General features: G+C 39.5%; 53 protein-coding genes (1 of these 53 only partly in view). 28 read left to right on the top strand and 25 right to left on the bottom strand.

What is annotated here, in order from left to right; translation table 11 throughout:
• Window positions 1–519: 519 nt before the first annotated feature.
• On the bottom strand, window positions 520–1,821 hold the full coding sequence (gene glmU / locus K0A91_RS01250; protein WP_295007353.1) for a bifunctional UDP-N-acetylglucosamine diphosphorylase/glucosamine-1-phosphate N-acetyltransferase GlmU: 1,302 nt from the start codon (window positions 1,819–1,821) through the stop codon (window positions 520–522).
• Window positions 1,822–2,088: 267 nt separating this feature from the next.
• On the opposite strand from glmU, the gene K0A91_RS01245 reads away from it, so the two are divergent.
• The 12 genes from K0A91_RS01245 (at window position 2,089) to mog (ending at window position 14,305) form a co-directional block, all read left to right on the top strand.
• Window positions 2,089–2,853 carry a motility protein A gene (locus K0A91_RS01245; protein WP_295007351.1) on the top strand — a complete coding sequence of 255 codons (765 nt, stop codon included), beginning with the start codon at window positions 2,089–2,091 and terminating at the stop codon, window positions 2,851–2,853.
• On the top strand, window positions 2,853–3,632 hold the full coding sequence (locus tag K0A91_RS01240; RefSeq protein ID WP_295007349.1) for a flagellar motor protein MotB: 780 nt from the start codon (window positions 2,853–2,855) through the stop codon (window positions 3,630–3,632). Before K0A91_RS01245 ends, K0A91_RS01240 begins: the two co-directional genes overlap by 1 nt.
• Window positions 3,632–4,372, top strand: coding sequence for a flagellar type III secretion system pore protein FliP (gene fliP, locus K0A91_RS01235; RefSeq protein WP_295007347.1), 741 nt, complete (start codon window positions 3,632–3,634; stop codon window positions 4,370–4,372). The genes K0A91_RS01240 and fliP overlap by 1 nt, the downstream gene beginning before the upstream one ends.
• A 17-nt stretch (window positions 4,373–4,389) precedes the next feature.
• Window positions 4,390–5,508 (top strand): tRNA (uridine(54)-C5)-methyltransferase TrmA, encoded by a 1,119-nt coding sequence (gene trmA / locus K0A91_RS01230; protein WP_295007345.1) that lies wholly within the window; start codon window positions 4,390–4,392, stop codon window positions 5,506–5,508.
• On the top strand, window positions 5,505–5,996 hold the full coding sequence (locus tag K0A91_RS01225) for a hypothetical protein (protein WP_295007343.1): 492 nt from the start codon (window positions 5,505–5,507) through the stop codon (window positions 5,994–5,996). The genes trmA and K0A91_RS01225 overlap by 4 nt, the downstream gene beginning before the upstream one ends.
• 49 nt (window positions 5,997–6,045) lie before the next feature.
• The gene (locus tag K0A91_RS01220) at window positions 6,046–7,452 is read left to right on the top strand and encodes a TrkA C-terminal domain-containing protein (RefSeq protein WP_295007341.1); all 1,407 of its coding nucleotides are present in this window, start codon (window positions 6,046–6,048) and stop codon (window positions 7,450–7,452) included.
• Window positions 7,453–7,530: 78 nt separating this feature from the next.
• Window positions 7,531–8,583 carry a 3-dehydroquinate synthase gene (gene aroB, locus K0A91_RS01215; protein ID WP_295007339.1) on the top strand — a complete coding sequence of 351 codons (1,053 nt, stop codon included), beginning with the start codon at window positions 7,531–7,533 and terminating at the stop codon, window positions 8,581–8,583.
• The gene (locus K0A91_RS01210) at window positions 8,580–10,226 is read left to right on the top strand and encodes a mechanosensitive ion channel domain-containing protein (protein WP_295007337.1); all 1,647 of its coding nucleotides are present in this window, start codon (window positions 8,580–8,582) and stop codon (window positions 10,224–10,226) included. The genes aroB and K0A91_RS01210 overlap by 4 nt, the downstream gene beginning before the upstream one ends.
• Window positions 10,227–11,474 carry a tRNA (N(6)-L-threonylcarbamoyladenosine(37)-C(2))-methylthiotransferase MtaB gene (gene mtaB, locus K0A91_RS01205; RefSeq protein ID WP_295007335.1) on the top strand — a complete coding sequence of 416 codons (1,248 nt, stop codon included), beginning with the start codon at window positions 10,227–10,229 and terminating at the stop codon, window positions 11,472–11,474.
• Entirely contained in the window at window positions 11,461–13,104 is a 1,644-nt protein-coding gene (locus tag K0A91_RS01200; RefSeq protein WP_295007333.1) for an ATP-dependent metallopeptidase FtsH/Yme1/Tma family protein, read from the top strand. Before mtaB ends, K0A91_RS01200 begins: the two co-directional genes overlap by 14 nt.
• Complete coding sequence (gene bioV, locus K0A91_RS01195) at window positions 13,091–13,612, top strand: pimelyl-ACP methyl ester esterase BioV (protein WP_295007330.1); 522 nt, start codon at window positions 13,091–13,093, stop codon at window positions 13,610–13,612. Before K0A91_RS01200 ends, bioV begins: the two co-directional genes overlap by 14 nt.
• A gap of 159 nt (window positions 13,613–13,771) precedes the next feature.
• On the top strand, window positions 13,772–14,305 hold the full coding sequence (mog, locus tag K0A91_RS01190) for a molybdopterin adenylyltransferase (RefSeq protein WP_295007328.1): 534 nt from the start codon (window positions 13,772–13,774) through the stop codon (window positions 14,303–14,305).
• A 37-nt stretch (window positions 14,306–14,342) separates the two neighbouring features.
• Here the strand turns inward: mog and K0A91_RS01185 are convergent, their stop codons facing one another.
• Together K0A91_RS01185 and K0A91_RS01180 are read right to left on the bottom strand one after the other, a co-directional pair.
• On the bottom strand, window positions 14,343–14,558 hold the full coding sequence (locus tag K0A91_RS01185) for a DUF3185 family protein (protein ID WP_295007326.1): 216 nt from the start codon (window positions 14,556–14,558) through the stop codon (window positions 14,343–14,345).
• A gap of 102 nt (window positions 14,559–14,660) precedes the next feature.
• Window positions 14,661–15,914, bottom strand: coding sequence for an HD domain-containing phosphohydrolase (locus K0A91_RS01180; RefSeq protein ID WP_295007324.1), 1,254 nt, complete (start codon window positions 15,912–15,914; stop codon window positions 14,661–14,663).
• A 269-nt stretch (window positions 15,915–16,183) separates the two neighbouring features.
• On the opposite strand from K0A91_RS01180, the gene nosP reads away from it, so the two are divergent.
• Both nosP and K0A91_RS01170 read left to right on the top strand, forming a co-directional pair.
• Window positions 16,184–17,350, top strand: a complete 1,167-nt coding sequence (gene nosP / locus K0A91_RS01175) for a nitric oxide-sensing protein NosP (protein WP_295007322.1) — start codon at window positions 16,184–16,186, stop codon at window positions 17,348–17,350.
• Between the two features lie 217 nt (window positions 17,351–17,567).
• Entirely contained in the window at window positions 17,568–18,161 is a 594-nt protein-coding gene (locus tag K0A91_RS01170; protein WP_295007320.1) for a GGDEF domain-containing protein, read from the top strand.
• A gap of 31 nt (window positions 18,162–18,192) precedes the next feature.
• Here K0A91_RS01170 and K0A91_RS01165 read toward each other — a convergent pair whose 3' ends face one another.
• The 8 genes from K0A91_RS01165 to K0A91_RS01130 form a co-directional block, all read right to left on the bottom strand.
• On the bottom strand, window positions 18,193–18,357 hold the full coding sequence (locus tag K0A91_RS01165; protein WP_295007318.1) for a hypothetical protein: 165 nt from the start codon (window positions 18,355–18,357) through the stop codon (window positions 18,193–18,195).
• A gap of 168 nt (window positions 18,358–18,525) precedes the next feature.
• Window positions 18,526–18,672, bottom strand: a complete 147-nt coding sequence (locus K0A91_RS01160; protein WP_295007316.1) for a lmo0937 family membrane protein — start codon at window positions 18,670–18,672, stop codon at window positions 18,526–18,528.
• Window positions 18,673–18,759: 87 nt separating this feature from the next.
• On the bottom strand, window positions 18,760–18,888 hold the full coding sequence (locus tag K0A91_RS01155; protein ID WP_295007314.1) for a DUF3185 family protein: 129 nt from the start codon (window positions 18,886–18,888) through the stop codon (window positions 18,760–18,762).
• Complete coding sequence (locus K0A91_RS01150) at window positions 18,889–19,050, bottom strand: hypothetical protein (protein WP_295007312.1); 162 nt, start codon at window positions 19,048–19,050, stop codon at window positions 18,889–18,891.
• A gap of 121 nt (window positions 19,051–19,171) precedes the next feature.
• Window positions 19,172–20,053, bottom strand: a complete 882-nt coding sequence (locus tag K0A91_RS01145; RefSeq protein WP_295007310.1) for a CoB--CoM heterodisulfide reductase iron-sulfur subunit B family protein — start codon at window positions 20,051–20,053, stop codon at window positions 19,172–19,174.
• Between the two features lie 10 nt (window positions 20,054–20,063).
• On the bottom strand, window positions 20,064–21,041 hold the full coding sequence (sdhB, locus tag K0A91_RS01140; RefSeq protein WP_295007308.1) for a succinate dehydrogenase iron-sulfur subunit: 978 nt from the start codon (window positions 21,039–21,041) through the stop codon (window positions 20,064–20,066).
• A gap of 9 nt (window positions 21,042–21,050) precedes the next feature.
• On the bottom strand, window positions 21,051–22,763 hold the full coding sequence (gene sdhA / locus K0A91_RS01135) for a succinate dehydrogenase flavoprotein subunit (protein ID WP_295007306.1): 1,713 nt from the start codon (window positions 22,761–22,763) through the stop codon (window positions 21,051–21,053).
• Window positions 22,764–22,888: 125 nt separating this feature from the next.
• Window positions 22,889–24,088: a diguanylate cyclase gene (locus K0A91_RS01130; protein ID WP_295007304.1), complete on the bottom strand. Its 1,200-nt coding sequence runs from the start codon at window positions 24,086–24,088 to the stop codon at window positions 22,889–22,891.
• Window positions 24,089–24,176: 88 nt separating this feature from the next.
• Between K0A91_RS01130 and K0A91_RS01125 the strand changes: the two genes are divergently transcribed.
• The 6 genes from K0A91_RS01125 to K0A91_RS01100 are packed head-to-tail and all read left to right on the top strand — an operon-like array spanning window position 24,177 to window position 31,788.
• Window positions 24,177–24,995: a thiamine-phosphate kinase gene (locus tag K0A91_RS01125; RefSeq protein WP_295007302.1), complete on the top strand. Its 819-nt coding sequence runs from the start codon at window positions 24,177–24,179 to the stop codon at window positions 24,993–24,995.
• Window positions 24,996–25,009: 14 nt separating this feature from the next.
• Window positions 25,010–26,086 carry a tRNA pseudouridine(13) synthase TruD gene (truD, locus tag K0A91_RS01120; protein WP_295007300.1) on the top strand — a complete coding sequence of 359 codons (1,077 nt, stop codon included), beginning with the start codon at window positions 25,010–25,012 and terminating at the stop codon, window positions 26,084–26,086.
• A complete protein-coding gene (locus K0A91_RS01115) occupies window positions 26,079–26,897 on the top strand; it encodes a phosphatidylserine decarboxylase (RefSeq protein ID WP_295007298.1) in 819 nt (272 codons plus the stop codon). The genes truD and K0A91_RS01115 overlap by 8 nt, the downstream gene beginning before the upstream one ends.
• Before the next feature lie 55 nt (window positions 26,898–26,952).
• Complete coding sequence (locus tag K0A91_RS01110; protein WP_295007296.1) at window positions 26,953–27,963, top strand: HlyD family efflux transporter periplasmic adaptor subunit; 1,011 nt, start codon at window positions 26,953–26,955, stop codon at window positions 27,961–27,963.
• Between the two features lies 1 nt (window position 27,964).
• Window positions 27,965–30,667, top strand: a complete 2,703-nt coding sequence (gene rbbA / locus K0A91_RS01105) for a ribosome-associated ATPase/putative transporter RbbA (RefSeq protein ID WP_295007294.1) — start codon at window positions 27,965–27,967, stop codon at window positions 30,665–30,667.
• Between the two features lie 2 nt (window positions 30,668–30,669).
• Window positions 30,670–31,788 carry an ABC transporter permease gene (locus K0A91_RS01100; RefSeq protein ID WP_295007292.1) on the top strand — a complete coding sequence of 373 codons (1,119 nt, stop codon included), beginning with the start codon at window positions 30,670–30,672 and terminating at the stop codon, window positions 31,786–31,788.
• 3 nt (window positions 31,789–31,791) lie between these two features.
• On the opposite strand, the gene ychF is transcribed toward K0A91_RS01100, so the two are convergent.
• The 11 genes from ychF to folD all read right to left on the bottom strand — a co-directional run bounded on the left by ychF (window position 31,792) and on the right by folD (window position 40,747).
• Window positions 31,792–32,892, bottom strand: a complete 1,101-nt coding sequence (ychF, locus tag K0A91_RS01095) for a redox-regulated ATPase YchF (protein WP_295007290.1) — start codon at window positions 32,890–32,892, stop codon at window positions 31,792–31,794.
• A gap of 66 nt (window positions 32,893–32,958) precedes the next feature.
• On the bottom strand, window positions 32,959–33,462 hold the full coding sequence (locus K0A91_RS01090) for an RNase H family protein (RefSeq protein WP_295007288.1): 504 nt from the start codon (window positions 33,460–33,462) through the stop codon (window positions 32,959–32,961).
• A 39-nt stretch (window positions 33,463–33,501) separates the two neighbouring features.
• On the bottom strand, window positions 33,502–34,347 hold the full coding sequence (zupT, locus tag K0A91_RS01085; RefSeq protein WP_295007286.1) for a zinc transporter ZupT: 846 nt from the start codon (window positions 34,345–34,347) through the stop codon (window positions 33,502–33,504).
• A 76-nt stretch (window positions 34,348–34,423) separates the two neighbouring features.
• Window positions 34,424–35,839 carry a leucyl aminopeptidase gene (locus tag K0A91_RS01080; protein WP_295007284.1) on the bottom strand — a complete coding sequence of 472 codons (1,416 nt, stop codon included), beginning with the start codon at window positions 35,837–35,839 and terminating at the stop codon, window positions 34,424–34,426.
• Between the two features lie 8 nt (window positions 35,840–35,847).
• The gene (gene trpB / locus K0A91_RS01075; protein WP_295007282.1) at window positions 35,848–37,050 is read right to left on the bottom strand and encodes a tryptophan synthase subunit beta; all 1,203 of its coding nucleotides are present in this window, start codon (window positions 37,048–37,050) and stop codon (window positions 35,848–35,850) included.
• Complete coding sequence (locus tag K0A91_RS01070) at window positions 37,050–37,598, bottom strand: adenine phosphoribosyltransferase (protein WP_295007280.1); 549 nt, start codon at window positions 37,596–37,598, stop codon at window positions 37,050–37,052. Before K0A91_RS01070 ends, trpB begins: the two co-directional genes overlap by 1 nt.
• A gap of 14 nt (window positions 37,599–37,612) precedes the next feature.
• On the bottom strand, window positions 37,613–37,945 hold the full coding sequence (locus K0A91_RS01065; RefSeq protein WP_295007279.1) for a hypothetical protein: 333 nt from the start codon (window positions 37,943–37,945) through the stop codon (window positions 37,613–37,615).
• 19 nt (window positions 37,946–37,964) lie between these two features.
• Complete coding sequence (rpiB, locus tag K0A91_RS01060; protein WP_295007277.1) at window positions 37,965–38,402, bottom strand: ribose 5-phosphate isomerase B; 438 nt, start codon at window positions 38,400–38,402, stop codon at window positions 37,965–37,967.
• Window positions 38,403–38,415: 13 nt separating this feature from the next.
• Window positions 38,416–39,093 carry a site-2 protease family protein gene (locus tag K0A91_RS01055; RefSeq protein ID WP_295007275.1) on the bottom strand — a complete coding sequence of 226 codons (678 nt, stop codon included), beginning with the start codon at window positions 39,091–39,093 and terminating at the stop codon, window positions 38,416–38,418.
• Window positions 39,080–39,889, bottom strand: coding sequence for a signal peptidase I (gene lepB / locus K0A91_RS01050; protein ID WP_295007273.1), 810 nt, complete (start codon window positions 39,887–39,889; stop codon window positions 39,080–39,082). The genes K0A91_RS01055 and lepB overlap by 14 nt, the downstream gene beginning before the upstream one ends.
• Entirely contained in the window at window positions 39,890–40,747 is an 858-nt protein-coding gene (gene folD / locus K0A91_RS01045) for a bifunctional methylenetetrahydrofolate dehydrogenase/methenyltetrahydrofolate cyclohydrolase FolD (RefSeq protein WP_295007271.1), read from the bottom strand.
• Window positions 40,748–40,806: 59 nt separating this feature from the next.
• On the opposite strand from folD, the gene K0A91_RS01040 reads away from it, so the two are divergent.
• Window positions 40,807–41,157, top strand: a complete 351-nt coding sequence (locus K0A91_RS01040; RefSeq protein ID WP_295007269.1) for a c-type cytochrome — start codon at window positions 40,807–40,809, stop codon at window positions 41,155–41,157.
• On the top strand, window positions 41,147–42,079 hold the full coding sequence (locus K0A91_RS01035; RefSeq protein WP_295007267.1) for an aldolase/citrate lyase family protein: 933 nt from the start codon (window positions 41,147–41,149) through the stop codon (window positions 42,077–42,079). Before K0A91_RS01040 ends, K0A91_RS01035 begins: the two co-directional genes overlap by 11 nt.
• 15 nt (window positions 42,080–42,094) lie before the next feature.
• Here K0A91_RS01035 and K0A91_RS01030 read toward each other — a convergent pair whose 3' ends face one another.
• Window positions 42,095–42,955: an energy transducer TonB gene (locus K0A91_RS01030; protein WP_295007265.1), complete on the bottom strand. Its 861-nt coding sequence runs from the start codon at window positions 42,953–42,955 to the stop codon at window positions 42,095–42,097.
• A 95-nt stretch (window positions 42,956–43,050) separates the two neighbouring features.
• Here K0A91_RS01030 and hemL point away from each other — a divergent pair, with 95 nt between their 5' ends.
• The 3 genes from hemL to K0A91_RS01015 are packed head-to-tail and all read left to right on the top strand — an operon-like array spanning window position 43,051 to window position 45,152.
• On the top strand, window positions 43,051–44,346 hold the full coding sequence (gene hemL, locus K0A91_RS01025; RefSeq protein WP_295007263.1) for a glutamate-1-semialdehyde 2,1-aminomutase: 1,296 nt from the start codon (window positions 43,051–43,053) through the stop codon (window positions 44,344–44,346).
• Window positions 44,339–44,668, top strand: coding sequence for an AtpZ/AtpI family protein (locus tag K0A91_RS01020; RefSeq protein ID WP_295007261.1), 330 nt, complete (start codon window positions 44,339–44,341; stop codon window positions 44,666–44,668). Before hemL ends, K0A91_RS01020 begins: the two co-directional genes overlap by 8 nt.
• Window positions 44,649–45,152: a hypothetical protein gene (locus K0A91_RS01015; protein WP_295007361.1), complete on the top strand. Its 504-nt coding sequence runs from the start codon at window positions 44,649–44,651 to the stop codon at window positions 45,150–45,152. The genes K0A91_RS01020 and K0A91_RS01015 overlap by 20 nt, the downstream gene beginning before the upstream one ends.
• Before the next feature lie 9 nt (window positions 45,153–45,161).
• Here the strand turns inward: K0A91_RS01015 and K0A91_RS01010 are convergent, their stop codons facing one another.
• Entirely contained in the window at window positions 45,162–45,845 is a 684-nt protein-coding gene (locus K0A91_RS01010) for a hypothetical protein (protein WP_295007259.1), read from the bottom strand.
• A gap of 10 nt (window positions 45,846–45,855) precedes the next feature.
• The gene (rpoD, locus tag K0A91_RS01005) at window positions 45,856–47,754 is read right to left on the bottom strand and encodes an RNA polymerase sigma factor RpoD (RefSeq protein ID WP_295007359.1); all 1,899 of its coding nucleotides are present in this window, start codon (window positions 47,752–47,754) and stop codon (window positions 45,856–45,858) included.
• A 108-nt stretch (window positions 47,755–47,862) separates the two neighbouring features.
• On the opposite strand from rpoD, the gene K0A91_RS01000 reads away from it, so the two are divergent.
• The 3 genes from K0A91_RS01000 to K0A91_RS00990 form a co-directional block, all read left to right on the top strand.
• Window positions 47,863–48,684: a flagellar hook-basal body protein gene (locus tag K0A91_RS01000; RefSeq protein ID WP_295007257.1), complete on the top strand. Its 822-nt coding sequence runs from the start codon at window positions 47,863–47,865 to the stop codon at window positions 48,682–48,684.
• 12 nt (window positions 48,685–48,696) lie between these two features.
• The gene (gene flgG, locus K0A91_RS00995) at window positions 48,697–49,485 is read left to right on the top strand and encodes a flagellar basal-body rod protein FlgG (RefSeq protein ID WP_295007255.1); all 789 of its coding nucleotides are present in this window, start codon (window positions 48,697–48,699) and stop codon (window positions 49,483–49,485) included.
• 143 nt (window positions 49,486–49,628) lie between these two features.
• Window positions 49,629–49,878, top strand: partial view of a 3-isopropylmalate dehydratase small subunit gene (locus K0A91_RS00990; protein WP_295007253.1) — the 5' portion only. Its footprint extends 254 nt past the window's final position; 250 of the gene's 504 nt are visible here — the first part of the coding sequence; its start codon is at window positions 49,629–49,631; its stop codon lies beyond the right edge, outside the window.

The raw sequence follows: 49,878 nt of genomic DNA, 5'->3' as shown, positions 1-49,878 counted from the left end.
TAGAAAAAATCCAAGAGAAATAAAAAATCATTCGGACACTTATGCTAAAATATCGCCACAGAAAATATCTCTTCTTCAACTGTCCGAATGAAACCGACAGAGGTGTCCGGATAAACCGTTATATGCAGTGTACCTGCTACGGCTGTTCACTCTAAAAGAGAACAAACCCATAATCTCATCAAGAAGTTCAGTGATAAATTCTAAAGCATCTTCATCTTTGCCGTAGGTTTCAAGGAGCGGAATTTTAAGTTCTAAGATACAGGAGAGTTCTGACTTTCATGGAGCGCTTAAAAAAGCTTTTGAATTTTCTCCGATGCCTCTAGATATTATTTACCAAGATAAGAGCAGTAGGGATATTCGTAAGAGAAATATAAGAGGCAAAGATGTAAAACCGCTTCATAATGACACATAATGTCTCAAAAATAGAGGATTTATTCAACAGTTATTAGGGCTTGCTCTGTCAAAGAGCAACTGCGCCTAAAATTGAGCCAAAGATAGTTTGATATTAAATAATTTTAGCTATTTTTTGAAAAACTTATGGTAAAAATTTTCTATCGTTCTTAGTTTTGTTCTGCTTATCGCCAAAGTTCCGCTCTCGACTCTGCTGCTTGTAACAGTTGTTCCTGCAGCTATCATAACGTTATCTTCTATTGTTACGGGTGCTACAAGCTGGCTGTCGCTTCCAATGAAAACATTTTTTCCGATGATTGTTTCATACTTTTTAATTCCGTCGTAGTTGCATGTAATAACTCCCGCACCGATGTTTGTTCCCTCATCAACAGTAGCATCGCCGATGTAGCTTAGATGCCCAGCTTTTACGCCTTTTAGTGTGGACTTTTTAACCTCGACAAAATTTCCGACATGCGTATCTTCAAGCAGCGAAGCAGGGCGAATGTGCGCCAAAGGACCAATGTCGGAGTTTTTAACTATGCTCTCCTCAATAATGCTGTGCGCTTTGATATGAGAGTTTATTATCTTAGAGTTTCCCGTTATACGGCATCCGTTTTCAACGATGCACTCGCCCTCAAATGTCACTCCCTCTTCTATGTAGATGGTTGATGGAAGCTGCATAATTACGCCTGACTCCATAAGAGATGTTTTGATTCTATCCTGCATAATCACCTCTGCATCTGAGAGGTCTTTTTTGGAGTTTATACCCTTGAAACGCTCCTCGTCAACCAGAAGCGGAGTGATGTTTAGACCATCGAACCTTGCCATAGAGATAACGTCCGTAAGGTAGTACTCTTTTTGCGCGTTGTTGTTGCTAAGCTGTGGGATGTATCTCTCCAGTATCTGCTTTGAAAAGGCGTATATTCCCGCATTTACGGTTGTGACATTGAGCTCAGCTGCCGAAGCGTCTTTTTGCTCGACGATTTTTTCAACATGTCCCTCTTTGATGATAACTCGTCCATATCCGTCTGGATTTTGCAAATCAAAAATCGACATGACTATATCGCTTTTGCTCTCTAGAAATCCCTCCAGAGAAACTGCCGTAACAAGAGGCATGTCTCCGTTTAGAACCAGCACTTTTTCATTTTTTACAGAGATGTTTTTCATAGCTCCGCCTGTTCCCGGGAAGTTGTCCGTGTCTTGAGTCACAAAGTTTATATCATCAAAGTATGAGCTCATAAGTTTTGTGACACTCTCTTTTTGATGTGCGACAACCACTGTAATATCATCGCTAATCTTACGTGAAGTTTTGATAATATAGTAGAGCATCTCCTTGCCACAGACGGTGTGCAAAACCTTCGCTTTAGGAGACTTCATGCGGCTCCCTTTTCCTGCGGCTAAAATTACGATACTTATTTTGTTTTTATTCATTTTCGCTCCTACTATCAAATCTCATATAATTTGAACAAGGTCCAAATTATATTCAGTCACTCGTCTGTTTTGTGCCATTTTTAAGCACAAAATAAAAGCTTTGCCTTGCGGCAAAAAAAGAGTTATTTGACTCTTTTGGTTAATTGTCAAAATTATACACTCTGCCGCTTATATTTGAAATTAAATTGAGAAAAATCCCCCTTTTAATGTAGAGGCTAATATTTTTTGTGGTATTATAAGCCCAATATTTTGTTATAAGGTATTTGAATGGATTTAGGTACGGTCATAGGTATTGTTTTAGTCTTCGCACTTCTGATGGGTGCTATGGCGATGGGTGTTGGAGTAGGTCCATATATTGATATTCCGTCTGTTCTTATTGTTGTAGGCGGCAGTATTGGCGCTCTGCTGATTTCATTTAAACCTGCACAGATGAAATCTTTTGTTAAAATTTTTATGATTGCCATCAAGCCTCCTGAAGAGAACAAACCAGAACTGATAAAAAAACTTGTACATTTTGCGACAAAGGCTAGAAAAGACGGTATCTTGGCGCTAGAGGGCGAAGTTAACGATGAGCAAAACGCATTTTTAAAAAAAGGTCTCTCCATGGCGATTGACGGCAACGAGCCTGATAACATAAGAGAGCTTTTAGAGATAGAGATGGACCAAACAAGTACTCGACACAAGGTGAACGGCTCTATATTTTCACAGTGGGCCGCACTTGCCGGAGCCATGGGTATGGTCGGGACACTTATAGGTCTTGTTGCGATGCTTTTAAATATGGCCGACCCTTCTGCAATTGGCCCGTCTATGGCGGTCGCCTTGCTAACAACGATGTACGGTGCGATTATCGGAAACATTCTGGGAACACCGATATCTATTATTCTGGGTATAAGAAGCGATGATGAAGTTTTGGTCAAGCAGATGATTCTTACCGGAATAATGTCAATCCAGTCTGGAGATGCTCCAAGAGCTTTGGAGGCAAAACTTCTAAGCTACCTTGCTCCTGCTGAGCGTGTGAGTCAGTTTCACTAATGGCTAAGAAAACTAAATGTCCACCATGTGAGAGATGCCTTCCAAATTGGCTAGCGGCATTTGGGGATTTGATGTCCCTTCTTTTATGCTTTTTCGTTCTGCTTCTCTCGATGTCGAGTATGGACGCGAAAAAAGTATCCGAAGCCATTGGTTCGCTATCTGGCGCTATGAGTGTTTTAGAGGGCGGCATAAAAACAGAGGTCTCTAAGAGACGTATACAGGAGTCTACCCCAATTGAGTCTACTGATGAGACGTCGGAGCAGGTAAATAGAATTACGGCGGCTATGAAAGAGATAAATGAGATGACGGCAGAAGGGCAAGGTCCCTCAGTATCTCTGGAGGAGGCACAGGATGGTTTTGTTATAGAGCTTCCGGCATCTTTGCTCTTTAAATCAGGAAGCGCAACCATTCAAAACGATGACGCATTGCTTTTTCTAAAAAGAATAGCACTTATTATCGGTGAACTTCCAAATGAGACATTAGTAAGTGTACGCGGACATACAGACAATGAAGGACCGAGTTCAAAAAGCCCATACAAAGACAATTGGGAACTCTCTTCGGCCAGAGCAATATCGGTTTTGCAAGAGCTTCTTCTTGATGGAGTTGATCCAAAACGCATAAGCGCTGCAGGGTATGGAGAGTTTTCTCCAAAAGCTACAAACGTTACCGAGAGCGGCAGAGAGAAAAATAGAAGGGTTGAACTGCACTTCTTTGGTGCAAATCCTGATGATAAAGATAAAGTCCAACAAACAGTTTTAGATAAGGCAGCAGACAAGTAATGTTTAGACTTTTTTTGTTGGTTGCCACTCTTGGCATGGCTTCTCTCTTTGGTGCCGAGAGCGTTACTATACCGACTATGAATTTTGAGCTATCGGCTCCGAACACCCCTCAGCAGCTGGTTAGTTCCCTGAATGTACTTGTTCTTTTAACACTGCTTTTCTTGGCGCCAAGCATGGTTCTTGTCATGACTACATTTACTAGATTTGTAATAGTCTTTGGCTTTTTACGCCAAGCTTTGGGTACACAGCAGGTTCCACCGACGCAGCTTCTTGTTATGCTTGCGATGATTTTGACATTTTTTGTTATGGAACCGGTCGGCACAAAAGCCTACGAAGAGGGTATTAAGCCATATATTGAAGAGAAAATCGGGTATGAAGAGGCGTTTGACAAAACTGCCATGCCGTTTAAAAATTTTATGATAAGAAACACAAGAGAGAAGGATTTGGCCCTCTTTTTTAGAATCAGAAAGATGGAAAATCCCACAACTGTTGCAGATGTTCCTCTCTCTATAATTATTCCAGCATTTGTAATTAGTGAGTTAAAGACGGCTTTTGAGATTGGATTTTTGCTATTTTTGCCGTTTTTGGTAATAGATATGGTTGTTGCCTCAATCCTTATGTCTATGGGTATGATGATGTTGCCGCCTATTATGATAGCGCTGCCCTTCAAGATACTTATTTTTATTCTTATAGACGGATGGAATTTGCTAATCGGCAATCTTATAGCTTCAATTAAATAGATAATAAAGTAGATAATGTGAATTGTAAATATTTTGGAAAGTGCGGTGCGTGCGTAGTCTATGAGGGTGGGTATGAGAAACAGCTCTTTTTAAAATCAGAGTTAAACAAAGAGAGGTTTAGCCCATTTTATAGTGGCGATATATCAATCTTTAGATCACCGCTTAGCCACTACCGCTCAAGAAGCGAGTTTAAGATATGGCACATTGATGAAAAGCTTTACTATGCGATGAATAGCATAGATAAAAGCGGTGTAGTTTTCATAGATGAGTGCCCTCAGGTAAGCGAGCCGATATTTGCTCTTATGCCAAAACTTTTAAAAGCTATAGAAGACAACTGTATAGGTTTTAAACTCTTTGGAGTTGATTTTTTAAGTTCACAGAGCGGTGAGATAGTTGTTTCACTTCTTTATCACAGAGCTTTGGACTCCGCTTGGAGAGATGTTGCGGCAAAAATTGCAGATGAGCTTGAGATATATATTATCGGACGCAGCAGAGGGCAAAAAGTAGTAATAAAACAGGACTATGTCACAGAGATTTTAAATGTTGGTGGCACGGAATTTAGATTCAACTATATAGAAAACAGCTTTACGCAGCCAAATTCCAAGGTTAATGAGCAGATGATTGGATGGGTGTTGAAAAATTTGTCTGATACACAGGGTGATTTGCTTGAACTATATTGCGGTGCAGGTAACTTTACTATACCATTTGCCAAGGAGTTTAGAAAAATTTTGGCAACAGAGATATCAAAATCCTCAATTAACGCTGCTAAAACTAACATGACTTTAAACGGTGTTGATAACATAGAATTTGTACGAATGAGCGTCGAAGATTTTGTTCAGGCGCTTGATGGCGTAAGAGCTTTTAATAGAATGAAAGATATAGATATCGACGCATATAAGATAAATACTATCTTTGTCGATCCTCCAAGAAGCGGAATGGATGAAGCTACATGTAGCTTTGTGGCAAGATATGAAAATATAATATATATATCATGCAATCCGGAGACACTTGTTAGAGATTTGGCTATTTTGTCTAAGACACACGATGTTTATGATATGGCGCTTTTTGATCAGTTTGCTTATACCCACCATGTAGAGATGGGTGTTAAACTCAGTAAAAAAAGGATAGCCTTGTGAAGATAGCACTTTTGATTTTAATAATATCTTCTTTTTTATACTCACAAAATATTCAAAAAAAAGAGTTGGCAGTAGAAAATGAGGAACTGGCAGAAAAAATTAAAATACTAGAAAAAATAGTATTTGAGCAAAGAATACTATTGAAATCCAAAGAAAATATAGATAAAAATCAATTTATTGACTCTACAGACAATCTAAACAGATACTCGTTTCCAAAACTTATGATGAAAGAAGAGTATCAAAAAAAACTTCCTGTTGCTGATGAGATTGTAGAGTTTAAACCAAGCCCGTTTCGCCTAAAAACAGACAGCATTATTTATGATGCGATTGACGGAAACAAGATTGACAAGTGGGAGAGGAGGAGATCTTTTACCTCAAGCGTAATGACAAACAGCTGGATTAAGATATCGGGCTATTTTGTAAAAAGAAAGTGGAAAAAAGCCGACGGCGAGATGTGGGTCAAGAGGGCTCAGGTTGTTAAAAGATAGCCGTAAATTTTTTTAATGATATAATACAAAAAAAATCAGAAGATGACATATGAAAAAAATATTAATTATTAGTGACGGTGAGGTTGCAGAACACTTTATAAAAAGGGTTATGGACACCTATACCAGTGAGAACATGTACTATGTCGTTCAAGCAAAATCTAAAAAAAATAAAAATGTAAATCAATCGCGTATGAAGTTTTATGAGTTTGACCCGACAAGTCTATATAAACTTGCAAACCTGCTGAAGATGGAGTTTACTCAGGCAATAATCATCATGGACAACCCTGCTGATGTCGAACATACGATAAAAAATATCAGAAGTATAAAAAAACAACTCCGCATTATAGTTTTAAACAAATGGAATCTCAAAAATGAGGACTCAAATATTGTTCTTATAAACTCAAAAGAGATTCTATCCTCAAGAATGCTAGATTATCTGCCAAACGTTCCCGTAATAGCTCAAAACGTCGGCATAGGCGAGGGCGAAATAATGGAGGTTTTGGTTCCGTTTGGAAGCTCGTTTGTCTATAAACATATTGGAGTTATTGAGCAAAAAGAGTGGCGAATTGTTGCGATATACAGAAACAGAAAACTTATTATGCCTAATCGCCGCAGGATGATTCAGCCAAACGACCTTCTGCTTTTAGTCGGGGAACCAGCTGTTTTAAAATCTGTTTACAGGGCAATCAAAAGAGAGCTAGGACAGTTTCCCGAACCATTTGGCTCAAATATCTACATCTATCTTGATATGGATTTGGTAAAACATAAGAGTGTTGTTAGTTTTATTGACAGGGCAATCTATGCGCATGAAAAATTTGGACACACTTTAATTATAAAAATAGTAAATCCAAGCGACATAGATATTATCTGGAAGATTAAAGAGTATAGGTCCGAAAATATTATCGTAGATATTGATTATGATATCCTCAGACAAAAAGAGAGATTTTTTAACGATATAAAAACTTTTTATGCAGGTTTAGTAGTAGTTCCAAATGAGATGTTTGACGATTGTAAAACCAGAGAGACGCTCTATCAGGCACATGTTCCTGTTTTAAAACTCTCCGAGAATAAATTCTCATCCGTAAAAGATGCCTCAATAATACTAAGCGAAAACCGTGATTTGGAAAAAATCTCGTCTACTATTTTTGACATATCTGAACAAATGAGCCTAAACATTGAGCTTTACAACTATCTCAACGAACATCAAGACGCAAAAGAGCAGGTTATTGAGCACTATTATAATCTATCCACCATTTTTTCAAAGAGTATCAAGGTAATAAAAGAGAGTGAAAATCCAATTAAAAAACTCAAAAAGAAAGAAGATTTTCTTCAAATTCTGCCTTTTACAAAAAAATTGACAAAAAGAAAAATTTATTCGTTTTTTTCAACGGACAGTGAGCGCCTTTACCATAAACTTGACGATAAACATCAGATTTTTATTCCGGTGCAGATTTAGGGCAGCCAATTTAGCCGCTTTTTACCATTTTTAAAGTATTATATATCCACTTATTTAATTAAATTTTTTGGACAAATAATGCAAGTACACATAGAGCTTAAAAAAGTTGTAGACGACTCATACGATATAACGATAGGCACTCTTCCTAAGATACATTTTGATACGAAAGTTGCGGTTGTTACGAACTCTACTGTTTCAAAACTTCATCTTGATTATCTCTTGGATAAAATCAGCGCAAAAGAGTTACATGTAATAACTTTAAAAGATGGTGAAGAGTACAAAAATCAGGAGAGTATCGATACTATCCTTAACTCTCTTTTTGAACACCGTTTTAACCGTAAATCGATGCTTATAGCCTTTGGCGGAGGCGTTATTGGCGACATGACCGGATATGCGGCGAGTATATACCAAAGAGGGATTAATTTTGTGCAGATACCGACAACTCTGCTTTCTCAGGTTGATGCGAGTGTCGGGGGAAAAACTGGGTTTAACAACAAGTACGGAAAAAATCTCATCGGCGCATTTCATCAGCCCAAGGCCGTATATATCGACCCATACTTTTTAACAACGCTTCCTAACAGAGAGTTTGGCGCGGGAGTTGCAGAGATAGTAAAAATGGCCGTGACATTTAATAGAGAGTTTTTTGAGTTTTTGGAAGTTGCTGATTTGAACAATCCGCAAGTTCTTCAAGACACAATAAAACAGGCTGTTCAAACCAAGGCAAATGTTGTCTCTCAGGATGAGAAAGAGCAGGGTTTAAGAGCCGCTCTTAATTACGGGCATACATTTGGACATGTGATAGAGAACGAAACAGGGTACAAAAAGTATCTACACGGAGAAGCTGTTGCAATCGGAATTGTTATGGCAAATGAGATGGCAATCAAGATGAATCTTATGAGCGAGAAAGAGGCGCTTAAAGTTAAGGCACTTTTACAAAAATACAATTTACCTGTAAATTATGAGATAGAGGATGTAAAGAAGTTTTACGAAGCTTTCTTTTTGGACAAAAAGAGTTCCGACTCCGCAATAACTTTTATTCTTCCTCTGGGCATAGGCGAAGTCGTTATTACCGATAGTGTCGATACGGCGACAGTAATGTGCGTTTTAAATAAATTTGGAAAAGCGCAATGAAAAAAATATTTTTCTATCTCTTGCTTACTTCATCGCTTATTTTTGCAGAGAGCCTAAAAGCTGCACAAAAAGTAAGCGCAGAAGAGCTTGAGCTCGCTAGAGTTACTCAAGAAAATATAAATATAGAGAAGATTGCGCTATATCTCTCTGAGCTTAAAAGCATAGAAGAAAAAATAGCAAAAAAAGACAGTGTCTGGATTAAGAGTTACGCTTCGTATCTTACATCCCTGGAGGTTAGAGAGAGCCTTGAAGAGATAATAAAAAGAATTGAGCATCTGCAGAAAAAGAGGGATAAAAATCTTAGCGAGATGGATGAGTTAAGCGCTCTGGTTGCAAGAGAGAAGATACTTGAATCACAGATTGAGAAGTTGAAGAAAAAAGACAGCTCTCCGTTTTCAACGCTCTTAACGCCTCCAAATATAGACGAAATACCGTCTGTTACGAACCCATTTGATATATTTGTCGGAATTTCACATATCAAAACTCTTGATAAAGGCTTTAGCGACTATATTTTGAAAAAAAATGAGTTGGCTGAGATTATCTCACTGCTAAAGAGCGAGATAAATATCTATAGCCATATAGAGGCTATAGATATTGAGCACAAATATAAAGAGAAGCTAGAGACTAAAACAAAGCAACTCGAGAGATTTGAATCAGCACTGGATACCATGAAGGTTACGGCTGACGTGTATGAAAAAAGACTTGATATCATAGAGATAAATATCGACAAAGATATTGAGTCTCAGATAGTTAAATTGGTAAAAATTACCGTTATAGTTTTGGTTGTATTTGTCTTTTTCTTTTTGGTGAAGCTTTTTGTTAAAAAATATATAACCGACAATGAGCGCTTCTATATGGCAAACAAGGTTATTACTTTTGCAAATTTCACGCTGATTATATTGATTCTGTTTTTCAGCTACATAGAAAACGTAAGCTATCTTGTTACAATACTGGGGTTTGCCTCTGCCGGTATAGCGATTGCCATGAAAGACTGGTTTATGAGCATACTCGGCTGGCTTGTAATAGTTTTTGGCGGAAGCATACATGTGGGAGACAGAATACGAGTAGATATGGACGGCATGACTTATGTGGGAGATGTTATGGATATATCTCTTCTTAGAATGACAATATTAGAGGATATTACTCTAACTACTGTTTTGGAGAACAGAAGAGCCGGAAGAATTATTTTTATACCAAACAACTATGTCTTTACGAGGATGATAGCAAATTACACACACAGTTCACTAAAAACTGTGTGGGACGGTGTTGACATAACAATCACATACGACTCAAACCATAAAAAAGCAATCCATCTTGCCAAAGAGATAACAAAAAAGTTCTCAAAGGGCTACACCGATATAACCAGAAAACAGCTCAATAAATTAAGGAGCAACTACAGTCTTAAAAACAGCAACGTGGAGCCTAGGATTTTCTCTTTTATTGAAACAAACGGCATTAAGATAAGCTCTTGGTATCTTACGAATGCCTATGCGACACTAACCCTAAGAAGCGTGATTTCTACCGAGATTGTTGATGCATTTTTAGCAGAGGATGATATAACCATAGCATACCCTACGCAGATGCTGCACCTAGAACAGAGTGCTAAAAAAACTCCGCCATTTGCAACCGAGGAAGTGGTGTAGATGAAGAAAAAAATATTTTTTAAAACTTTCGGGTGCAGAACAAATCTTTATGACTCTCAAGTCATGATGAGCGCCACAAAAGAGTATATTGTTACCGAAGATGAGAGCGAGGCTGACGTTATAGTCGTAAACTCATGCACAGTGACAAACGGGGCAGATTCGCATGTCCGCTCATATATCTCACATGTAGAAAACAGTGGCGGAGCAAAAATATTTTTAACAGGCTGCGGCGCGCATACAAAAGGCGAGAAACTTCTTGAACAGGGACGTGTTTCAGGCGTATTTGGTCAGAGTGAGAAGCTTAAGATTGATGAGATGTTAAGCAAAGAGGAGCCTTTTTACGAACCGGGTGATTTAAACCACATAGACGAGAGCGTTGTAGATGATTTTATTGGTAAGAGCAGGGCGTTTATAAAGATTCAAGAGGGGTGCAACTTTCGCTGCTCCTACTGCATTATCCCTTATGTTCGCGGCGATGCAAGAAGCATGGATGAAGAGAAGATTCTTGAGCAGATAAGCAGACTCGGTGCAAACGGTTTCGGAGAGTTTATATTAACCGGAACAAACGTCGGAAGCTATGGACAAAAGAGCGGCAGTTCTATTGCCTCTTTGATGAAAAAGATTTCGCAAATCCGCGGTGTCAGACGTATAAGACTCGGAAGCGTAGAGCCAATACAGATAACGGATGAGTTTAAAGAGATTTTAGATGAACCGTGGTTGGAGCGTCATCTTCATATTGCACTTCAGCACACTTCGCCTAAGATGCTTAAATTTATGAATAGAAGAAATGTCTACAAACAAGACAGAGAGCTTTTTGAGCTTCTTGCAAGCAAGGGTTTTGCGATAGGAACGGATTTTATCACAGGACATCCTGGAGAGAGCCGTGAGATTTGGGACGAGGCCATGAGAAACGTAAAAGAGCTTCCGCTTACACATCTGCACGCCTTTACATACTCTAAGCGCGACGGTACACCATCAGCCACAATGAAACCGGAAGTCGGCGGCAAAGTGGCAAAAGAGAGACTCCATGAACTTGAAGATGTTGTAAAAGCTAAGAACTATGAGTTTAGAAAAGCGTTTGGCGGCGAGCTTGATGTTCTGATTGAGAGCCAAAAAGATAACTACTATGTCGGATATGATCAGCATTTTAATAAAATTATGATTGAATCAGATGAAGATTTGGTAGGAAACTGGGTTAAAATAAGTGATTATGAAGCAAAAGAGGAGTTCAACCATGGTAGAGTCTAAGACAAACAGAGTTGCCCTTTACGCATCGGCCTTTTTAATTGTTATACTTGTTCTCTTTGCTATTTTAAGAGACAACTCTGAGGCGATATCGCTTAAAGACGCAACTGCTATTTTGGAGAACCGCACAGTTAAGAGTGTGGTTGCTTCAAAATATTTTATATATCTCAAAACAGACAAAGAGGTTTATAAAATCGCATCCTCACAGCTTTCCCCAAATATGCTTGCAGAGTATGAGGTAAAGGTAAAAAATAGCTCAAACGCAGTTATCTATATCCTCTTTTTTATTCTCTTTATAGGGCTTGGCACGCTTGCGTTTAGATGGCTCCAAAAAAACAGAGTTTTTAATATAGAGAGGACAAGTGAGGGTAGATTTAAATCATCTCTTGAACACTCACAGCCCATAGAGTCTATAAAAAGCGACGTTACATTTAGCGATATCGGCGGGATAAGTGACGTAAAAATAGAGCTCGAAGAGATTATCGACTTTATGAAAAAGCCAAAACGCTACAAGAGTTTCGGTGCGAGAATGCCACGCGGCGTTCTTTTAGTGGGACCTCCTGGAGTTGGAAAAACCATGATAGCTAAAGCGGTTGCAAATGCTGCAGGTGTGCCGTTTTACTATCAGAGCGGTGCATCTTTTGTGCAGATATACGTTGGTATGGGTGCTAAAAGGGTTCATGAGCTTTTTATAGCTGCCAAAAACAACTCTCCGTCTATAATCTTTATCGACGAGATTGATGCAGTCGGTAAAAAAAGGGACGGACAGAGAAGTGATGAGAGAGAAGCGACACTAAATCAGCTCCTCACTGAAATGGACGGTTTTGAGAACTCAAGCGGCGTTATCGTCATAGCGGCTACAAACAAAATAGACGTCTTAGACTCGGCACTTCTTCGTGCAGGAAGGTTTGACAGAAGAGTATTTGTCGAACTTCCTACCAAAAAAGAGAGAGCTTCCATCCTCTTGAAATACTTGGGCAAAGTTCCAAATGACGTGGATGTAAATGCAATAGCAAACATGACCGTAGGATTTAACGGAGCATCACTCGCGGCTCTTGTAAACGAGGCGTCCCTTCTTGCTATAAGAGGGCACGATTTTCAAGTTACCATAGAGCATTTTCACAATGTAAAAGACAAGGTAATGTTTGGAAAGAAAAAGCTACAGATGCTGAGTGAGCTTCAAAAACGCTATCGCGTTACGTATCAGGCGGCAAAGGTAATCTGCGCAACATATTTTGACCTCCCCTTTGAGAAATTGTTGCTCTCAAACGAGAAACTTACCCCATCAACTGACGAGCCTCTTATTAAACATGAGCTTGAATCAAGAGTTAAAATGCTCTTGGCAGGAATAGTTGCATGTAATATCAAGTATAACGAACATGCAAGCAGCGCTAAGAGCGATTTGGACGAGGCAAAAGAGATAGTCGTGAAGATGATTGGAGAGTACGGAATGGGTTCGTCTCTCATCCCTACAGAGCATGAAAAAGAGATTTTGATGAAGAAGCTTTATGATGAGACTAGAAATCTTTTAGAGTCTCTGCAGAGCGTTACGAAATATGTAGAAGAGGTCTTAAACGAAAGAGAGAGCATTACTAAGGCGGATGTTAAAAAGAAACTAGATGAAGTTTTATAGCGGTTTTTCTCTTAATGGCGAAGATCACTATTTTAGTGATTACATAAACAGAAGTGATTACTCTGTATGTGGATTTAGCTACGGAGCTATAAAAGCATTTGAAGATGTAAAAGAGCAGCTGGAGCTTAAAAAAAGAGTGGACACATTGCAGCTTTTCTCTCCTGCCTTTTTTCAGACCAAAGATGAGAAGTTTAAGAAGCTTCAACTGCTTGGATATAGAAAAAACAGAGATACTTACTTAAAAGAGTTTATAGTGTCATGTTTTTTGCCGCATGAGAAAAAGATAGTTGAACATAGCCAAGAGAGAGTAGAAGAGCTTGAAGAGCTGCTGAACTATAAGTGGAACATAGATGAACTCAAAACTGTCGCAAACAGAGGCGTAAAGATAGAGGTTTATCTGGGCGGTAAAGACAGAATTATAGATGTCAAGAGTGCAAAAGAGTTTTTCTTGGAAGTTGCTACGGTGACATACATGAGAGAAGCAAACCATTTTTTATTCACTAACTGATGTTACACACTAAAACGAACACGTCCGTTTTAGTGGCAGGGACAGATGTCCCTACAACCCCCTAAAGCTACGAAAAACTTTGTTTTTCGAGAATTACAATGTGTTTTAGATACTTTTATGAAAAGTACGTAAGGTAAATAACTAACTAGGAGAATGTATATGAGCAAGATAAAAATAGGCGTTATAACAGCAAGTGACAGAGCAAGCAAAGGGATATATGAAGATATCTCTGGAGTGGCTATCCAAGATACTATGAAAGATTATTTAAAAAGCGAGTTTGAGATAGTATACAGATGTATCCCAGACGAGCAGGATATGATAGAACACACCATGATAGAGCTTTGCGATAGCGAGGAGTGCTGTTTGGTAGTTACTACGGGCGGAACAGGTCCTGCACTTCGTGACGTAACTCCTGAAGCAACTGAGAATGTATGTCAAAAGATGATGCCTGGATTTGGCGAGCTTATGCGTCAGGTAAGCCTGCAGTATGTGCCGACTGCTATTTTATCTCGCCAGAGTGCTGGTATCAGAGGCAAAAGCCTTATCATAAATCTGCCTGGAAAACCGAAGTCTATAAGAGAGTGTCTTGATGCGGTATTTCCTGCCGTGCCGTACTGTATAGACCTTATAGAAGGTCCTTATATCGAGACAAATGAGGATATTATAAAGGCTTTTAGACCGAAGGCTAAGTAGAGTCTTGGCTACCCAGCCAACTTTGGTGCCTTTTTTTCTATCTTTTAGCCAAAAGGAGTAGACCGACAAAAAAACTCGCAGCGCCGGCAATGTAATAAGTCATCACTTTGTCTGTATCTGAGCCTGTAACAGCCTGTGTTACCTGTGAACCGACAGAGGTAGATAGTTGATATCCCCACACTGCAACTCCAATACCTATAACCACGAGAATAATTCCTGCAACCCTAATTGTACTTCCTGAACCTGCTGCCATAATAAACTCCTATAGTTTAATAAAACAAAATGTTTGCACTCTTAAGAGCTAACTATTTATTTTACAAATATTGTATCCCAATTTACTCAAAAAGAATAATTGCTAGTTTACGTCTATCTCATCTTCGCTAATCATTTTCATAAATAACTCCACCGAACTTGGCTCAAGATGAGTTCCTGAGAGCGATTTGATATATCCAATCACTTTCTCTGCCGTCCAGCTTTTACGATACGGGCGGTCAGAGCGTAGGGCGTCCCATATATCTACAACAGCGAAAAGGCGGGCAGCTAGTGGAATTTGCTCGCCTTTTAGTCCGCGTGGATAACCGCTTCCGTCCCATTTTTCATGGTGGCAATACGGTATGTCTAGCGCGGGGCGTAAATAGGCAATTGGTGAGAGTAATTTAAAGGCAAAAAAGGGATGTTTTCTCATAATAATCCACTCTTCCTCACTCAACTTATCAGGTTTGAGGAGGATATTGTCAGGTATGCCCATCTTACCAATGTCATGTAAAAGGGCACCACGCCGCACGTGTACTAATTCCGCTTCATTTACTCCCGCCATTTTTGCAAGTTTTATAGTCATCTCGGTCACGCGCTGGCTGTGACCCTCTGTTTCATTATCGCGCAAATCCAGCGCGCGTGACCAGCCCTCAAGAGTAGAATCATACGCATTGAATAACTCTCTGTTGGCGTTTTGTAATTTAGTAAGGTTAGTGGCACTATCTACGGCAATGGCAGCTTGACCGGCTAATATCTCCAAAAAATTCAGCCAATCTTGGTCTGGTGTGAACGGTAATCGATGAAATACTTCCAGTACACCCCGAACTTCACCTTTAAAAATGATTGGGGCCCTGAAGTATGTGACAAATCCTTCATTAGCCAGAAGTGAGGTGTGAGCAAATTCCGTACTGTTCTCAGCTAAATTAGTTACGCTCACTATAGCTTCTTCCAACTCGGTATGCCCGCCGATTCCCTCACCTAGTCGCAGGCGTGAATGCTCAATGGATTTACTGCGAAAACCAATGCCGGCAGCAAATTCTAATATTTGAGAGTATGGACTAAGCAATAGTATCGCGGCAGCATCTACCTTTAACTCGGATTTGGCTTGCTCAAGTACAACATGTAAAGTCAAATCCAAGTCTTGACTGCCTAAGATGGCTCTGTCAATTTTTTGCAGTGCTTGAATATTTTGTAGCTGACTGACAATATTTTCGTTGGCAATGGCTAGTTCGTCTGCTCGTTTCTCTTTCTCTTCATTTTGAAAAGCAAGTTCTTTGTTTGCAATGATTAGTTCGTCTGCTCGTTTCTCTTTCTCTTGATTTTGATTGTGCAGAGAATTTGTGTGCTTTGGCATAGTGGGCATTCCTCCAAGTTTCACTTATTTTCAACTAGTGACTTCACATATAAGTGGGATAACTATATCATTCATTTAATATTCTATCTGAATTTACTCAAAAAGAATACTAATGTGTAATTTCATATGGGCGTAATTTTAAAGTTACAAAGTTGTGCCATTTTATCATTTTTATCAATCGAAATATTTTCTTGATTTTGTATATTGGTGAAAAATAGAGTACAATGATTGTAAGTTGATATTTAATAATAATATACGAGGTGATTACGATGAGCATCCAAGATATCCGTATAGCACAATCGCAGGCAACAGAAGCTAAAAAAGCTGTAGAGGAGTTTCATAAAGGGGTGATACAGCCAAGCATTGAACTTGTACTTTTTTTTTGTTCCAGTGAATATGACCTAGATATAATTGCAGCGGAAATGAACCGCCTTTTTGCCGGAATCCAAGTAGTGGGCTGCACCACGGCAGGAGAAACAGGACCGGCAGGTTATCTTACCCATAGCCTAACAGGAGCAAGTTTTCCATCCAGCAGTTTTACAGCCGTCAGCGGGCTGCTGAATCATTTAAACCAGTTTGATATTACCCATGGGCACAACTTTGCCCAAACTCTGTTACAGCAGCTTGAAAGCAAAAGTCCGAGAGCAAATGAGAATAACAGCTTCGCATTTATGTTGATTGACGGATTGTCTTTGCGGGAGGAGCTGGTGGCACATGCCTTGCAGTATGCGTTGGGGAAGATAGCGCTATTTGGCGGTTCTGCAGGTGATGATATGAAATTTGAAAAGACACATGTATACAGCAACGGCCATTTCCACTCCGACAGTGTGGTGTTGATGTTAATCACCACCTCTTTACCCTTCACGATATTTAAGACCCAACACTTTATTTCCACTGATGAACGTCTGGTAGTTACAGAGGCAGACAGTGCAAGACGTATCGTCAAGGAGATTAACGGACTGCCTGCTGCACAAGAGTATGCAAGGTTGGTTGGTGTTGATATCCATGAACTCAGTCCCATGCGTTTTGCCGCTTCGCCTGTTGTGGTGATGATAGACGGTACCGACTATGTGCGCTCTATCCAGAAAGTCAATCCCGACGGCAGTCTGACTTTTTATTGTGCTATTGAAGAGGGAGTAGTGCTTAGGGTAGCATACGGTGTTGGTCTGGTCAATAATCTGGAGCAGACTTTTGAGAAAATTCACGAAGATGTGGGGGAGCCTAAACTCGTCATCGGCTGTGACTGTATTCTGCGCAATTTGGAAATCTCGCAGAGCGGATTAAAAGATCAAGTCGGAGAAATTTTCAAAAGCAACAGTACTATAGGGTTTAGAAGCTACGGCGAACAGTTTCATGGGGTACATGTCAACCAGACTCTCACTGGGATTGCCATCGGTACTTCACCCAAGTCAGCTACGGTGACAGACGATGTCTAAAAAGGGTTCCGGTACAAACGAAGAGAGTATGCAGCTTGAAATCACACGTCTAAATAAAATTATTAGGGCACTGATGAACCGTGCCGAACTAAATATAAGCATGGAGGAATCTGACTTTAATCTGTTCCAAACCGCGATTACCCTTGAAGATCAGATACGTCGTCGTACCGAAGAGCTAGAAGCTGCACTGGCTGAAAATGAGAAAATAACCCGTGCCTTGCGTGAAAGTGAAAACAGTATTCGCAACTTTGCCTACTATGACACCTTGACGCAACTCCCCAATCGCCGCCTGCTAAATGACCGTTTGGGACAAGCGATGAGTGGGAGTAAGCGGAGCGGGCGTTACGGTGCAGTTATGTTTATGGATTTGGACAACTTTAAACTGCTCAACGATACTCACGGACACGATATGGGAGATTTGCTTCTCATAGAAGTTGGTCGTCGTATCACTATGTGTGTCCGCGAAATGGATACAGTCGCACGTTTTGGCGGTGATGAATTCGTAGTGATGCTCAGTGAGCTGGATGTGGATAAAGAACGCTCTATTACTCAAGCCGGCATTGTAGCCGAAAAAATTCGAGCCTCATTGGCGGAGCCTTTTTTACTGACATGCACACAAAAAGAGGGCAAAGAAGGTACGATAGAACACCATTGTACGGTAAGTATCGGCGTAGTGCTGTTCGTTAAGCACGAAAACAGCTCCGAAGAGATTTTTAAATACGCCGATATTGCGATGTACCAAGCAAAAGAAAATGGACGCAATAGAGTCTATTTTTCTGAACATATCCCGCATATAACAACAAACGCCTAAAAAGCTAAAATTAAACCGCTGTAACCTAGAATCAATCGGTTTTTTTCTCTATATATTCGGCCCCTTCATTGACCTTGTCCTTGCTCCACTCAGCATTGTCAGACGTATCTTTTTTTGCACCTTGCCATGTCTCACTACAACCACTAGCCATGAGTGTTACAAACAGAACTATTATAAACATTAGACTTTTTTTCATTTGATATCCTTTTTAATTTCATTGATCTCATCAAGAGCCTTTTCACGTACGCACGAAGTGAATCCCAACTACTTTCAATATCTTTTTGAGATGATCTCAAGCACCATAACTTACCTGACCTGGCTCGCCCTGTTTTGCTTTGTTTTAGGGAGAGCTCCCTACGACTCTTTAGAGCCGTCTTCCTTGAATAACACGAACTAGAATAACCACAAGTGCAATAACTAAGAGAATATGGATAAATCCTCCCATAGTATATGAAGTGGTAAATCCTAATAGCCAAAGGATGACTAAAATTATTGCAATAGTTTCAAGCATACTATTTCTCCATGTTGTTTAGTAAGATTTTTCTTGAAACAGTGTCCATAAAAACCTCATTTTGTAAAGCCTTAATATACTTTTTTCTTAATTTTTACGAAAAAGATACATGCCAACAACAAAACTGACAGCACCAAGAATATAATAAGTCATTACTTTATCTGTATCTGCACCCGTAACAGCTTGTGTTACTTGTGAACCGACAGAGCCTGACAACTAATAGCCCCATACTGCAAAACCAATTCCTGCAACTGCAAGGATAAGACCAATAATTTTTATTACAGTTCCTAAACTTTTTTCCATATTGGACTCCTGAATTTGAAATAGCTGAAATGTTGTAGCATTGCAGATAAACTTATTGTACAGTAATATTTCCATTTTTAAAATCTTGCTTATTGATAACCTTGATGGATTCTGCTCGTTTTGTTGCGGTCTGGGAATTGGCGGGTAAGAGTTAAAAAGTTTAAAAAACAAAGAGGAGATCTCTCTGTCTTTTGTTTTAGATGAAGTTTACATCTGTAATGTGGTGTTTTAGGCCAAGTTCTGCAGGGCTGCATCCAAGTGCCAGACCTACCATCTGCTGCATATGAAGAACAGGAAGTGAAACTTCTCTGCCTATCGCTTCAGAAGCATGTTTTGTCTGTGTGTCTAGTTTTAGGTGACAAAGAGGGCAAGGTGTTACCATCATATCTGCATTTTGGTCGGTTGCACCTGCAATCGCATTTCCCGTAAGAACAGCTGCAGTATGTGGAGCCTGAAGTTCAACGTGGAAACCGCAGCACTTGTTCTTCTCTTCATAATCAACATTCATACCGCCGCATGCGATGATAAGGTCATCTAGCGAAGTAGGGTTGTAAGGATTCTCTTTTTGTTTATGAGACTCATCATGAAGCTCAGAAGGGCGGATGTTGTGACAGCCGTAAAACGGAGCGATGTTGAACTCTCTTAGAGGTCTTACAACCATCTCTTTGATTTTGTCTAGTCCAAAATCATCGATGATAGCATACAAGAAGTGGATAATGTTTGATGTACCTTTGTACTCTAAACCAACCTCTGCAAGCTTCTCGTTTACTCTTGCTTTTAGCTCTGGATTTTTATCCAGTCTATGTTTTGTCATAGCCGTATTTAATTGACATGTATTACAGATTGTAACCATTGTAAGACCGTGTTTTTCAGCATAAGCTATATTTCTAGCGTTTAATACAAGCGATAAAAAATCATCATAATCTTGCAAGTGAGAAGCTCCGCAGCAAGAAGCTTCAGTTAGTTCTACCAGCTCAATATTTAGTTTTTTAGCAACAGCCAGAGTTGACATCATCTGCTCAGGAGTACTCTGTTTTGCTGTACATCCTGTAAAAAGTGCGTATTTTAATTTTTTCATATAACTACTCCTAGAACTTAACAGTTGATGATGATTTTATAAGCTTTTTAATTTCATCAAGCTTATCCGATTTTGGCATATTCCAAGGCATGATTATTTTGCCTTTTCTAAACATTTGAAGTGCAACAGGAATATGTTTTACAATAGATGGACCCTCAGAGTAGAGCACCAAACCGCCCTCATCGAGCAGACCGTGTCTTTTGATTGAGTGAAAGAAACCAACTGCATGGCGAGTTGCAACATTGTTCTTTGCAACACCTTTTTTAAATGTCATCTGGTGAAGTTTTGTAATCTTCTCAATCGGGTTAATCTCTTTTGGACAAACTTCTGCACACTCAAAACATTTAGCACAGTCCCAAACGCCCTGTTTCTCTTCGTTTACATTTGCAAGTCTCTCTGTGTCACTGTCACGAACATCTGCTTCAAAACGGTAAGCCGCAGCAAAAGCCGCAGGACCGAAGAAGTCGCTGTTTACCTCAACCACAGGACAAGCGTAGTGACACGCACCGCACTGGATACATAAATCTGCTTCGTTTAGCTCTTCTGCATCATGAGGAGATACAAGATTTTCGCTAGACGGGCACTCATCTATATCAGCAACAAGATACGGAGTAACCGCAGCATGTTTCTCCCAGAAGTCAGCCTTGTCGATAATCATATCTTTGACAGCTCTTTTTGTGCTTAGCGGCTCAAGAGTGATATCGTTTCCAAAATACTCTATCATAGTCGTCATACTCTCTTTACATGCAAGAGTTGAGCGTCCGTTTACTTTTATGGCACATGCTCCACAGATACCGTGGCGGCAGCTTCTGCGGTATGAAAAACTACCGTCGTAATCCCATTTGATTCTGTTTAAAATATCTAAAACAACCTCTTCGCTTGTGACATCCATAGTGTAGTTTTCATAGTATGGCAGATAGTCTTCATTGGAATTGAAGCGAAATACTTTGAAGTTTACTTTTTGTGTACTGATTGCATTTTTACTCATAAGTGCTCCTTAGTAATTTCTTGCTTTAAGTTCATGCTTGCCAAGTGCGACAGGCATGTAGTCAAGCGATATGTTTCCGTCTTTATCCATATATGCCATAGTGTGCTTTAGGAAGTTCTCATCATCGCGAGTTGCAAAATCTTCTCTGTAGTGTGCACCGCGACTCTCGCATCTAGCAATAGCGCTCTCTACTATAAATGCAGAGTAGTCAACCATGTGAGAGAATTCAATAGCTTCTTGCATATCTGTGTTGAATATTTTTGATTTGTCTTTGATGCGGATATTTTTAAATCTCTCTCTAAGCTCTTTGACTTTAGCAACAGCAATCTCTAGAGTCTCTTTTGTTCTAAAAGCGCCTGCATTTGCAGTCATACACTGTTGGAGCTCTTCTCTTAGATTTGGAATAGTTTCACTTCCATTGTTGTTTAGTACGAAATCAATCTCTTTGATAGCTCTTTGTGCGTCAGCTTCAGTAGCAGGACGAAGAGTAATACCATCTATCTCATCAACCATTGTTTTACCTACGAAACGGCCAAATAGAAGCGCTTCAAGAACAGAGTTTGCGCCGAGGCGGTTTGCACCGTGAACAGATACGCATGAGCACTCGCCGGCCGCATAAAAGCCCTCAACAAACTCATTGTTGTTTTTACGAACATTTCCTGCGATATTAACAGGAATTCCGCCCATTGAGTAGTGAGCAGTTGCAGAGATAAGAATAGGCTCTTTAATCATGTCAAGACCCAAGAATGTGATAGCCAAATCACGAAGTTCAGGCAATCTCTCCATAATCAAATCTTTTCCTAGGTGGGTTACATCTAAGTAAACAGCATCTTTTCTGGGTCCAACACCGCGTCCCTCTCTGATTTCATTTAATATAGCGCGGCTTACAACATCTCTAGAAGCTAGTTCCATCGCATTTGGAGCATATTTTTCCATAAATCTCTCGCCAAGAGAGTTAAATAGACGACCACCTTCACCCCTTGCTGCTTCAGAGATTAAAACACCGTTTCCTGAAAGACCTGATGGATGGAACTGAACAAACTCCATATCCTCCAAAGGAAGACCGTGACGAGCCACTATTGATAGACCATCGCCTGTGTTTGCATGTGCGTTTGAGTTTATCTTATAACTTCTTGCATATCCGCCCGTTGCGAACATAACAGATTTCGAGTTGAAGATCGCCATCTGCATATCTCTAATGTTAAATGCAACAACGCCTGATACTTTGCCGTCTTTATAGATTAAATCAGATACATACCACTCGTCCCAAAACTTTACGCCTGCGCGGAAAGCCTGCTCATACATGGTTTGCAGAAGCGTTAAGCCTGTTCTATCTTTTGCATAACATGCACGAGGTGATGACTGACCGCCAAAGGGTCTTTGAGCGATTTTGCCGTCCGCGGTTCTGCTGAACGCAGCGCCCATTCTCTCAGCCCAACGAATAGTCTCGGGCGCATTTTTACACATAAATTCAACTGCATCTTGGTCAGCCAAATAGTCACTTCCTTTTACTGTATCGAACTCATGAAGCTCAACACTGTCTTTGTCGCTAAACGCAGCATTAACACCGCCTTGTGCAGCCCCTGAATGGCTTCTTAGAGGATGAAGTTTGGTGATTACTGCGACTCTTTTCCCTGCAACCTGCAGCTCTCTTGCAGCAGCACAGCCTGCTAGGCCTGCACCGACAATAATTGCATCGTAAGTATAAATAGGAATACCCATTAGCTTTCCTTTGTTAATAATAAAATAAGGCGGATTGTACTATTTCTAGCCTTTGTGAATGATAAAAAAGAGTTTAATATAGACGAATTGTTACGTTATGTCTCATCTCTAATGATATCTTTTTCTTATAATTCGCTCTGAGCTAAATCTTTTACTTGAGAGATTTTATTTTTACCTGTTTTTTGAGAATGAAGAAGAACTTTTTTTGCCTGTCTGATAGCCTCTTCAAGAGTAATGTTCTTTGGTTTTATTATATGTCCGCCGCTGAGTGTTATCTCTATATCACCAAGTTCGGGTGAGTTTATTTTTAGTTCAGAGATACTTTTGCGAATCTCCTCTGCATCTTTGAATGATTGCTCTTTGCTAGGTCTTGAGAGAATAATTGTAAATTGATTATAGTCCGTTCTAGCTATAACGTCAGCAGTCTGCTGATAGAGAGACATTGAGAATGCAATCTTCTTTAGTATGCTTTGAGCCAGCTCTTGAGAGTAGACCTTGTTGGTTTTTGAGAAGTTATCAACCTCAAAGACCGTTACGGATGTGAAGTTGTTCTCTTTCATCCCTTTTTTTTCGGCGTATGAGTTCATCATGCCTTTTAAGTTATTGATTCCGGTTACGGCATCAAGCATGGCAGGGTTTTCAAAAACAACCGGCTTTCTTTTCATTCTTAGCGAGATTGAGTCTGCCTCATGCGAAAATGTATCATACTGGGTTAGATTTGGATTGTTTAAAAATTCCAAATCTTTATAGATCAGATCAAGCTGTTTTCTGTACCAAAGAGCCGCCAGCAGTATAGTGATGAAAGCAAAATAGGTCACATTTTTATGAATATTGAACTTGGCTTTATCGTAGCTTATTGCTTTAAATATAATATAGTTTAGATGTTCCTTGATAACCTCCGCATTTTGTTTCAGTTCGCTCTGTTTTAACTCTATATCTCCTCTTTTATCATTATAGTACTCATTAGCACTGAGATTGAATTTTCTAATCAGAGAGTAGAGTATGCTTAGGTCATCAAGATACTCTTTTGAGTTTAAAAGTATAAACCTCTCTGTAAAGCTGTATTCATAGAGGCTTCTTAGTTTGTCTGTGTCATATTGAAGCTGTGTTGTTTTTCCGTTTAGTTTTATAAGAGAGAGCTCAAGATTGTCAGTCGGCAGATTTATGATTTCTGAAACAATTTTTTTTTGGCTCTCTAGATTGTCTATTTTTGTATACGAGCTGCTGTGATCAAGGGCAGCCAACACTCCAAATGCTGTAAAAACTGCAGCGGCAATAAGAAACATAGATAGATTTTTAAAGATAGCTTTAATGGAGTTTTTCATAATAGTTTCCTGATATAGATGGTATAATAGCCCATCATTTTATATATATTGGCTTTAATAGTAACTTAAGGCATTTTGAGAAGTTTTATTGAATTTAGAAAATTATTTTATATCGCAATTTAAAGATGCTCACGTCGGTGATGACGGAGCTTTAGTAGATAATACTGTCTACTCAAAAGATGCTTTTTTTGAGAATGTCCATTTTAAGAAAGAGTGGATGAGTCATTACCAGATAGCATCAAAAGCGATGATTGTAAATATATCGGATGCGTTTGCTATGAATGCAGTTCCGAAATATGCGCTTCTTAGCGTTGCAATGCCAAAAAATATTACAAAAGCCCAAATGAGAGAGTTGGCGTGCGGATTTCAGGAGACTGCCGCTAAATACGGCATTAAAATAATCGGCGGAGATACAATCAGCAATATCAAGCTCGATATTACCGTTACTGTTATCTCTGAAACTACCAAGCCGCTGATGAGAAAAGGGCTTAGAATTGGTCATCTGGTAGCATATAGCGGCAAGCTCGGCAGAAGCTCAAAAGAGCTTAAGAAGCTGATGAATTTGGGCAAGATACATAAAAAATCAAAGTTCGTAAATATAGAGCTAAGAGACAAATTTGTTTCTACAAGTTCGCGTTATCTCAGTTGCGGTATGGACATATCCGACGGTCTATTTAGTGACTTAGAGAAGCTCTCATCCACAAATAGGCTTGGATTTAAGTTTAAAAGCCGTATCCCAAAAAGAGTAGGTTGCAGCGGAGAGGAGTATGAGATGCTCTTTGGTTTTGACCCAAGAGACAAAAAGGCTCTTCTAAGACATGCGGCAAAGAGCAGAACGCCGATAACCATTATTGGAAAATGCGTAAGAAAAAATTATAAAAACGGGTGCAAATCGCACCACTTTTAACAAACAGGATTCACATGGATAGATTTTATTCGCTAAGCCACTCAAGTATAGATTTTCATTTTAGGCAGACACCACGAGATTTCGTTGTAGAAGAGGTACCTCTTTATGAGTTTTGCGGTGAGGGTGAGCATCTTATACTTTTTGTGAGAAAAAAGGGCATCTCCACTCTTGAGCTTGTTTCGATGATAGCTAAATATCTTGGAATCAAGAACAAAGAGATAGGCTATGCAGGGCTAAAAGACAAGCATGCCATGACAAAGCAGTATATCTCTTTGCATAAAAAGTATGAAGCGCAAATGGATGCGTTTGAACAAGAGGATGTTAAAATCTTATCCAAGACATACCACAATAACAAGATTAGAATAGGGCACTTAAGCGGCAACAAGTTCTATATAAAACTCAAAAAAGTAAATCCTACTTCAGGAAGAAAGATTGATGAAGCTCTTAAGAGCATATCTGCATATGGTATGCCAAACTATTTCGGATATCAGCGTTTTGGAACTGACGGCAATAACCATATTGACGGTGAGAAAATCGCAAAAGGCGAGAAAAAAGAGCGCAATCCAAAGGTTAAACAGCTCCTAATAAACGCATATCAGAGCCATCTTTTTAATTTATGGCTCAGCAGAAGGCTTGAGATAAACACTCTGGTGCAAAATTTTGGAGCAGAAGAGCTTGAACCTCTTTTAAATATGCCCCAAGAGGAGCTTCTTAAAATGAAAGCACAGAAGCATCCTTTTAAACTTATAAGCGGTGACATAATGGAGCACTATCCTCACGGAAGACTTTTTGAGTTTTGCGGCGAGGAGAATGATTTTGCAAGATTTAATGAAAGAGATATCTCAGCAACTGGCTTATTATGTGGCAAAAAGGTAAAGCTGGCAACGGGAATAGCAAGAGAGATTGAAAAAGATTTTGACGATGAGATAAACGAAGACGGCGCAAGAAGATATGCTTGGGTTTTTCCAAAAGATATCGACGGAAGATACAAAGACGAAGAGGCTCAGTATGAGCTTAATTTCTACCTTCCAAAGGGTTCATACGCAACCGTTTTAATCGAAGAGATAGCAAAGAGGAAAATAAATGGGTAGACACATAACATCAGCAATTTCGCAAGTTTTTGGAAAATTTGCAAGCAGAGAGTTTGCTAAACCGGTTCAAAATTTCATAAACAGCGCCTATATAAAAATCATGGGACTGGATATGAGCGAGTTTCATGCACCGCAAACATACCATACGCTAAACGCGCTCTTTACTAGAAAACTAAAAGAGGATAGGGCGTATTCGCTGGATAGCAAAGATTTTATATCGCCGTGTGACTCATTTATTACGGAGTGCGGAGCAATAGAAAGCCGTTATGCCTTTCAGATAAAAGGGATGAAGTATAGCTCTGATGAGCTTTTGGGAGAGAACTTTAGCAAGGAAGAGAAAGAGATAGTTGAAAATGGCGCTTTTATAAACTTCTATCTCTCTCCAAAAGATTATCACAGATACCATATGCCTACAAATTTAAAGGTGCTAAAAGCCGTACATATTCCAGGAAAGTTTTACCCCGTAAATATTCCATCGCTGCAAAAAAGAGTAAATCTTTTTGTTGAAAATGAGAGAGTAGTTCTGCTTTGTGAAACAACGGCTAAAAAAAGATTCTGCATGGTGCTGGTGAGTGCTCTGAATGTTGGAGTTATGCAGGTCTCTTTTGAACCGAAGATAAAAACAAACGCAGATGCGATAAACAGCAGCGCATACAGTTACGATAACGTCTATTTAAACAAGGGAGATGATTTTGGCTGTTTTGAGATGGGCTCTACTATAGTTATCTTGGCTGAGAAAGATATGCTTGATGTTCATGTGTGCGCAGGTCAGCATGTCAAATACGGTGATACGATTGCGGAGCTGAAATAGCATTTAAATTTTAATATGATAGTATTGGTTAGATATTTTTATATAAGAGTTGGATATGTTTGGAAAAATTTTAAAAATTACTCTTTTTATTTTAGTTGCAGTTATTGCAACTCTTTACATGTACAAATATTTAGATGAACAGAAGAGTAAAGATACAGTACTTAAAGATTTTGCTTTTGGAAACGGCAGAATAGAGTCTACTCAGATACATATAGCTACAAAGATTTCGGGACGACTAATCGAAGTCTATGTAAATGAGGGCAATATAGTTAAAAAAGGGCAACTTCTCGCAAAGCTTGACACAGATGAGCTAGAGGCAAAACTGCGCTTGGCGCAGGCGCAGATAAGAGAGGCAAAAGAGGGTAAAAATCACGCTTTGGCACTGCTGGAGCAAACAAAAAGCCTCCTCTCCCTTGCAAAAGAGAACTTTTTAAGAGCAGAGACTCTATATAAAAAAAATGCCATCTCTCTTCTTAGTTTTCAGCAGGAAGAGTCCTTGTACAAGTCTGCAAAAGCGCTCCTCAAGGCTGCTGAAGCCGATATCGCTCGAATGGAGGCTTCCATAGCTTCTGCGGCGGCTCAGGCTGATGCTATTAAAGTAAATATAGATGACAGCTCCCTTTATGCTCCCGCAGAGGGGCGTATCCTCTACAAGCTTGCACAAAACGGAGAGGTAGTCGGAAGCGGTCAAAACGTTCTTGTACTTCTTGATTTGCTGGATACTTACATGACTATATTTCTTCCCACTTCTCAAATCGGGGAGATAGATTACGGCACTGAGGCAAGAATAGTCCTAGATGCGCTACCAGATATCGCAATACCGGCAAAAGTTACCTTTATATCGCCAAAAGCGCAGTTTACGCCAAAACAGATAGAGACTAAGGAAGAGAGGGAGAAGCTTATGTTTAGGGTAAAAGTTACCATAGACTACAACCTTTTAAAAGAGCATATGGAAAAAGTCAAGACAGGACTGCCGGGGGTTGCTTACATTCCCCTTGGACAACATGCAGTCTGGCCGCAACATTTAACCAATCTGCCAAAAAGCTACATAGAAACACAAAAATAAAATGAACTTTGTTGTCAAAATAGAAGATGTTTCGCACTTTTATAAAAAAACAAAGGCGCTAGACTCTGTAACATTGAATATTCCATCAGGAAGCATGGTCGGCTTTATCGGACCTGACGGGGTTGGAAAATCAACACTCCTCTCAATAATAGCGGGAGTCAAAAAAATCCAAAGCGGAAGCGTTGAAGTTCTAGGCGGTGACATAAAAAGCGCATTATTTAGAAAAAAAGTATCTCCGCGTATTGCCTACATGCCCCAAGGGCTCGGAAAAAATCTATACATGTTACTTTCCGTATATGAAAATATGGAGTTTTTTGCAAGAGTGTTCGGACTTGATAAAAGTGAGAGAAAAAGAAGAATAGATGCTCTTCTAAAGAGTATCGGGCTCTATGAATTTAAGGATAGGGCGGTGGGAAAGCTCTCTGGAGGCATGAAGCAGAAACTGGGTCTTTGCTGTGCTCTTATACATGACCCAGACCTGCTTATACTCGATGAGCCTACAACCGGTGTTGATCCGCTCTCAAGAAGAGAGTTTTGGAAACTAATTGCGCATATACGAGAGAGTCAAAAAGGTGTTAGTGTGCTTATTGCTACAGCCTACATGCAAGAAGCAGAGTTTTTTGACCATATAATCGCTGTAAATGATGGCAAAATACTCTCTCAAGGAACGCCACAAGAGCTTTTGAATATTACAAACACGGACAATATAGATTCTGCATTTACTCAGCTTTTGCCAAAAGAGGAGAGTAGAGAGTATATAGATTTCTTGCTTCCCAAAAAAAAAGAGTTTCAAAACAGCGCACTGGCGATAGAAGCTGTGGAGCTTACGAAGAAGTTCGGCGACTTTACGGCTGTAGAGAACGTAAGTTTTCAAATTGCCCAAGGTGAGATTTTCGGTTTTTTAGGTTCAAACGGATGCGGCAAAACAACAACCATGAAGATGCTTACCGGACTTTTAAGCCCGACCCATGGAACAATTAAACTCTTTGGACAATCCATAAAAAAGCATAGTCTTGAGATGAGAAATGATGTCGGATACATGACGCAGTCCTTCTCTCTCTACAATGAACTGAGCGTAAAGCAAAATCTGATACTGCATGCACATTTATACAGGATAAAAAAGAGCGTGATAAAAGAGGTTGTAGAGAAGATGCTTGAGCGATTTTTCATAAAGCAATATGAAGACTCTTTGGCGCTTGATTTGCCTCTTGGAATAAAGCAGAGGCTCTCTTTGGCTGTTGCCGTTATTCATAAGCCCAAAATGCTTATACTTGATGAGCCGACATCAGGCGTTGACCCGATATCCAGAGATATGTTTTGGAAGTTTTTGACTGATTTATCTCAAAATGACGGAGTTACAATCTTTATTTCTACCCATTTTATGAATGAGGGAGAGCGCTGTGACAGAGTCTCTTTGATGCATCAAGGCAGGGTTTTAGCAAGTGACTCCCCAGAAGCAATCGCTCGCTCAAAAGATAAAGAGAATCTGGAAGAGGCTTTTGTGGAGTATCTGTATGAGGATATGGGCAAAGATGAGAGTGACGACATAACAATTTCCATGGATAGAAGCTCCCATAAAAAATTGGCAACTTTTTTTTCGCCGCTTAGATTTTTCGGCTATATTTACCGTGAATCGCTGGAGCTTATAAGAGATCCTCTGCGTCTTGTTTTTGCGCTTCTTGGAACTGTCATACTAATGTTTGTAATGGGATATGGAGTAAGCATGGATGTTGAGGACTTGAAATATTCTGTTCTTGATTATGACCAGAGCCCACGTAGCAGGGAGTATGTAGAGCATATCTCAGGCTCAATATACTTTCTGGAGCAGGAGAGTTTGATATCATATGCTGATTTGGATGAGAAGATGAAAAGAGGCAAGATTGCGCTTGCAATAGAGATACCTCCAAATTTTGGAAGAGATTTTGCAAAAGGAGATGGAGCAGAGATTGGTGTTTGGATAGACGGAACGCTTGCCTTTAGGGCAGAGACCATAAAAGGGTATGTTGAAGGGCTTCATTACAGCTACTTAGAATCGCTCTTAAATACAAAAGCCTCGCCGCTGGTTGAGATAGAGACGAGGTACCGCTACAATCAGGATTTTAAAAGCATCTACTCGATGGTTCCTGCCGTTATTCCCATGCTTCTTGTCTTTATCCCCTCCATCTTAATGGCGCTTAGTGTTGTTAGGGAAAAAGAGCTTGGTACGATTGCCAATTTTTATGCAACGCCCGTTACTAAACTGGAGTTTTTACTAGGCAAACAGATACCTTATGTGGTGATTAGCATGATTAGTTTTTTAGGGCTTATTCTTCTTGCCGTATATGTATTTAAGGTTCCGGTTGCGGGAAGTTTTATCACACTTTTTTTTGCTGCACTGCTTTTTGTTATCGCAACTACCGGCATGGGATTTTTAATGTCTGCCTTTACAAAAACTCAAATATCCGCACTCGGAGGCACAGCAATAGCGACGCTGCTTCCCACTATTGCTTTTTCAGGACTGCGTGACCCCGTTAGCTCACTGGAGGGTGTAGGCGCATTTATTGGCAATATCTTCCCCGCTACATATTTTATAAACATCAGCAGGGGCATATTTAGCAAAAACATCGGTTTTGAGGGGCACCATTTTGATTTTATAGCTATCGCCCTCTCTATTGTGGTCATCAGCGCACTAAGCCTAATGCTTTTGAGAAAGCAGGAGAGATAGTTATGAGATATCTATTGACCATCTATCGTCTTTTTTTAAAAGAGCTATTGATTCTTTTTAGAGACAAGGTAATGCTCCTCTTTATTATCTACTCATTTAGTGTGGCTATCTATATTGCAGCGGCTGAGTCCTCAACGGAGCTGAATAACGCACCCATAGCATTTGTTGATGAGGACAGATCTGCTCTTTCGCAAAGAGTTATAGACTCATTTTATGAGCCCAGATTTATGGCGCCAAAACATATCTCTTATGATGAGATTGACAAGGGGATGGATAGCGGAATTTACACGTTTGTAGTCATCATACCAAGCGGTTTTGAAAAAACAATTTTAAAGGGCGAGAGCACAGAGGTGCAGGTCAACGTTGATGCGACAAGAATGCTTCAAGCAGGAATAGGCTCGGGCTATATCTCTGCAATAATCATGCAGGAGGTAAATACATTTTTTGCAAAAACAGTCCCTCCAACGCCAATAAATCTGGTTACAAACTATAAATACAATCCCAATCTTGTAAGCAGCTGGTTTGGAAGTATAAATGAGGTTATAAGCAATATTTTGATGTTCTCTATTTTGATTGCGGGTGCCTCTTTGATGAGAGAAAAAGAGCACGGCACAATAGAGCACCTTTTGGTTATGCCTCTTAATTCCATGGAGATAATGGTAGCGAAGATTTTATCAACTGCATTAGTTATTATGCTGGGAGTTGTGTTCGCGCTTTTTGTGGTTGTGGAGATATTTTTGGAAGTTCCTATTTCAGGCTCTGTAGCGCTCTTTTTGTTCACTACGTTCTTAGTTCTGTTCTCCACGACATCCATGGGCATATTTATGGGAACCATAACGAACTCTATGCCGCAGTTTGGAATGATGCTTATTTTGGTTGTTTTGCCGCTTTTGATGCTCTCAGGCGGAATAACCCCATATGAGAGTATGCCAACTGTTTTGCAGTATGTTATGTATCTCTCGCCTACTACCCATTTTATGGAGGCAGCTCAGGCGATACTTTTTAGAGGGGCAGGGCTTGAGACTGTGTGGAAACATTTGGTTGCTATATTTTTTATAGGACTCTTTTTCTTTGCTTTTGCGCTTCTTAGTTTTAAAAGAAGCGTTGAGTCACGCAGTTAAAAATTATACGTTAAATCTAAAGTGCATAATGTCGCCGTCTTGCACGATATACTCTTTTCCCTCAAGACGCATCTTTCCAGCTTCTTTGGCTTTGTTTTCACCGCCGCATGCTATAAAGTCGTTATATGCGATAACCTCGGCGCGGATAAATCCTTTTTCAAAATCGTTGTGAATTACAGCTGCAGCTTTTGGTGCTGTTGTGTTTTTTCTGATTGTCCAAGCGCGAACCTCTTTAACTCCTGCCGTAAAGTAGCTCATAAGTCCGAGTTTATCAAAACCTTTTTGGATAATCTGCTCAAGTCCCGACTCAAGAACGCCAAGAGAGCTTAAGAATTCAGCCGCTTCCTCGTCTTCTAAACCTACAAGTTCCTCTTCGATTTTTGCACAAAGTTTTATAAGTTCGCAGTTATTTTTAGCCGCATGATCTTTTAGTTTGATAACAAAGTCGCTGTCTTCTAACAAGCCGTCTTCATCAACGTTTGCACCGTACATAATCTCTTTGCCTGTTAAAAGTCTTACTTCATGGTTAAGCTGTTTGTACTCATCTGTCTCTACTTTTGCAAAATTTCTAGCCAAGTTGCCATCTGCTAAAAATTCAGCAAGCTCCTCTGCAAGTATAAGCATTGCAGCCGCAGTTTTATCTGTTTTTGCCTGCTTTTTTAGTCTATCCATTCTGTTTTGCAAAACTTCGATATCTGCTAGGATTAGCTCGCCCTCAATGATTTCAACGTCTCTTATAGGGTCAATGCTCGCCTCAGTATGGACGATATTGTCATCCTCAAAACATCTTACGATGTGTAGAATAACTTCAGTCTCACGAATGTTTGACAAAAACTTGTTTCCCAATCCTTCGCCTTTGCTGGCACCTTTTACAAGACCCGCGATATCAACGAAATCAAGTGTTGAGTATTGAATTCTCTCAGGATTAACAATTTTCGCTAGTTCTGACAACCTTTTATCCGGAACGGGAACAATAGCCTTGTTGGGCTCTATCGTACAAAACGGATAGTTCGCTGCCTCTGCGTTTTGCGCTTTTGTAAGTGCATTAAAAGTTGTTGATTTTCCTACGTTTGGTAGTCCTACAAGACCGATACTTAAACCCATAATTTACCTTTTATTGTGCTGTGAAATATTTTTTGTAATAATAGCTAAAATATGTGTAGATAGTGATTAAAATGGGGACTCTTTTTCTCTAAGAGCTTCTCTTGAAGCTTTGTCGACAAGTGTAAAGAAGATATCTATCAAATCTTTGTCCTCAGTTTTTTTATGACCTTTTACTTTTATAAAGTCACAATCATAGCGGTCCGTGATTTTATAAAATTTTTTATAAAGCTCATGATTTCTTATAAGGGTATTTTTTCTTGACATATAGTTATTTTTTACAATGCGCTCTTCTCTTGCTTTTAGGCTGATTATGTTTTGACAGTCCGTATAGACGATAATTTTGCATTCTCTTGTCTCTATTTCTCCAAGAGCCCAAAGCAGTGTCTCAAGTTCCAGTTTTGATGAAGTGGTATTTTTAAATTTTCTTGTTTTGATTTTGTGTTTTGAGATGGGCGCTTCTAGGCTGAATTCTGGCATTAGAAGGTATGCGCCGTAGCCGATTTTAGTTTGCGGATCTACGCTTGCATCCGTAAATAAAAAAAGTGTAGGCTTTTTTATGTCAACATACATGTTACTTTTTTCCCATCAGCCATATTTTGTGTTTTGACACTATACCAATTTAAAGCCAATCAGGCTAATCGCCATAATAAACATTCCAAAAGTTATTCCTGCTAATGTTGTATGTGCATTTCCGTAAACTCTCGCAGCCGGCAGAAGCTCGTCAAAAGAGATGTAAATCATTATTCCTGCGACTATTCCAAACGTTATGCCAAGTGTAGTTTCGCCCATAAAAGGAAGAAGTATAAAAAAGCCCACCAATGCACCAAGCGGCTCGGCAAGTCCCGAGAGTGTAGCATACCAAAATGCACTCTTTTTGTTTCCTGTAGCGTGGTATATCGGCAGTGAGACAGCTATCCCCTCTGGTATATTGTGGATTGCAATTGCAACTGCTATGGCTATACCTAGGGTTGGATTCTCAAGTGCTGCTGCAAATGTTGCAAACCCTTCTGGAAAATTATGAATTCCGATGGCAAGCGCCGTAAAGACTCCTGTTCTCTTTAGTGCAGAGTTGCCGATAATGGAGCTTTTTGTTTGCGGCTTAAGTTCAAGAATCTCGCTATTGCTTTTTGTCTCATGCGGATTCACATCTTCTGGAATCAGATAGTCAATAACGGCGATTATGGCAATACCTGCAAAAAAAGATAGAAAAGTTAATATCTCTCCCGTTATTTCACTTGAGTAGAGCTCCGTGAAAGAGTCTCTTGATTTTGGCAAAATCTCCATAAAAGAGATATAAATCATTACGCCTGCCGAAAAACCCATTCCGACAGATAAAATAGTGTAGTTTTTGCTTTTTGAAAAAAATGCAAGAAGGGCACCTATGGATGTGGAAAACCCTGCAAAGAGCGTAAGGATAAATGCAAATAAAACAGTCTCAAGTGATAAATCATGCATGGAAGATTATATGATTTTAAAAATAAATTATGCCTTTATTTAAATCATATAAATCATTAATGCGACGCTTGGTTCTCTACTTTGCCTCTCTTAAAAACGCGCACATTAAACGCACACCTGCACCTGTTGCTCCGTAAACATTGCAGTCCCACGGGCTTTCGGTATAGGCGGTTCCTGCTATGTCAAAGTGCATCCACTTGTTTTTGTTTTCATCTTTAATGAACTTATCCAAAAACAAGCCGGCAGTTATCGCTCCACCGTAAGGCTTTGAAGCGGTGTTGCTAATGTCTGCAATCTCGCTCTTTAGAAGTTTTTTAAGATGTCTGTTAAACGGCAGCGAGCTTATCATCTCTCCAGAGTCGCCTCCTGCGCGTGAAATATCATGTTTGAGCTTATGAGAGTGCCCCATTAAGCCTGTAGTATATTGCCCAAGAGCAATCATACATGCACCGGTGAGTGTTGCAAAGTCGAAGATATAATCAGCATCTACTTTCTCCTGTGCATAGTCAAGCATGTCGGCCAGAACCAAACGACCCTCTGCATCTGTATTTCTAACCTCTATGGTTGTTTTGCTTCTTGATACAAGAATATCGTCAGGCTTGTAGGCATTTCCGCCGACCATATTTTCAACTGCACCTATAAATGCATGAACTTCGATATCTAACTTCAGTTCGCTTACTGCTTTTATAATTCCAAGAACTGCACATGCGCCTGCTTTGTCCATCTTCATCGTTACCATTGAAGTAGGAGCTTTAAGGCTTAGTCCGCCGCTGTCATAAGTTAAACCTTTTCCTACAAGCGTAACAACTTTTTTAGGATTTGCAGGTTTGTATGCAAGATGAACAAGTGCGCTTCCATGAACAGAGGCACGTCCGACTGCCAGCATTGCGTTCATATTCTCTTTTGCCAAATCATCTTCTTGAAGAATATTGCACAAAAGTGAGTTATCATAAGCTAAAGTTTGAGCCGCATGTGCCAATGTCTGAGGATTTATCTCTTGCGGAGCTCTGTTTACGATATCGCGTGTGTAACATGTAGCATTTGCAATAATAAGCGCTTCGTTGAAAATAGTCTCAAGTTCGCCAAGCTCAAAATCGTCTATAGCAAAAGATATCTCCTCTAATGCTGCTTTTTTTGGCTCAGATTTATATTCATTAAACTCATATCCGCCTAAAACAATACCTTCTACCAAAGCGCTTAATGTAGATTTACCTATAACGCTCATCTTTGCTGATTTGTAGTTTGAAGATTTAAGCATTTTTATCATGCAAGACGCCGCACTTCTAACGTCATCGCTTTTTTTGCTCTCTATCCCGCAGAAAAGAGTCGCTTTCTCATACAAAAAGCATGTTGTGTCCTGTTCAGCTTTAAAGCCTGCATTTTGGAGTATTTTGGCTTTTTTGTGATTTGGAAGCTCATCTTTTGTTAAAAATTCTACTAATATCTCTGAATCTATATCTGATATTTTTTTATCTACTAGTTTGATATTCATTTTTTTTCCTATTTGTCAAAGTTTAGCAACTGTTTTGCCTGCATCATATCTTTATCGCCACGTCCTGATAGATTTACGATAACAAGTTTGTCTTTAATGTTTGGCATTTTTTTAAGATATGCCACTGCATGAGCAGTCTCAAATGCGGGAATAATCCCCTCTTTTTGTGAGAGCCATACAAACGCGTCAAGCGCCTCTTTGTCTGTAATATAGTCGTAGCTTACAGATTTGTTGTCGTGGTGAAACGCATGCTCAGGTCCGATTCCAGGGTAGTCAAGTCCAGCTGAAATTGAGTGGGCTTCAAGTATCTGTCCGTCATCATCTTGAAGCAGATAACTCATCTGCCCATGCAATACTCCCGGACGTCCCTGATTTAGAGAACATCCATGCTCGCCTGAGTCTATGCCGTGACCGCCGGCTTCTATGCCGATACATCTAACCTCTTTGTCTTCTAAAAAGTGCTGAAAAGTCCCAATGGCGTTGCTTCCGCCGCCGATACATGCAATTACGTAATCGGGAAGACGCTTCTCCTTTTCAAGTATCTGAGCTCTTGCTTCATAGCCGATGATAGCCTGAAAATCCCTAACCATCATAGGATATGGGTGCGGACCTGCAACCGTTCCGATTATATAAAAAGTGTCTCTTGCATTTGTAACCCAGTGGCGAATTGCGTCATTCATTGCATCTTTTAGAGTTTTGCTTCCGCTCTCAACGGAGTTTACTTTCGCACCTAGAAGTTTCATACGAAAAACGTTGAGCTCCTGACGTGCAACATCCTTTGCACCCATAAATATCTCGCACTCTAAACCTAAAAGTGCGCAAATCGTAGCAGTTGCAACGCCGTGCTGACCCGCACCTGTCTCAGCTATGATTTTTTTATATCCTAATCTCTTTGCCATAAGCCCTTGCGCGATTACGTTGTTTACTTTGTGCGCGCCTGTATGGTTTAAATCTTCTCTTTTGAGATATATTTTTGCGCCAATTTCATCTGAGAGATTTTTAGCAAAATAGAGCGGAGAAGGGCGTCCTACATAATCTTTGAGATAGTAGTCGACCTCGCTCCAGAAATCTTTGTCAAAGCGGATGTTTTTGTACTCTTCTTCAAGTTTTAGAAGTGCCGGCATTAAGGTCTCTGGAGCGTATCTGCCGCCAAAAATCCCAAAATGTCCGTTTAAATCTGGATCAAATTTTGAAGGGGAAGGAATATACATCAGTTTACCTCAATCAAAGAGTATACGTTTGTAATCTCTTTTAAATTTTTTTGTCCGTCTAAAAAGTTTAGACCGATAATAAAACAAGCTTCCAGACATGAGGCACCTGCTTGATTTATAAGCTTTGCGGCAGCTCTTGCAGTCCCTCCCGTTGCAATCAAATCGTCCATAAGAAGAACTTTTGCATTTGGAATTGCGCTAAAAGCATCAATATGAACCTCTATCTCGTCCATACCGTATTCGAGAGAATATTTTTCGCTGATTGTAGTGTATGGAAGCTTCCCTTTTTTGCGAATAGGAACAAAACCTATGCCTAGCATCTGTGCAAGCGCAGCACCGAAAATAAAGCCTCTTGCGTCGATGCCTGCAATATAGTCTAGGTTATACTCTTTATATCTCTGATAGAAGTGGTTCATGGTTACGCCAAACGCCTCTTTGTCGCCCAGAAGTGTGGTGATATCTTTAAATACAATGCCCTGCTTTGGAAAGTCTTTTATATCTCTTATGGAGTTTTCTATGATTTTTCTTTCAGTGCTGCTAAGTGTCATATCCTGTCCTTATGTTATAGCAGAGCGTCTATACGACTCTCTAGTGCTTTTATTTTGTTGTTTAGGCGATCTGTCTCTTGTCTATGCTTGGTATTTCTCTGTTTTAAAACTTTAAGCTCATTTCTTAGTTTTGTCAACTCATCACTCAAAATATCAACATTCCCAAGCGCGCGCTGAAGCTGTATCTGATACTTTCTTATAAGTATCTCCGCTTCTTGGAGAGTAAGTTTCATCAAGTCGTTGCTTCTTTGTTCTTTACTTGTGATACTTTTGAAGTAAAACATCTTTACAAAGAGGTAAACAGAGACGATAGAGAGCACGGTTAAAAGTGACCATTCAACAAACATGTTTTTTCCTTTTATACCATTAAGGATTAATGGCTTCGATTTTTTCTACACGTCCGCTATGACGCCCGCCCTCAAAACTGCCGCATATCCAAGCATCTATGATAGACTCTGCAACGCCTTTGCCTATTATTCTCTCTCCAAAACATAGCACATTTGCATCGTTGTGTCCGCGGGCAACAGTTGCGGTATAGGCGTCATGACAGAGTGCTGCGCGGATGCCGCTGTGTCTGTTTGCTGTCATGCTCATTCCTATGCCTGAACCGCAAATAAGTATGCCGTGTGAATTTTTATCAGCCAAAACAGCTTCGCAAACCTTTATGGCATAATCAGGGTAGTCAACTCTATCTTTAGAAAATGGTCCCAAATCTATAACTTCGTGACCTTTCTCTTTTAATAGCTCAACCGTATAATCTTTAAGATCCACCCCTGCGTGGTCAGTTGCAATGTAAAACTTCATTTTCTCCCTTTTTTTATGATAACAGCAGACTTAAAATTGTCTGTACAGGCATTATTAATACGTAATTCTTTAACGGTGTCATAAGAATAATTAAGACTATAATTATTCCATATCTTTCATTTTTATAGAAGAATTCCGCTACGGAATCTATCTTATACTTCATCGCCAAGTGCATAATAAAATGAGCACCGTCAAATTGCGGTATAGGAAGAAGGTTGAAGACCCCTAAGACTACATTAATTATCAGCAGCTGAAATATAAATAGATAAGCAAAAATATAGAGTAGCCCATCTGTATTTGTCGGCTGGCTCATAGAGACAATAAAGATTGATGCGACAAGAGCAAGTGTAAAGTTATAAACTATTCCTGCCAAATCTACTTGCATCGCTCCGTTGTATCCTGCTCTTGCTACTACTGTTGCCATATTAATCGGTACGGGTTTTGCCCAACCGAATAAAAAGCCGCTATCCGCTCCCATAAGCATCGGCAGAAAATAGGTAGCAGCTGGTACAAGAATTGTGCCGACCAAATCTACATGTACTAATGGATTTATAGAGAGTCTGCCCGCGTTTTTAGCGGTTGTATCACCGTACATGTTAGCTATCCATCCGTGCATTATCTCATGCCCGATAATAGCTACTGCAAGTGCAACTACAGCTGCTAAAATTTTTATTAAATCAATAGATTCCATAATCATCTTTATCGTGTTTTATTCTCTCTGCCACTGCTTTGTCAAGCAGCACAGGAGACTCCAAGTCGGTAGGAGTTTTTCCTATGCGGTCCCATCTAATTTCCCAATTTTCATCAATGCTGAAATATACAAACCATGGCGTTCCCTCAATATTTTCATAAGGCACTTGACCCCAAAAACGGCTGTCGCTTGAGTGGTCACGGTTGTCTCCCATCATAAAGTAGTACTCTTTTTCTACTTTTATTGGTGCAAAGTTAAAGATAGGTTCATGAGATTCTCCACCCTCTACAATTTTATCGTCATGATGAATCCCCGGATGCTCTTTCATATAAGGATTTCTAACCCATAGTTTTCCTGCATATGGAAGAATATCATAGCCTGCAAAATGCTTCTCAATCCACTCATTTCCCTCGCTGAAGTGGATGTATAGGTCTTTGTGAAGAACAAAGAGTTCATCATCAGGTATAGCCACGCATCTCTTTACGAAGTGCTGTTTTGTGTTGTGCGGCGGTCTGAATATTACAATGTCACCGCGTTTAGGTGTATCGCCGTCCATCAAACGAAGTCTATCGCTCCATGGCATGACAGATACTTCCAAAAACGGAAGGTGCGGCATAGGTATGCCGTATGCAAATTTTTTGGCAAAAAGGTGATCTCCTATTAGCAGAGAGTCTTTCATTGAGCCGCTTGGTATTTTAAAAGCCTGAGCGATAAAAAATATAACAAAAAGAACAATTATAATTGTTCCCGTCCATGAGTTTGAAAATTTGTATGTTTTGTGTAAAATCTCTTTCATTTACTCTCTTTCGTTTGCGTGCGCTTTTGCGGCTTTTAACGTATTGCTAAGAAGCATAGCGATTGTCATGGGTCCAACTCCGCCTGGAACAGGAGTGATATATGAGCATTTTTTGCTTACTTTTTCAAAATCCACGTCACCTACAAGCTTGCCGTCATCTGTGCGGTTGATACCGATATCTACAATGATAGCGCCATCTTTTACCATATCTTCTTTTATTAGATTTATGACGCCGACTCCTACAAAAAGGATATCCGCATTAAGTGTGTGTTTTTTCAAATCATCCGTAAAAATATGGCAAATCTCAACCGTTGCATTGGCATTTAGAAGCAGTGAAGCCATCGGCTTTCCTACAATATTTGATGCGCCGACAACTACACAGTTTTTTCCCTTTACATCTATGTTGTACTCATCTAAAAGTTTCATGACACCAAGCGGAGTACATGGAACAAAGCCGTCAAGTCCCGTTGTCAGTCTGCCGACATTGTACGGATGGAAGCCGTCTACGTCTTTACTTGGCTCTACAAGCTCTAGTATTTTTGTTGTATCTATCTGTTTTGGGAGAGGAAGCTGAATAAGAATACCGTCGATATTTGGGTTGTTATTCATCATCTTAATCGTGTTCTCGATCGCTGATTGTGAGATGTCGTTTGGCATCTCGTGTGTAACTGAGTAAAAACCTGCTCTGTCACACGCTTTTTTCTTCATTTTTACATAAGCCGCGCTTGCTGGGTCTTGACCTACTAAAATAACGGCAAGCCCAGGAACCAAACCCGTTTTGTTTTTTAAATTCTTTGCTTCGTTAACTATTTCTGCTTCAATTTTTGTTGAGAGTGCTTTTCCATCAAGAAGTTGCATTTAAACCTCATAATATTATTTTTTTGTTATTATACCTTTATATATTAAAGGATGGCTTTATGTGGAGTGTTTTGTTTATATTGCTGCCGATTTCTCTGCTGGCAAAGAGCAGTTTCATTACGCCTATGGAGTACTCTTCCTCGCTTTACAAAAATCCAAGAGGCATAGGATGCTATAAGTGTCATGGTGAAGCCGGAGAGGGCAAGCTGGTCGCAAAATATGAGCATAAGAAAGAGCAAAAATTTTTTATAGGTCCGCCTATAAACAGTATTGATTTTAATCAATTTTACAGAGCTTTAAACGTAAGAAAAAACGGGATGCCAAGATACTTCTTGACAGAGGGAGAGATAAAGGCGCTGTATTTTTATCTGCAAGAGAAGAAAAAAGGGAGCGGTGCGAATGTTAAATAATTATGAAGAAGTAAAAGCAGCGTACGAGAGAAGAGATTTGGCTGCATTAGATGCGTTGGCGAGCCCTACCTACAGAATGGTAAATAAAAGAAAAGATTTTCGCTCCGCATTGATGCTCTCGTGCAACAATCTAGACCATTTAATGAAGATAGACTCTGTTGAGGCGGACTGCATAATTTTAAATCTTGAAGATGGCGTAAGCAAGGAAGATAAGCCGTTTGGACTTGTTTTATGCGCTATTTTTCTCTCCCACCATAAGAGATGCGATAAGAAGCTGATTGTTCGTGTAAATCCTCTGATTGAAGGCGGATATGAGGAGATTACATATCTAAACCAGTTTATGCCAGATGCCATCAGAGTTCCAAAAATAAGAAACGTAAAAGAGGTAGAGTCTGTTTATGAGCTCTTAGATGAAAAAACAGAACTTCACTTATCTATAGAGACAAGTGGTGCGTGGGCTAATTTGTATCAGTTGAAAATTGACAAAAAAGTTACTACCTTTTATCTTGGAATTTTAGACCTCTTTGCTGATATGAATCTGCCTCAGAGTCTGATAAGAAGAGAGAACCCAATAGTGCTTCATATTTTGTCGCAATTTTTAGTAACATGTAGAATTCTCGGAGCAAGGCCTGTCTCTTTTGTGTTTCAGGATTTTAAAAATCTAGAAGAGTTTGAAAAATGGATAGCTTTGGAGAAGAGCATGGGTTACGATGCCAAAGGGTGTATCTCTCCAGAGCAGGCAAAGCTTGTAAATAAGATGTTTGCAGATGATGAGAGAGAGATGATAAGAGCAAAAACTATTATCAGACTATTTGAGCTAAAAAGAGAAGAGGGCATTACCGGTTTTGAAGACGAGCAGTTCGGATTTATCGATGAACCTATCTATAAAGGGGCTTTAGCACTTTTTAATAAAAACAGCTAAACATACCCGTTTTAGCTATCTTGCAAGATTGTAAAATACGTTATATCTTATTAAAATCTTCTCATTAGGCCTTGGGTAACGGCTATAGGCAAACTCTATAGTCTCTTGTGTAGTTTGGTCGAGTATCTGGTATCCGCTTGATTGCAGAAATTTAAAGTTCGTCATATCTCCGTTTGGATGGAGATAAAATTCAACTATGTTTACCCTGTTTACGTTCATATCGTGGCGCAGGTTTACTCTTGCGATTCTGTTTAAAATCTCTTGCGTAATTCTTCTCATAATCTCTTGATTGTCAATGAGATATTTTTGCTGCCCAGATGTCAGTTTGCCAAACTCATCTCCATAGAGCTCTTTGAGGTCTGTATTGCCAATACTGCTGCCGGCAGTTTGTTTAACACTTTTTTCTTTAGCCTCTTCTGCTGATTTATCCTCATAAAGAAAGCCCATTGGATCTTTTTTCTTTTCTTCTTCTTCAGAAATAAGAGGTATATATGGCTTAGTAAGAGGAAGAGGCTCTGTTTTTGGAGCTCTCTCTCTCTTTGGCTCCTCTTTTTGCACTCTGTTTAGATGAGTGGGTGCCTCATCTTTTGCCTCATATTTTATAGGCGGCTTTTTTGCCGGATTGACTATCTCTTTTAGCTGAGAGCCTTTTGGCATAGGCGGAGCCATTAGCGGCTCTTTTTTTACAGTCTCTTTTGTCTCCCCGACTTTGTCAATTTTTTTTGTTACCTCTTTTAGTGAGACTTTAATTTTGTTCTCTTTGGGTTTTTGTCCTTTTTCTATTTCAGGGGTAATTGTTCCTAAAAACCAAAAAAATAGAAGTAGCAGAAGATGGATTAAAATGGCGACAAAGAGTGCAAAATGTGAACGATTCAAGCTATTCCGTTTACTTATAAAATTTTGGACAATTATAACTAATATAGATTAATACAACTTTGCTATAATGACAAAAAAATATTAAGGTAATTTCTATGAGTATAAGCGGTTCGGTAAAAGCTTTTGAGCAAGCACAAAGTTTAATTCCAGGGGGAGTGAACTCTCCTGTTAGAGCATTTGGAAGTGTCGGGGGAACACCTATCTTTATTGCAGAGGGCAAAGGCGCATATTTAACAGATATTGATGGAAACAGGTATGTAGATTATGTTCAGAGTTGGGGTCCTCTGATTTTTGGACACAGAGACGAGTCAATTGAAAATGCGGTAATAGAGGCTGTTAAACACGGTCTTAGTTTTGGCGCACCTACGCAGGCAGAGAGTGATTTGGCGCAGCTTGTCATCTCTATGTTTGATTCAATAGAGAAGATAAGATTTGTAAGCAGCGGAACAGAGGCGGTCATGAGCGCTATTCGTCTTGCTCGCGGATTTACAAACCGTGATGATATTGTAAAGTTTGTTGGCTGTTACCACGGACACAGTGATTCACTTTTGGTTCAAGCAGGAAGCGGAGCGGCAACTTTTGGAAATCCAAGCTCACCGGGCGTGCCTGCCGACTTTACAAAGCATACTCTTTTGGCTACATATAATGATATCGAGAGCGTAAAGAAGTGTTTTAATGATTCTAAAAATATTGCATGTGTAATTATAGAACCAATAGCAGGAAATATGGGGCTTGTTCCTGCTGATAAAGAGTTTTTGCATGAATTAAGAGAGTTGTGTGATGCAAATGGCACTCTTCTTATTTTTGATGAAGTTATGAGCGGTTTTCGTGCGACGCTGCATGGTGCAGAATCAATTACAGGCGTAAAGCCTGATATTGTTACACTTGGAAAAGTAATTGGGGGCGGTATGCCGGTCGGCGCTTTTGGCGCAAGAGCGGAAATCATGGCTAAACTCTCGCCTGAAGGACCTGTTTATCAGGCAGGTACACTAAGTGGAAATCCTGTTGCAATGGCTGCAGGACTTGCAGCAATCACAAAACTAAAAAAGAATGCCGAGGTTATATCTGTGTTAAATGAGCGTGCAAAAAGATTGGTTGAGGGAATGCAACAAGAGGCATCCGCATGCGGTATAACTATGCAGATAGATACAAGAGGGAGTATGTTTGGCTTCTTTTTTAACGAAAAGCCTGTTAAAAACTTTGCAGATGCGTGCAGCTCTGATGCAAAACTTTTTGCAAAATTTCACTCTATGATGCTCTCAAAAGGGTTCTACTTTGCATGTTCACTCTACGAAACAGGTTTTATTTCAACTGCTACAACGGATGAGATGATTGAAGATACGATTAAAGCCAGTGCGGAAGTATTTAAAGAGATAAAAAACAATGGATAATAAAAATAAAAGCGAACAAGAGACTCCAAAAATAAAACCGATTATTGAGGCGGCAGATTCCCTCTCTCTTGGAATCTCAATTGTCGTAGCAGTCGTTATGGGTGTCGGAATAGGTATTTTGCTTAAAAAATTTACAGGAATTGGCTGGACGCTATGGATAGGCGTTTTTATAGGTGTAGCTGCTGCCGTGCTTAATGTTTACAAGGCATACTCTAAACAGTACAAAGAGTATGAAGAACTGGCAAAAAAGCCACGTTACGCCATTAAAAAGCAGCTTCAAGACGACGAAGATGATGAGGATTATGGTGAAAAAAAATATTAAGGTTTTTGTCGTAATTGAATTTTTAATTCTCTTGTCGGCATTAATCAAATTTGAATTTTTCATCAATCTTCAAGTCGCATTTTTAAGCAGTTTTTTTATCATTGCAGGCTCTGCGTACGCCTATAAAAGAATGATAAAAAATCAGGTCGCGCTTGAAAATGTAGATGAAAAAAGAGATATTTTAGACGAGATTGAAGATCCGTATGAACTCTACGAAGAAGCGGAGACAAACAGCGCTGCAGATGCGGAGCTGGACCTAAAAGCAATCGTTAAAGAGGAGAAGAAAAAGATAAAGATTCTAGATTTAAGAGAGATTAAAAAAGGCGCTAAAGCCGGAATTTCTCTATATAGACTAGTTCCATATCTGTTTTTAATTATTGGATTTATTGCGCTTAAAAATAATGCCCTTTTGGACATATCTATCTATCTTCCATCCCTGCTCACTGGCATATTGGCGGGCTATTTTATCTCAAAAGAGTTATAGCAGGCGCGCCTAGGATGTAATCATAGGTATGTTTATCGTTATCTTCTTTTTGATATCTATGTAGAAGTTTGTATTTGCAGCTAAAACTTTCAGTTCATTAACTCTCTCTTCATCTATACTCTGTGAACTTATCTCAACTGAAAAAATACTATATTTTTTATCCTCAAACTTTACATGTTCGCCGACTCTGTAGAATATCTTTGTCGATATCTTCTCATTTTTATCAAAGCAAGAGTAGATTTTATTGAGAATTTTTATAAAGTTGTTGGAGTCTATAATGACTTCAGGAATTGTAGGGTCAAAATCTTTTTTAAAAACAATTTTTGAGTTTATGGAGTATGTGAGAATGCATAAGTCAACAAGCGCATATATATTTGCCGATTCGCCGCCAAGCTTAGGTTTGTTTAGTTTGAAAGAGGGCACCTGATATAGCTTGATTCCAATAGCTTCATCATTCTCATACCCGACGGTTATTGCAAAAAATTTGTAACGTCCTAAATCAAGCTCTAAAAATGTTGTTTTAAATCCGTAAGAGTGATTTGCATAGGTACTTGCGATACCAAAGAGCTCTTCTGTGGTGATTGCGCCAAGCAGAAACTGAGCTTCTGCATTTAACGATAAAACCTTTCCGCTCGAACTAAAGAGTACGAACGGGTTGTAATCGTACTCTATCCATTGCTGCTCAAATGTCATGCTAAATCTACTACTCTTCTATGTAATTTTTAAGTTTTCTTCCAACTTTAGGGTGTTTGAGCTTTTTAATTGCGCTTGATTCAATTTGGCGAACTCTTTCACGTGTTACGTTAAGCTCTTTGCCTATCTCTTCTAGCGTTCTGTCAGACTCATCGTCCATGATTCCAAAGCGGAGTTTTATAACTGCTTTCTCTCTTTCGTTTAGCTGCTCTAAAACGCTCTCTATCTGAACTCTCAGATCATCTTTTAGTATCGCATCTGAAGGTGAGAGTGACATCTTATCTTCAATGAAGTCACCAAAACGTCCGTCATCTTCACTTCCTATAGGAGCTTCAAGGCTTATCGGCTCTTTTGTGATTTTAATTACATTTTTAACTTTTTCAACAGACAGTCCGACCTCTTGTGCGATTATCTCAACATCAGGCTCTCTTCCATGCTCTTGAAGATGCTTGCGCATAATTTTATTGATGCGGTTAATGGTCTCTATCATGTGGATAGGAATACGAATAGTTCTTGCCTGATCCGCAATTGCGCGAGAAATAGCTTGGCGAATCCACCATGTGGCATATGTTGAGAATTTATACCCTTTTTGGTACTCAAATTTATCAACCGCTTTCATAAGTCCGATATTTCCCTCTTGAATAAGGTCAAGGAAAGGCAATCCTCTGTTTGTATATCTTTTTGCAATAGATACAACTAGCCTGAGGTTTGATTTTGCCATCTTTGTTTTTGATATTTCGGAGATATTTTTACCGCGTTTAATCTGTTCTAAAATATCTGCGAGTTTTTCAGGCTCCATACTGAAGCTGTTTTTTGAAGCCTCTTTAGTTTGGACAAGTTTTTTTATCTCCATATATGTGCTTACCATAGTAGCCTCAGGCACCATAGCTGCAATATCTTCTTTGTTTAAGTCGCAAATTTTTTCAACTAAAATTTTATGGTTTGCTTTTAGAGTTGAGTTGAAAAGAGGAAGTTTATACTCAAGTCTTTTTAACTCTTTGTCATACCCCTCATCGCTCTTAAGTGCCGTCTCCATTGCTTTAACAAGTTCATTTATAAGCTTTGACGTAGGTCCGAGATCTAATAATTTCTCTTTTAAAACGCCTTTTTTATAGGTAACGCTCAAGAAGTGCAGAACAGTTTCAGGGGTAACTTCTCCATCACCGTTTTCAGCTGTTTTTTCCGCTAATTTAACCCACTCTTTTTTAGCTTTTTCAAGAGCTTTAAAGCTTGTGGTAACTTTTTCAACTCTGCTTTTGTCTTTTACGGTCAGTGTCTTCTTGACCTCTTCATACTCGTTATCTTCAATATCTTCTTCATCATTTATTTCTGAATCGTCCGTATCATCTTTTTCATCCTCAAAGCTTTTGAAGAGCTCTTTTACTCTTCTCTCTCTATTGATAAGAGGCTCTCTGTAGTCTAAAATAAAGTCTATGAGATATGGAACCGAGCATATAGCATCAATAATAATGCTTTCGCCGCCTTCGATTTTTTTTGATATCTCAATCTCCTCTTCTTTTGTTAGAAGCGGAATCTGTCCCATTTCACGAAGGTACATGCGAACTGGGGAGTCAGAGCGAGACCACTCAAGAAGCTCATGCTCTTTTAGTATGTCAAAACTGTCCGTTTCGTTATTTTCAATCATCTTTCTTTGGGCACTTCTTCTAGCCTCTGCTTCTTTGTCGTTTAGCAGTTTTGCATGCTCTGATGATGTATATATGCAAGCTTTGTGTTTTTGTATAAGTTTATGAATATTTGTTGCTTGGGCTAAAGTCGGCTGTTTATCAAAAAGTTCTATTAGTGACTCATAGGTAGAGCACTCTTTCGGTTTTTGATTTGTGAAGAATAATTCGATAGCTTTGTTGAGTTCTTTAGCTGTCATGGATGAGTGCGCCTTGTTTGGTTGAATTAAGATTTTTCAAAAGTGGATTATACCCAAAAAGTCTTAACAATTTCTTCCTTAAATATTGGAACATAGTTTGCTTAACTTGAAAAAAATGAGAACTAAAGGTATTAAATGCAAAGCGGATATTACTCTTCGGCGGCTGGAATGGTTACTCAGTTCAATCGTCTTGATACTATTGCAAACAATCTTGCCAATGTTAATACGGTAGGCTTTAAAGAGGATAATCTTGTAGTTGGCGATTTTATGCGCCTCTACAAAGAGTCGAGAGATGAGTTGCCAAATCAAAATCAAACAAAAGAAGCGGCACAATTTTTAAACAGAGCTATGAACAAAGCCCCGCAAATTGTAGATGCGTATACCGACCACTCTGTCGGCAACATGCAAAAAAGCTCAAATCCTCTCGATGTGGCTCTTTCAAAAGAGGGACTCTTCTTTTTGGTAAAAACACCTGAGGGTCTTAGATTAACCAGAGACGGAACATTTACAAAAAATGACGAAGGAAAACTGATAACTAAGAGCGGATATGAGGTTCTTCCAAGTGACTACTTTATAACAAATCAGCCAATTATGTTTAATCAAGAGGATAGCATCATTGAGATAGACAAAAACGGACAGATTTTTACGGATATTCCAAATAGCGTAAACCTTACTCCGGGCTCAAAACTTTTTATAGTACAACCTGACAATGTTGCACTATTAAAAAAAGAGGGCAATGGTCTTTATAGATATGATGACATGGGGGAGTTTGAGAATTTTGACCAAAGTGGAGCTGTTATGCAGGGTTTTGTGGAGAAGAGCAACGTAAATGCCGTAAAGATGATGACACAAATGATAGAGACAAACCGTCTTGTCGGAATGTATCAAAAAGCAATGGATACGCAAATGAACGATATGAACCGCGATGCAATTGAAAAATTAGCTAAAAAAGCTTAAGGAGTTTAGACAATGATGCAATCACTTTATACTGCTTCAACAGGAATGTTGGCTATGCAGACACAGATAGATACTACGGCGAACAATATTGCCAACGTAAATACAATTGGTTTTAAAAAATCTCGCGCCGAGTTCGCCGACCTTATGTATAAGGTTATGGAGTATGCAGGAACATCAACAAGTGATGTTACTAAAAGTCCAACGGGCATAGAAGTCGGTCTAGGTTCTCGTCCTACTGCTATCAATAAGATATTTTCAGAGGGAAGTTTGAAGCAGACGGACAATCAGCTTGACTTAGCGGTAACCGGCAGAGGTTTTTTTAAGCTTGAACTGCCTGATGGAACAGAAGTTTACTCAAGAAACGGCGCATTTAAGATTGATGAAAACGGAACAATAGTCAACAGCGACGGATATAGACTTGTTCCTGAAGTTGTTATTCCGCCTGATGCTACAAATATCAGTGTAGGTACTGATGGAACGGTGACGGTTGTTCAAGCTGGCCAGATACAGGCAACACAGATAGGGCAGGTTACATTAACAAACTTCATAAACCCTGCAGGTCTTCACTCTATGGGAGACAATCTTTATATCGAGACTGACAGCTCAGGTCAGCCCGTTGAGGGAACTCCAGGACTGGATGGTCTTGGAGTGTTAAGACAAGGTTTTGTTGAGCTTAGCAATGTTGAACTTGTCGTTGAATTAACAGACCTAATTACGGGTCAAAGAGCTTATGATTCAAACTCAAAAGTAATCACAACAAGTGATGAAATGCTTCAAACAACAAATAATCTAAAGCGATAGCAACTCCTTAAACCAACTTGATACGAATTAATATTAAGTTGGTTTCATAGGTTTTTTATTTCTTTGCCGCCACCTTTTATAAAACTACAATCTCATTTTGGCTATAATCACAAAAATAATTTTAAATAAAGTTAGGAATTTATATGCAAAAAGCGAATATTGATGGTAAAGTTTGGAGATTTGGAAAAGATATTGATACAGACTTAATTATAGCGGCTCGCTATTTAAACACCTCTGTTGCCGAGGAGCTTGCAAAACACGTTATGGAAGATGCAGATCCGGAGTTTGTTAAAAAAATGAGCAGAGGCGACGTTATAGTTGCCGGAGATAATTTTGGGTGCGGAAGTTCACGCGAACACGCTCCAATAGCTCTTAAGGCCGCCGGTGTGGCTG

Origin of the sequence: Sulfurimonas sp., from assembly GCF_019429335.1 — a bacterium.
GTDB lineage: Bacteria > Campylobacterota > Campylobacteria > Campylobacterales > Sulfurimonadaceae > Sulfurimonas.
This window is presented reverse-complemented; position numbering and strand designations above follow the sequence as displayed.

What these genes read in the sequence shown, in the direction of transcription:
- bioV (WP_295007330.1), top strand. Translation starts at nt 13,091, where the DNA reads ATGAAGTTTTATAGCGGTTTTTCTCTTAATGGCGAAGATCACTATTTT.
- trpB (WP_295007282.1), bottom strand. Translation starts at nt 37,050, where the DNA reads ATGTATATTCCTTCCCCTTCAAAATTTGATCCAGATTTAAACGGACAT.
- truD (WP_295007300.1), top strand. Translation starts at nt 25,010, where the DNA reads ATGGATAGATTTTATTCGCTAAGCCACTCAAGTATAGATTTTCATTTT.
- flgG (WP_295007255.1), top strand. Translation starts at nt 48,697, where the DNA reads ATGATGCAATCACTTTATACTGCTTCAACAGGAATGTTGGCTATGCAG.
- K0A91_RS01035 (WP_295007267.1), top strand. Translation starts at nt 41,147, where the DNA reads ATGTTAAATAATTATGAAGAAGTAAAAGCAGCGTACGAGAGAAGAGAT.
- K0A91_RS01180 (WP_295007324.1), bottom strand. Translation starts at nt 15,914, where the DNA reads ATGCCAAAGCACACAAATTCTCTGCACAATCAAAATCAAGAGAAAGAG.
- K0A91_RS01040 (WP_295007269.1), top strand. Translation starts at nt 40,807, where the DNA reads ATGTGGAGTGTTTTGTTTATATTGCTGCCGATTTCTCTGCTGGCAAAG.
- lepB (WP_295007273.1), bottom strand. Translation starts at nt 39,889, where the DNA reads ATGAAAGAGATTTTACACAAAACATACAAATTTTCAAACTCATGGACG.
- ychF (WP_295007290.1), bottom strand. Translation starts at nt 32,892, where the DNA reads ATGGGTTTAAGTATCGGTCTTGTAGGACTACCAAACGTAGGAAAATCA.
- rpiB (WP_295007277.1), bottom strand. Translation starts at nt 38,402, where the DNA reads ATGAAGTTTTACATTGCAACTGACCACGCAGGGGTGGATCTTAAAGAT.
- zupT (WP_295007286.1), bottom strand. Translation starts at nt 34,347, where the DNA reads ATGCATGATTTATCACTTGAGACTGTTTTATTTGCATTTATCCTTACG.
- K0A91_RS01240 (WP_295007349.1), top strand. Translation starts at nt 2,853, where the DNA reads ATGGCTAAGAAAACTAAATGTCCACCATGTGAGAGATGCCTTCCAAAT.
- K0A91_RS01065 (WP_295007279.1), bottom strand. Translation starts at nt 37,945, where the DNA reads ATGTTTGTTGAATGGTCACTTTTAACCGTGCTCTCTATCGTCTCTGTT.
- K0A91_RS01165 (WP_295007318.1), bottom strand. Translation starts at nt 18,357, where the DNA reads ATGAAAAAAAGTCTAATGTTTATAATAGTTCTGTTTGTAACACTCATG.
- K0A91_RS01210 (WP_295007337.1), top strand. Translation starts at nt 8,580, where the DNA reads ATGAAAAAAATATTTTTCTATCTCTTGCTTACTTCATCGCTTATTTTT.
- mog (WP_295007328.1), top strand. Translation starts at nt 13,772, where the DNA reads ATGAGCAAGATAAAAATAGGCGTTATAACAGCAAGTGACAGAGCAAGC.
- K0A91_RS01055 (WP_295007275.1), bottom strand. Translation starts at nt 39,093, where the DNA reads ATGGAATCTATTGATTTAATAAAAATTTTAGCAGCTGTAGTTGCACTT.
- rbbA (WP_295007294.1), top strand. Translation starts at nt 27,965, where the DNA reads ATGAACTTTGTTGTCAAAATAGAAGATGTTTCGCACTTTTATAAAAAA.
- glmU (WP_295007353.1), bottom strand. Translation starts at nt 1,821, where the DNA reads ATGAATAAAAACAAAATAAGTATCGTAATTTTAGCCGCAGGAAAAGGG.
- K0A91_RS01160 (WP_295007316.1), bottom strand. Translation starts at nt 18,672, where the DNA reads ATGCTTGAAACTATTGCAATAATTTTAGTCATCCTTTGGCTATTAGGA.
- K0A91_RS01150 (WP_295007312.1), bottom strand. Translation starts at nt 19,050, where the DNA reads ATGGAAATATTACTGTACAATAAGTTTATCTGCAATGCTACAACATTT.
- K0A91_RS01115 (WP_295007298.1), top strand. Translation starts at nt 26,079, where the DNA reads ATGGGTAGACACATAACATCAGCAATTTCGCAAGTTTTTGGAAAATTT.
- K0A91_RS01200 (WP_295007333.1), top strand. Translation starts at nt 11,461, where the DNA reads ATGGTAGAGTCTAAGACAAACAGAGTTGCCCTTTACGCATCGGCCTTT.
- K0A91_RS01245 (WP_295007351.1), top strand. Translation starts at nt 2,089, where the DNA reads ATGGATTTAGGTACGGTCATAGGTATTGTTTTAGTCTTCGCACTTCTG.
- aroB (WP_295007339.1), top strand. Translation starts at nt 7,531, where the DNA reads ATGCAAGTACACATAGAGCTTAAAAAAGTTGTAGACGACTCATACGAT.
- K0A91_RS01100 (WP_295007292.1), top strand. Translation starts at nt 30,670, where the DNA reads ATGAGATATCTATTGACCATCTATCGTCTTTTTTTAAAAGAGCTATTG.
- folD (WP_295007271.1), bottom strand. Translation starts at nt 40,747, where the DNA reads ATGCAACTTCTTGATGGAAAAGCACTCTCAACAAAAATTGAAGCAGAA.
- nosP (WP_295007322.1), top strand. Translation starts at nt 16,184, where the DNA reads ATGAGCATCCAAGATATCCGTATAGCACAATCGCAGGCAACAGAAGCT.
- mtaB (WP_295007335.1), top strand. Translation starts at nt 10,227, where the DNA reads ATGAAGAAAAAAATATTTTTTAAAACTTTCGGGTGCAGAACAAATCTT.
- K0A91_RS01220 (WP_295007341.1), top strand. Translation starts at nt 6,046, where the DNA reads ATGAAAAAAATATTAATTATTAGTGACGGTGAGGTTGCAGAACACTTT.
- K0A91_RS01000 (WP_295007257.1), top strand. Translation starts at nt 47,863, where the DNA reads ATGCAAAGCGGATATTACTCTTCGGCGGCTGGAATGGTTACTCAGTTC.
- K0A91_RS01020 (WP_295007261.1), top strand. Translation starts at nt 44,339, where the DNA reads ATGGATAATAAAAATAAAAGCGAACAAGAGACTCCAAAAATAAAACCG.
- sdhA (WP_295007306.1), bottom strand. Translation starts at nt 22,763, where the DNA reads ATGGGTATTCCTATTTATACTTACGATGCAATTATTGTCGGTGCAGGC.
- K0A91_RS01080 (WP_295007284.1), bottom strand. Translation starts at nt 35,839, where the DNA reads ATGAATATCAAACTAGTAGATAAAAAAATATCAGATATAGATTCAGAG.
- hemL (WP_295007263.1), top strand. Translation starts at nt 43,051, where the DNA reads ATGAGTATAAGCGGTTCGGTAAAAGCTTTTGAGCAAGCACAAAGTTTA.
- K0A91_RS01145 (WP_295007310.1), bottom strand. Translation starts at nt 20,053, where the DNA reads ATGAAAAAATTAAAATACGCACTTTTTACAGGATGTACAGCAAAACAG.
- sdhB (WP_295007308.1), bottom strand. Translation starts at nt 21,041, where the DNA reads ATGAGTAAAAATGCAATCAGTACACAAAAAGTAAACTTCAAAGTATTT.
- K0A91_RS01070 (WP_295007280.1), bottom strand. Translation starts at nt 37,598, where the DNA reads ATGACACTTAGCAGCACTGAAAGAAAAATCATAGAAAACTCCATAAGA.
- K0A91_RS01015 (WP_295007361.1), top strand. Translation starts at nt 44,649, where the DNA reads ATGGTGAAAAAAAATATTAAGGTTTTTGTCGTAATTGAATTTTTAATT.
- K0A91_RS01090 (WP_295007288.1), bottom strand. Translation starts at nt 33,462, where the DNA reads ATGTATGTTGACATAAAAAAGCCTACACTTTTTTTATTTACGGATGCA.
- K0A91_RS01185 (WP_295007326.1), bottom strand. Translation starts at nt 14,558, where the DNA reads ATGGCAGCAGGTTCAGGAAGTACAATTAGGGTTGCAGGAATTATTCTC.
- fliP (WP_295007347.1), top strand. Translation starts at nt 3,632, where the DNA reads ATGTTTAGACTTTTTTTGTTGGTTGCCACTCTTGGCATGGCTTCTCTC.
- K0A91_RS01110 (WP_295007296.1), top strand. Translation starts at nt 26,953, where the DNA reads ATGTTTGGAAAAATTTTAAAAATTACTCTTTTTATTTTAGTTGCAGTT.
- K0A91_RS01010 (WP_295007259.1), bottom strand. Translation starts at nt 45,845, where the DNA reads ATGACATTTGAGCAGCAATGGATAGAGTACGATTACAACCCGTTCGTA.
- K0A91_RS01130 (WP_295007304.1), bottom strand. Translation starts at nt 24,088, where the DNA reads ATGAAAAACTCCATTAAAGCTATCTTTAAAAATCTATCTATGTTTCTT.